General features: G+C 56.7%; 56 protein-coding genes (1 of these 56 cut by a window edge). 34 read left to right on the top strand and 22 right to left on the bottom strand.

Annotation, left to right across the window (positions count from 1 at the left end; all coding sequences use genetic code 11):
- The 3 genes from porA to N3G78_08695 form a co-directional block, all read right to left on the bottom strand.
- A protein-coding gene (porA, locus tag N3G78_08705; protein MCX8117995.1) for a pyruvate ferredoxin oxidoreductase crosses the window boundary here: on the bottom strand, positions 1–551 show its 5' end (the start). Its footprint begins 604 nt before the window's first position; 551 of the gene's 1,155 nt are visible here — the first part of the coding sequence; the start codon lies at positions 549–551; its stop codon lies off the left edge, out of view.
- Positions 548–2,257 (bottom strand): NAD(P)-binding protein, encoded by a 1,710-nt coding sequence (locus N3G78_08700; protein MCX8117994.1) that lies wholly within the window; start codon positions 2,255–2,257, stop codon positions 548–550. The genes porA and N3G78_08700 overlap by 4 nt, the downstream gene beginning before the upstream one ends.
- Positions 2,258–2,327: 70 nt before the next feature.
- Positions 2,328–2,924, bottom strand: a complete 597-nt coding sequence (locus N3G78_08695; protein MCX8117993.1) for a 2-oxoacid:acceptor oxidoreductase family protein — start codon at positions 2,922–2,924, stop codon at positions 2,328–2,330.
- 182 nt (positions 2,925–3,106) lie between these two features.
- Between N3G78_08695 and N3G78_08690 the strand changes: the two genes are divergently transcribed.
- The 10 genes from N3G78_08690 to N3G78_08645 all read left to right on the top strand — a co-directional run bounded on the left by N3G78_08690 (position 3,107) and on the right by N3G78_08645 (position 11,138).
- The gene (locus tag N3G78_08690; protein ID MCX8117992.1) at positions 3,107–4,018 is read left to right on the top strand and encodes a 2-dehydropantoate 2-reductase; all 912 of its coding nucleotides are present in this window, start codon (positions 3,107–3,109) and stop codon (positions 4,016–4,018) included.
- Positions 4,019–4,045: 27 nt separating this feature from the next.
- Positions 4,046–4,885 (top strand): 3-methyl-2-oxobutanoate hydroxymethyltransferase, encoded by an 840-nt coding sequence (panB, locus tag N3G78_08685; protein MCX8117991.1) that lies wholly within the window; start codon positions 4,046–4,048, stop codon positions 4,883–4,885.
- A gap of 56 nt (positions 4,886–4,941) precedes the next feature.
- On the top strand, positions 4,942–5,928 hold the full coding sequence (locus N3G78_08680) for a TRAP transporter substrate-binding protein (GenBank protein MCX8117990.1): 987 nt from the start codon (positions 4,942–4,944) through the stop codon (positions 5,926–5,928).
- Positions 5,929–5,935: 7 nt separating this feature from the next.
- Positions 5,936–6,460, top strand: a complete 525-nt coding sequence (locus N3G78_08675; protein MCX8117989.1) for a TRAP transporter small permease — start codon at positions 5,936–5,938, stop codon at positions 6,458–6,460.
- Between the two features lies 1 nt (position 6,461).
- Positions 6,462–7,739, top strand: coding sequence for a TRAP transporter large permease (locus N3G78_08670; GenBank protein ID MCX8117988.1), 1,278 nt, complete (start codon positions 6,462–6,464; stop codon positions 7,737–7,739).
- Between the two features lie 58 nt (positions 7,740–7,797).
- A complete protein-coding gene (locus N3G78_08665; GenBank protein MCX8117987.1) occupies positions 7,798–8,031 on the top strand; it encodes an Lrp/AsnC ligand binding domain-containing protein in 234 nt (77 codons plus the stop codon).
- A gap of 31 nt (positions 8,032–8,062) precedes the next feature.
- Positions 8,063–8,155 carry an aurora kinase A-interacting protein gene (locus N3G78_08660; protein MCX8117986.1) on the top strand — a complete coding sequence of 31 codons (93 nt, stop codon included), beginning with the start codon at positions 8,063–8,065 and terminating at the stop codon, positions 8,153–8,155.
- Positions 8,156–8,164: 9 nt separating this feature from the next.
- Positions 8,165–8,986: a site-2 protease family protein gene (locus tag N3G78_08655; protein MCX8117985.1), complete on the top strand. Its 822-nt coding sequence runs from the start codon at positions 8,165–8,167 to the stop codon at positions 8,984–8,986.
- 497 nt (positions 8,987–9,483) lie between these two features.
- On the top strand, positions 9,484–10,188 hold the full coding sequence (gene pxpB / locus N3G78_08650) for a 5-oxoprolinase subunit PxpB (GenBank protein ID MCX8117984.1): 705 nt from the start codon (positions 9,484–9,486) through the stop codon (positions 10,186–10,188).
- Positions 10,176–11,138, top strand: a complete 963-nt coding sequence (locus N3G78_08645; GenBank protein MCX8117983.1) for a biotin-dependent carboxyltransferase family protein — start codon at positions 10,176–10,178, stop codon at positions 11,136–11,138. The genes pxpB and N3G78_08645 overlap by 13 nt, the downstream gene beginning before the upstream one ends.
- 81 nt (positions 11,139–11,219) lie before the next feature.
- On the opposite strand, the gene N3G78_08640 is transcribed toward N3G78_08645, so the two are convergent.
- Positions 11,220–12,395 (bottom strand): MFS transporter, encoded by a 1,176-nt coding sequence (locus N3G78_08640; GenBank protein MCX8117982.1) that lies wholly within the window; start codon positions 12,393–12,395, stop codon positions 11,220–11,222.
- A gap of 687 nt (positions 12,396–13,082) precedes the next feature.
- Here N3G78_08640 and N3G78_08635 point away from each other — a divergent pair.
- The 8 genes from N3G78_08635 (at position 13,083) to N3G78_08600 (ending at position 23,856) form a co-directional block, all read left to right on the top strand.
- Positions 13,083–14,300, top strand: coding sequence for an ATP-binding protein (locus tag N3G78_08635; GenBank protein MCX8117981.1), 1,218 nt, complete (start codon positions 13,083–13,085; stop codon positions 14,298–14,300).
- A 98-nt stretch (positions 14,301–14,398) separates the two neighbouring features.
- Positions 14,399–16,921, top strand: coding sequence for an MMPL family transporter (locus tag N3G78_08630; protein ID MCX8117980.1), 2,523 nt, complete (start codon positions 14,399–14,401; stop codon positions 16,919–16,921).
- Entirely contained in the window at positions 16,908–18,413 is a 1,506-nt protein-coding gene (locus N3G78_08625; GenBank protein MCX8117979.1) for an NAD(P)/FAD-dependent oxidoreductase, read from the top strand. The genes N3G78_08630 and N3G78_08625 overlap by 14 nt, the downstream gene beginning before the upstream one ends.
- Before the next feature lie 89 nt (positions 18,414–18,502).
- Positions 18,503–20,104 (top strand): cobalamin-dependent protein, encoded by a 1,602-nt coding sequence (locus N3G78_08620; GenBank protein ID MCX8117978.1) that lies wholly within the window; start codon positions 18,503–18,505, stop codon positions 20,102–20,104.
- Positions 20,105–20,228: 124 nt separating this feature from the next.
- The gene (locus tag N3G78_08615; GenBank protein MCX8117977.1) at positions 20,229–21,014 is read left to right on the top strand and encodes a metal-dependent hydrolase; all 786 of its coding nucleotides are present in this window, start codon (positions 20,229–20,231) and stop codon (positions 21,012–21,014) included.
- A gap of 149 nt (positions 21,015–21,163) precedes the next feature.
- A complete protein-coding gene (locus N3G78_08610) occupies positions 21,164–21,937 on the top strand; it encodes an ABC transporter permease (GenBank protein ID MCX8117976.1) in 774 nt (257 codons plus the stop codon).
- On the top strand, positions 21,934–22,674 hold the full coding sequence (locus N3G78_08605) for an ATP-binding cassette domain-containing protein (protein MCX8117975.1): 741 nt from the start codon (positions 21,934–21,936) through the stop codon (positions 22,672–22,674). The genes N3G78_08610 and N3G78_08605 overlap by 4 nt, the downstream gene beginning before the upstream one ends.
- Before the next feature lie 24 nt (positions 22,675–22,698).
- Positions 22,699–23,856: an MlaD family protein gene (locus N3G78_08600; protein MCX8117974.1), complete on the top strand. Its 1,158-nt coding sequence runs from the start codon at positions 22,699–22,701 to the stop codon at positions 23,854–23,856.
- A gap of 25 nt (positions 23,857–23,881) precedes the next feature.
- On the opposite strand, the gene N3G78_08595 is transcribed toward N3G78_08600, so the two are convergent.
- From N3G78_08595 to N3G78_08585, 3 genes are all read right to left on the bottom strand, one after another.
- Positions 23,882–25,252 (bottom strand): adenylate/guanylate cyclase domain-containing protein, encoded by a 1,371-nt coding sequence (locus N3G78_08595; GenBank protein ID MCX8117973.1) that lies wholly within the window; start codon positions 25,250–25,252, stop codon positions 23,882–23,884.
- Positions 25,253–25,383: 131 nt separating this feature from the next.
- Positions 25,384–26,223 (bottom strand): deoxyribonuclease IV, encoded by an 840-nt coding sequence (locus N3G78_08590; protein MCX8117972.1) that lies wholly within the window; start codon positions 26,221–26,223, stop codon positions 25,384–25,386.
- A gap of 12 nt (positions 26,224–26,235) precedes the next feature.
- A complete protein-coding gene (locus N3G78_08585) occupies positions 26,236–26,682 on the bottom strand; it encodes a hypothetical protein (GenBank protein ID MCX8117971.1) in 447 nt (148 codons plus the stop codon).
- 226 nt (positions 26,683–26,908) lie between these two features.
- Here N3G78_08585 and N3G78_08580 point away from each other — a divergent pair, with 226 nt between their 5' ends.
- Both N3G78_08580 and N3G78_08575 read left to right on the top strand, forming a co-directional pair.
- On the top strand, positions 26,909–27,424 hold the full coding sequence (locus N3G78_08580) for a glycine/betaine/sarcosine/D-proline family reductase selenoprotein B (GenBank protein MCX8117970.1): 516 nt from the start codon (positions 26,909–26,911) through the stop codon (positions 27,422–27,424).
- Positions 27,425–27,487: 63 nt separating this feature from the next.
- Positions 27,488–27,796: a hypothetical protein gene (locus N3G78_08575; protein ID MCX8117969.1), complete on the top strand. Its 309-nt coding sequence runs from the start codon at positions 27,488–27,490 to the stop codon at positions 27,794–27,796.
- 10 nt (positions 27,797–27,806) lie between these two features.
- On the opposite strand, the gene N3G78_08570 is transcribed toward N3G78_08575, so the two are convergent.
- Positions 27,807–28,796 carry an MBL fold metallo-hydrolase gene (locus N3G78_08570; protein ID MCX8117968.1) on the bottom strand — a complete coding sequence of 330 codons (990 nt, stop codon included), beginning with the start codon at positions 28,794–28,796 and terminating at the stop codon, positions 27,807–27,809.
- A 201-nt stretch (positions 28,797–28,997) separates the two neighbouring features.
- Between N3G78_08570 and N3G78_08565 the strand changes: the two genes are divergently transcribed.
- From N3G78_08565 to N3G78_08525, 9 genes are all read left to right on the top strand, one after another.
- On the top strand, positions 28,998–31,295 hold the full coding sequence (locus N3G78_08565) for a vitamin B12-dependent ribonucleotide reductase (GenBank protein ID MCX8117967.1): 2,298 nt from the start codon (positions 28,998–29,000) through the stop codon (positions 31,293–31,295).
- Positions 31,296–31,369: 74 nt separating this feature from the next.
- Positions 31,370–32,179, top strand: coding sequence for a DUF3108 domain-containing protein (locus N3G78_08560; protein MCX8117966.1), 810 nt, complete (start codon positions 31,370–31,372; stop codon positions 32,177–32,179).
- 21 nt (positions 32,180–32,200) lie between these two features.
- Positions 32,201–32,395: a hypothetical protein gene (locus N3G78_08555; GenBank protein ID MCX8117965.1), complete on the top strand. Its 195-nt coding sequence runs from the start codon at positions 32,201–32,203 to the stop codon at positions 32,393–32,395.
- 84 nt (positions 32,396–32,479) lie between these two features.
- Positions 32,480–32,764: a TIGR04076 family protein gene (locus N3G78_08550; GenBank protein MCX8117964.1), complete on the top strand. Its 285-nt coding sequence runs from the start codon at positions 32,480–32,482 to the stop codon at positions 32,762–32,764.
- Positions 32,765–32,768: 4 nt separating this feature from the next.
- Positions 32,769–34,364 (top strand): FAD-binding protein, encoded by a 1,596-nt coding sequence (locus tag N3G78_08545; GenBank protein MCX8117963.1) that lies wholly within the window; start codon positions 32,769–32,771, stop codon positions 34,362–34,364.
- Positions 34,365–34,466: 102 nt separating this feature from the next.
- Entirely contained in the window at positions 34,467–34,904 is a 438-nt protein-coding gene (locus tag N3G78_08540) for a universal stress protein (protein MCX8117962.1), read from the top strand.
- A 33-nt stretch (positions 34,905–34,937) separates the two neighbouring features.
- Complete coding sequence (locus tag N3G78_08535) at positions 34,938–35,471, top strand: YbhB/YbcL family Raf kinase inhibitor-like protein (GenBank protein MCX8117961.1); 534 nt, start codon at positions 34,938–34,940, stop codon at positions 35,469–35,471.
- A 64-nt stretch (positions 35,472–35,535) separates the two neighbouring features.
- Positions 35,536–37,590, top strand: a complete 2,055-nt coding sequence (locus N3G78_08530; GenBank protein MCX8117960.1) for a thioredoxin domain-containing protein — start codon at positions 35,536–35,538, stop codon at positions 37,588–37,590.
- Between the two features lie 248 nt (positions 37,591–37,838).
- Positions 37,839–38,393 carry an XRE family transcriptional regulator gene (locus N3G78_08525; GenBank protein ID MCX8117959.1) on the top strand — a complete coding sequence of 185 codons (555 nt, stop codon included), beginning with the start codon at positions 37,839–37,841 and terminating at the stop codon, positions 38,391–38,393.
- A gap of 15 nt (positions 38,394–38,408) precedes the next feature.
- On the opposite strand, the gene N3G78_08520 is transcribed toward N3G78_08525, so the two are convergent.
- On the bottom strand, positions 38,409–39,305 hold the full coding sequence (locus N3G78_08520; protein ID MCX8117958.1) for a retroviral-like aspartic protease family protein: 897 nt from the start codon (positions 39,303–39,305) through the stop codon (positions 38,409–38,411).
- A 72-nt stretch (positions 39,306–39,377) separates the two neighbouring features.
- On the opposite strand from N3G78_08520, the gene ubiE reads away from it, so the two are divergent.
- The 5 genes from ubiE to N3G78_08495 all read left to right on the top strand — a co-directional run bounded on the left by ubiE (position 39,378) and on the right by N3G78_08495 (position 42,996).
- The gene (ubiE, locus tag N3G78_08515) at positions 39,378–40,094 is read left to right on the top strand and encodes a bifunctional demethylmenaquinone methyltransferase/2-methoxy-6-polyprenyl-1,4-benzoquinol methylase UbiE (protein MCX8117957.1); all 717 of its coding nucleotides are present in this window, start codon (positions 39,378–39,380) and stop codon (positions 40,092–40,094) included.
- Complete coding sequence (locus tag N3G78_08510) at positions 40,091–40,540, top strand: GNAT family N-acetyltransferase (protein MCX8117956.1); 450 nt, start codon at positions 40,091–40,093, stop codon at positions 40,538–40,540. The genes ubiE and N3G78_08510 overlap by 4 nt, the downstream gene beginning before the upstream one ends.
- A gap of 281 nt (positions 40,541–40,821) precedes the next feature.
- Positions 40,822–41,259 carry a universal stress protein gene (locus N3G78_08505; GenBank protein ID MCX8117955.1) on the top strand — a complete coding sequence of 146 codons (438 nt, stop codon included), beginning with the start codon at positions 40,822–40,824 and terminating at the stop codon, positions 41,257–41,259.
- 8 nt (positions 41,260–41,267) lie between these two features.
- A complete protein-coding gene (locus N3G78_08500; GenBank protein MCX8117954.1) occupies positions 41,268–41,888 on the top strand; it encodes a queuosine precursor transporter in 621 nt (206 codons plus the stop codon).
- A gap of 31 nt (positions 41,889–41,919) precedes the next feature.
- Positions 41,920–42,996 (top strand): AI-2E family transporter, encoded by a 1,077-nt coding sequence (locus N3G78_08495; GenBank protein MCX8117953.1) that lies wholly within the window; start codon positions 41,920–41,922, stop codon positions 42,994–42,996.
- A 61-nt stretch (positions 42,997–43,057) separates the two neighbouring features.
- On the opposite strand, the gene N3G78_08490 is transcribed toward N3G78_08495, so the two are convergent.
- The 13 genes from N3G78_08490 to N3G78_08430 form a co-directional block, all read right to left on the bottom strand.
- A complete protein-coding gene (locus N3G78_08490) occupies positions 43,058–44,026 on the bottom strand; it encodes a zinc-ribbon domain-containing protein (GenBank protein MCX8117952.1) in 969 nt (322 codons plus the stop codon).
- A gap of 191 nt (positions 44,027–44,217) precedes the next feature.
- Positions 44,218–45,417, bottom strand: coding sequence for an electron transfer flavoprotein subunit alpha (locus N3G78_08485; GenBank protein MCX8117951.1), 1,200 nt, complete (start codon positions 45,415–45,417; stop codon positions 44,218–44,220).
- A 52-nt stretch (positions 45,418–45,469) separates the two neighbouring features.
- Positions 45,470–46,267, bottom strand: a complete 798-nt coding sequence (locus N3G78_08480) for an electron transfer flavoprotein subunit beta/FixA family protein (protein ID MCX8117950.1) — start codon at positions 46,265–46,267, stop codon at positions 45,470–45,472.
- 11 nt (positions 46,268–46,278) lie between these two features.
- Positions 46,279–47,061, bottom strand: a complete 783-nt coding sequence (locus tag N3G78_08475; protein ID MCX8117949.1) for an enoyl-CoA hydratase-related protein — start codon at positions 47,059–47,061, stop codon at positions 46,279–46,281.
- Positions 47,062–47,075: 14 nt separating this feature from the next.
- Entirely contained in the window at positions 47,076–48,359 is a 1,284-nt protein-coding gene (locus N3G78_08470) for an acetyl-CoA C-acetyltransferase (GenBank protein MCX8117948.1), read from the bottom strand.
- A gap of 332 nt (positions 48,360–48,691) precedes the next feature.
- A complete protein-coding gene (locus N3G78_08465; GenBank protein ID MCX8117947.1) occupies positions 48,692–49,117 on the bottom strand; it encodes a HEPN domain-containing protein in 426 nt (141 codons plus the stop codon).
- Positions 49,114–49,332: a hypothetical protein gene (locus N3G78_08460; protein MCX8117946.1), complete on the bottom strand. Its 219-nt coding sequence runs from the start codon at positions 49,330–49,332 to the stop codon at positions 49,114–49,116. The genes N3G78_08465 and N3G78_08460 overlap by 4 nt, the downstream gene beginning before the upstream one ends.
- Positions 49,333–49,781: 449 nt before the next feature.
- Positions 49,782–51,284, bottom strand: coding sequence for a protoporphyrinogen oxidase (gene hemG, locus N3G78_08455; GenBank protein MCX8117945.1), 1,503 nt, complete (start codon positions 51,282–51,284; stop codon positions 49,782–49,784).
- Positions 51,285–51,294: 10 nt separating this feature from the next.
- Positions 51,295–52,248, bottom strand: a complete 954-nt coding sequence (gene hemH / locus N3G78_08450) for a ferrochelatase (protein MCX8117944.1) — start codon at positions 52,246–52,248, stop codon at positions 51,295–51,297.
- 100 nt (positions 52,249–52,348) lie between these two features.
- Complete coding sequence (gene hemE, locus N3G78_08445; GenBank protein MCX8117943.1) at positions 52,349–53,380, bottom strand: uroporphyrinogen decarboxylase; 1,032 nt, start codon at positions 53,378–53,380, stop codon at positions 52,349–52,351.
- A gap of 21 nt (positions 53,381–53,401) precedes the next feature.
- Positions 53,402–54,904 (bottom strand): leucyl aminopeptidase, encoded by a 1,503-nt coding sequence (locus N3G78_08440; protein ID MCX8117942.1) that lies wholly within the window; start codon positions 54,902–54,904, stop codon positions 53,402–53,404.
- Between the two features lie 51 nt (positions 54,905–54,955).
- Positions 54,956–56,161: a PD-(D/E)XK nuclease family protein gene (locus N3G78_08435; protein ID MCX8117941.1), complete on the bottom strand. Its 1,206-nt coding sequence runs from the start codon at positions 56,159–56,161 to the stop codon at positions 54,956–54,958.
- 54 nt (positions 56,162–56,215) lie between these two features.
- Positions 56,216–56,839 (bottom strand): integrase core domain-containing protein (locus N3G78_08430; GenBank protein MCX8117940.1); only part of this gene is annotated, 624 nt, incomplete at its 5' end.

The raw sequence follows: 56,839 nt of genomic DNA, 5'->3' as shown, positions 1-56,839 counted from the left end.
TCCACCTCCTCGATGCTCGGCACCTCGACCGGCTCGGCCGTGTGGGAGAGGACGAAGGCGTCGAGGACGACCATCACGGGAAGCCTCACGGTCTCGGCGATCCGGTAGGCCTGGATGATCGTATCGAGGACCTCCTGATTGTTTTCGCAGTAGAGCTGGATCCAGCCGGTGTCCCTCTGGGAGATAGAATCGCTCTGATCTCCCCAGATGTTCCAGGGAGGGCCGATGGCGCGGTTCACGTTGACCATCACGATGGGGAGCCTGGCCCCTGAGGCCCAGTGGAGCATCTCGTGCATGTAGGCGAGCCCGTGGGAAGAGGTAGCCGTAAAACACCTCACGCCGCCGGTGGAGGCCCCGATGAGGGCGGCCATGGCGGAGTGTTCGGACTCCACCTTGAGAAACCTCGTCCTGAGGCGGCCGCTTGCGATCAACTCCGAAAGCTCCTCCACGATCGTCGTCTGAGGGGTGATGGGATAGGCCGAGACCACATCGACCCGGCTCAAGATGACTCCATAGGCCACGGCCTGATTTCCCGTGATGACCCTCTTCATTTGGCCTCCTCTTTCAGCGAGATGGCTCCCCTTGGACATTCGGTGAAGCAGATCCCGCATCCCTTGCAGTAGTCGTAATCGATCTGGCGGGAGATCGTCCCTGCCGATTTCAAGATCGAGAGATCGGGGCAGAAGACATAGCAGATCTCGCAGCCGTTGCAGGTGCCGCAGTTGAAGCAGCGCTCCGCCTCCTCCAGTGCCGCTCCTTTCGGAAGGGTGGAGGTGATCTCTTCGAACCCTTTGATCCGGTCGCTGACCGACCGCTTCGCCTCTTTCTGCCTCCTGGCAGGCTCGAAATAGTCCAGGTTCAACTCCTCGAAGGAGACCACGTGAGGATTTCTCGGACGCTCCCCCGGATGGAGATAGCGGGAAATCGACACCGAAGGACCTCCTCCGATGAGGTGCCCTTCGATCACCTTCTCGGGATCCCGACCGGAAAGAAAGGCATCGATCGCCATCGCCGCCCTCTTTCCGGAGCCGATGGCGTGGGCCACGGTGCGCTGGTTGGAGGTGAGGTCTCCTCCGGCAAAGACGCCCCTGATGCCGGTGCTTCCGTCTCGCCGGGTGAGGACGATCCCCTCTCGCCTTTCGAGCCCCTCCGGCAAAAAGGAGGCCTCGATCTCCTCGCCTGTCGCAACGATCACCTGATCGACATCGATGCGGACCGTGGAGTGAGGAACGGGAACGGGCCTCCTCCGACCGCTCTCGTCGGGCTCTCCCAGTTCCATTCGGAGACATTCGATCCGCTTGAGGCCGTCCTTGTCGCCGATCCGGACGGGCTGGACGAGGTAGCGAATCTTCACCCCCTCCTCGAGCGCCTCGAGGACCTCCTCCTCGAAGGCTGGCATCTCCTCTCTCGAGCGGCGATAGAGGATGGTCGCCCTCTTTCCGAGGCGAACCAATGAGCGGGCCACGTCGACGGCCGTATTTCCGCCGCCGATGACGGCGATCCGTTCGCCCAGTGCCACTTTTCTCTTCTGGCTGAGCCTCCTGAGAAAATCGAGGCCCCTCAGGACACCCCTTCCTTTCTCGCCCTGGATCTGAAGCTCCCTGGCCCTGTGAGCGCCGGTGGCGATGAAGGTGGCCTGATATTCTTTCAGATCCTCGAAGCTCAAATCCTGACCCATGTGGACGCCTGTCCGGATTTGGACGCCGAGGGCCTCGATCCGGGAAAGTTCCCTATCCAAGACGTCCCTGGGCAACCGGTAGGAGGGGATGGCCATCCTCAAGAGACCGCCGGCCTTGGAGAAGGATTCGAAGACGGTGACGTCGTAACCGAGCCTCGCAAGATGGTAGGCACAGCTCATCCCTGCCGGCCCTGAGCCGACGATGGCGACCTTCTCCTTTTTCTTCTCACCGACCCTTTCGACCGGCCTGCCGGAGAGGGAGGCGACCTCCGCCACGAACCGCTCCAAGGCATGGATGGCGATCGGTTCGTCGAAGGAACCCCTGTTACACTTCGTCTCACAGGGATGGAAACAGACCCGGCCGCAGACCCCTGGAAAGGGATTCTCCTCGGTGAGGATCCGGAAGGCCCCTTCGAAGTCTTCCTCGGCCACCTTCTGGATGAAGCCGACGATGTCATTTCCTGCAGGACAGGCAGCACTGCAGGGAGGGGTCTTGTCCTCGTAAAAGGGACGCTGGGCCCTCCAGGCGCCGGTCCTGTTCCACGCCATGTCCCCGCAGGAGACCGCGACCATCGGCATCTCGGAAGCCTCTTTGAAAGTTATAGGATTGCTCATCGTTGCCCTTCCACTTGGAATCGAGGGACGACCCTTAAGGCAAATCCAACATCCCGACGGGGGATTTGGAATTTCCAATCTCGAATCTGACTTCGTTATAGGCCTCCCGGGCCGCCCTCGCATTCTCGTCCTTCTTTCCCGGGGTTTCCTCCCGGATGGAGAGGCCGACCGAATCTATCCCCACCAGGCCCGTCACCCTTGCGAAGGCCCCTAAAATGGCCGTATTGACGATCGGATTGGTCCGGGTGCCCAGACCGTTCCGAATGGCGATGGAGGTGGCATCGACCGTGGCGACCCGATAGCCTTTCAAAAAGGGATGAAAGAACTCGGGAGATTGATGGGAATTGATGACGACCCACCCGTCCGGTTTCAGCCCGGTGGTCACATCGACCGCTCCGATGAGGGTGGGATCCAAGACGATGAGGTGGTCGGGCCGATAGATGTTCGTCCTCAGGAGGATGGGCTGGCGGTCCACCCTCAGAAAGGCCATCACAGGGGCCCCTCTCCTCTCAACCCCGAAGGCGGGAAAGGATTGGACGTAAAACCCTTCGTGGAAAAAGGCGACCGCAAGGACTTTGGAGGCCACCACCGCGCCCTGGCCCCCCCTGCCGTGAAAACGGATCTCGATCATGGATAGACCTCCGGGGTCATCTATCTATACTATAACTCACTCGGGAGAACAACAACATTTTTATTTCCTTTATTTCCATTCAAACGTGATCGCGGCCATGGGGAAAAAGGAAAAGAGACGATTGAATATCGTTTGATGCTGTGTTAACTTTTCATTTATCTTTCCGGAGGCAGGTTGTCGGGATGAAGACCGTCGTCATCGGCGCGGTCGCGATGGGAAGCCTCTTCGGTGGCCTTCTGGCCTTAAAAGGCGAAGAGGTATGGCTGTTCGATATCTGGAAAGAACACATCGAAGCCATCCGCACCCAGGGCCTCGTGATCGAAGAGAGGGACAAGATACAGAATATCCCTGTTCGGGCCACCGCCGATCTGACTGCCATAGGCAAGGCCGATCTCGTCCTCTACTTCGTTAAAACCTACCATACCGAACAGGCGGTCAAGGACTCCCTGGTCCTCGAGAAGGAGGATACGCTCTTTCTCACCCTCCAGAACGGCCTCGGAAACGAAGAGGTCCTCTGCCGATTCGTCGACCGAAAGAAGGTGATCCTGGGTGTGACGGGTCAGGGAGCGACGCTTATCGGACCCGGCAGGATCCGCCATGCGGGATGGGGCAAGACCTATGTGGGAGAGCTCGACGGGACGATCACGGAACGGGTCATCCGGATCGCCCGGACCTTCCAGAAGGCAGGGATCGAGACCGAGGTCTCTCCCCGCATCCACGACCTCGTCTGGGAGAAGCTCTTCGTCAATGCGGGGCTCAATGCCCTGGCCGCCATCACCGGGTTGAAGAACGGTCAGATCCTCGATCACCCCGAATCCCTGAGGATCCTGGAAGCCCTCGTCTCCGAAGCGGTAGAGGTCGCCCGAAGGAAGGGGATTCGGATCGAGGGAAACCCCCTGGAGCGGGTGAAGGCCGTTCTCGAGGCCACCCGGGAGAATCGCTGCTCCATGGGCCAGGACCTCGACCGGAAGCGCAGGACCGAGATCGACGCCATCAACGGTGCCCTGGTGAGGGAGGCCGAACGTCTCGGCCTATCGGTCCCCTACAACCGGATGATCACGGACCTGATCAAAGTGATCGAAAAACAATTTTAGTTCAGATTCTTCTTTCCGGAGGGAAGGATGGAACGAAAAAAGTTGACTCCTGTGGACATCCAGGCGATGAAGAGGGAGGGTCGGAAGATCACCATGCTCACGGCCTATGACTACCCCACAGCCCTCCTGGTCGATCGGGCCGGGATCGACATCATCCTGGTGGGCGACTCCCTCGGCATGACGGTTTTGGGCTATGAAAATACCATCCCCGTCACGATGGAGGAGATGATCCACCATACCAAAGCGGTCACCCGGGGCGCGAAATACGCCCTCATCATCGGCGATATGCCCTTCATGTCCTACAACACCTCCGAAAGAGAGGCCATCTTCAATGCGGGCCGTTTTATGAAGGAAGGCAAGGCCGACGCCGTCAAGCTGGAAGGGGGGGCGAGCGTCCAGGAGATCGTGAGGGCCATCGTGAAGGCCGGCATTCCTGTCATGGGCCACATCGGGTTGACGCCCCAGACCATCTCCATGCTCGGAGGGTTCAAGGTTCAGGGAAAGGATGCCCAGGCTGCCCAGAAGATCATCGACGACGCCCTCTCCCTCGAGGACGCCGGCGCCTTTTCGGTCCTGGTGGAGGCGATCCCCGCGGCCATCACTCAGAAGATCACCGAGCGGCTGAAGGTCCCTGTCATCGGAATCGGGGCAGGGGTTCACTGCGACGGTCAGGTCCTGGTCGTCCATGACATGCTCGGCCTCTTCGACCGCTTCACCCCCAAATTTGCCAAGCGATATGTCAACCTGAGCGAACAGATGCTCAAGGCCTTCGAGGCCTACCGGGAGGAAGTGCTGACAGGAAAGTTTCCGACCGACCAGCACAGCTTCCACATCGACGAAAAGGAGCTCGAGAAGCTGAAAGCCTGATCTATTTAGGGATTGGAGAAGAATTCAAAAATCGACCTTTAAGGAGGGAAAGAAAGATGAGAAAGAAGATCGTCTCCATCATGGTGTTGGCCATTGGCCTCCTGGCGCTCGGCGCCATCGGACATGTCGAGGCCCAGACGATGACCCTGAAGCTGGCCCACATGGTCTCCACCTCCGCCCATTACCATGTGGGCTCCGTCGAGCTTGCCCGGCTCGTCCAGGAGCGGACCAAGGGGGCGGTGAAAATTGACATCTTTCCCGCAGGACAGCTCGGGAAAGGGGAGAGGGAGCTGGTCGAAGGCCTCCAGATCGGGACGATCGATCTGGTCGTGACCTCCACCGGCCCGATGGGTGGTTTCGTCCCCCAGATGCTTGTTGTCGATCTTCCCTTCCTCTTCCGGGACAACAGCCACGTGGACAAGGTCCTCGATGGCCCCATCGGCGAAGGTCTCTTGAAGGAGCTCGAAAAGGCGGGGATCAAGGGGATCGCCTTTTGGGAAAACGGCTTCCGGAACCTTACCAATAACAAGAGGCCGGTCAACCGACCGGAGGATGTCAGGGGATTGAAGTTGAGGACGATGGAGAACGAGGTCCACATGGAGGCCTTCCGGAATTTAGGTGCCGATCCGACGCCCATGGCCTGGGGAGAGGTCTATACCGCCCTTCAGCAAGGCGTGATCGATGGCCAGGAGAATCCCATCGGCATCATCCGGACCCACAAGATCTACGAGGTGAACAAACACCTCGCCCTCACCGGCCATGTCTACTCTCCTGCCCTCCTTCTCATGAACGATAAAAAGTTCAAAGGCCTGTCGCCCGATTTTCAGAAGATCTTTGTCGAGGCCGGAAGGGAGGCGGCCAAGTTCGAAAGAAGGTTCAACCGGGAGAGCGAGGCCAAATGGCTCGAGGAGTTGAAGGGATTTGGAATGCTGATCACCACTCCCGAAAAGTCGGCCTTCCAGAAGGCCACCGAGCCTACCTACAAGAAGTATGAAGGCCGGTTCGGAAAAGAGTTGATCGACCGGATCGTCCAAACGAGATAGGGAGGAGATGCTTTTTAAGCTCAGTCACTGGTTCAATCGGGGGGCGGAGATCTGCTGCCTCCTCCTGCTTCTGGCCATGACCGGGGTCACCTTCGCCCAGGTCTTCTTCCGCTTCGTCATCGTCCACTCCCTTCCCTGGTCTGAGGAGTTCTCCCGATATGCCTTCGTGTGGGCCTCCTTCTTAGGGGCCTCCGTTGCCGTCAAAAGGGGACTCCATATCGGCGTCGAGGCCTTGGTGGTCAGGTTGCCAAGAGAGAGGAGACGGCTTCTCTCCTTGGCCACCCTGGCCATCCTCCTCCTCTTTCTGATCCTGGTGATCCTCAAAGGCTTTCAAATGGCCTCCTTCAACATGAGACAGGTCTCGCCTGCGATGAGAATTCCCATGGGGCTTCCCTACCTTGCCATCCCGGTCGGCTCGCTCCTCATGGCCATCCATCTCCTCAACGAGTTCCTCATGAAATGGCGACAAGGAGAAGACCGGGCCTCGATGGAAAAGACCGAAGCGGAGAAAAGGGTGGCCGCAGGGTTCTGAGATGATCTTGATCCTCTCCGTGAGTTTCCTCGTCTTTCTCGCCTCGGGGATCCCTGTGGCCTTTGTCCTCGGGCTGACCTCGCTCGTCGGGCTCCTCTATTCTGGGGAGGTCCCCCTCCTGCTCATCCCTAAACAGATGTTCTCGGGGACCGACTCCTTCCCCCTTCTGGCCGTCCCCTTCTTCATTCTCGCCGGGAACCTGATGAACATCGGAGGCATCACCAAGAGGCTCATCCACTTTTGCAACATCCTCATCGGATATGTCAGGGGCGGCCTCGCCCTGGTCAACGTCGTGGCCAGCATGTTCTTTGCGGGCATCACGGGCGCGGCAGTGGCCGACACCTCGGCCCTGGGCTCCATCCTCATTCCCGCGATGGAAAAGGAGAAATATGACCGGGACTTCAGTGCCGCAGTGACCGCAGCCTCCTCAACGGTCGGCCCGATCATCCCGCCCAGCATCCCCATGGTCATCCTTGGGACGGTAGGAGAACTTTCCATCGGGGCCCTCTTCCTAGCCGGCGTCATCCCGGGGATCCTGGTAGGGTTCTCCCTTTTAGGTGTGGCTTACTATATCTCCTGCAAAAGGGATTACCCGAAAGAGCCGGCCAAGTCCCTCAGGGAATTTTTTGTCGGCCTCAAAGACGCCCTCTTCGCCCTTCTCATGCCCGCCATCATCCTTGGCGGAATCCTCGGAGGCGTCTTCACGCCGACCGAGGCCGCCGTGGTCGCCGTGGTCTATGCCTTTCTGGTCAGCGTCCTGATCTATCGGGAACTTCGTTGGAAAGACCTTCCCAGGGTTCTGGTCGATAGCATGGTGACCACCTCCCTCATCATGTTCGTCATCGCAAACTCGGCCATCTTTGGCTGGATCCTCGCCAACCATCAGATCCCCCAGGCGATCGCCCAGCTCTTTCTCTCCATCACTACCGACAAATGGGTCCTCCTCCTTCTGATCAACCTTTTCCTCCTCTTCGTGGGAACCTTCATGGAGACGACCGCCTCCCTCATCATCCTGACGCCCATCCTCTTGCCCCTCGCGGTGAAGGTGGGAATCGATCCGATCCACTTTGGGCTGGTGATGGTCCTCAACCTCGTCATCGGCCTGATCACGCCTCCCTTGGGCGTCTGCCTCTTCATCGCCTGCAGCATCGCCAGGATCACCCTTGAACAGATCGTCCGGGCCATCCTTCCCTTCCTCCTCGCCGCCATAGGCGTCCTCTTTCTCGTCACCTACGTCCCGGACCTTGTCCTCTGGCTTCCCCGAATGGTGATGCGATAGAAATGACTTGAAATTGGAAGAGGATTAGGATAACTTAACCCGTAAAGGAGGTGATCCTATGCCGATCTCCGCTTATGTCTTCATCGAATGCACGGCGGGGGCCGCCAGGGATGTGGCGAAGGAGGCCTCGAAGATTCAAGGCGTGAAGCGGGCCAACGCGACGACCGGTCCCTACGATGTGATCGCCCTGGTCGAGGCGCCGGACATCAACATCCTCGGCGACTTCATCGTCACCAAGATCCAGGGCCTGTCCGGCGTTTTGAGAACGCAGACGAACGTGATCGTCGATTGACACCGCGGAAATTCTCTGAGGAGCGAACACGATGGGAAGCGTCGTAAAGAAACGGCGAAAGAAGATGGCCAAGCACAAACATCGGAAGAGGCTCGATCGGGACCGGCACAAGAAGAAGAAATAAACCCTTTTCATGCGTCGCCACACGATCCACCTCGTCCTCTTCCTCCTCACGGTGGCCTCCACCTGGAGGACCGGAGGATGGGGTTACTCCCTTTCGATCATCCTCATCCTCCTGGGACATGAATTGGGCCATTACTTCATGTCCCGGAGGCACGGGATGAGAGCCACCCTTCCATTTTTTCTCCCCTTTCCCCTTTCCCCGTTCGGAACCTTGGGTGCGATCATCCGGATGGAGGGGCCCATCTACTCCCGGAAGGCCCTTTTCGATACCGGAGTAGCAGGCCCCCTGACCAGTTTCCTCCTGAGCCTCCCAGCCATCGCCATCGGGTTGAAGCTCTCCACTTTAATTCCGAGGGCGCATATTCAGGAGGGGACGACCCTCCACCTAGCAGACCCTCTCCTCTTCGCCCTGGTTCAGCGACTGGTCCTCGGGGATATCCCGGAGGGGTTCGAAGTGATCCTCCATCCCATCGGCTACGCGGGATGGGTGGGCCTCTTCGTCACCGCCCTCAACCTCTTTCCCGTGGGCCAGCTCGACGGGGGCCACATCGCCTACGCCATCTTCGGCCAAAAGAGCCGGGCCGTCTTTCTAATCGCCATCGCCGCGATGGGCTTCATCACGGTCTTCTTGAATCCGGGGTGGTTCCTGCTGCTCATCCTGATGGTCCTCTTCGGCTTTCGCCATCCAAGGCCCCTGGACGATGAAACCCCGCTCGACGGAAGGAGAAAGGCCATGGGAGGTTTCATGTTCCTCGTCTTTCTTCTCTCGTTCACGCCATCGCCGTTTCCCCAGCTCACCGAGGAGATCAAACGTTTCCTCGGCTGGCCCTAACTGTCGCACTTGGCAACCTTTTGAATCTTTTGGAATCTTTTTTCTGTACTCCCCCTGGGAACGTCCGTTTTTGGCTTTTATGAAAATCTATGCTATGAATAGGCCATGCCCTATCAGGCAAGGTTAGATCCCCCCGGAGCTTTGCGTCAGGTGATCCTCTGGAGGATGGAGAGAAAGCCATCTTCCGTGATCACCTTGGCAAGGGAAACATTTTATCAGGACCTTCAAACCTTGCTACGAATGGGCTCTCCTAAGGAATCATGTTCCCTCGTTGATAAGACCGGGCGAGGTCTTCTCCCAAAAACAATCTTTTGCAGTCATGCAACCTTTTTGGGGACGAGGCAGCCTTTTTGCCAAAAGGGATTTATACCCTGCGGCTTTTCGGGAAAACAGAAAAGGATGGGTGAAAGCAAGGATGGGACTCACAGGGCGGTGAGGAAGCGGGCTTTGGGGGGACAAAAATTTTGAAGGCAAACGGGAAGGGAGGGAAATATTAAATGTTAAAATGGCAAGGGGGTCCCCCTTTCAACATCGGGTTTCGGCTCGTGGGGGATCGGGGACTCCTCCTCGATTTCGGAAAGGAGATCTCGGCCGAGGTGAATGAGAGGGTGAGGAGGATGGCCCTCGCCCTCCAAGCGAAATCGCTCGGCGGGATCATCGAGGTCATCCCCGCTTACACCACCCTTCTCATCCGCTATGACCCCTTGATCCTCTCCCTCAATGCCTTGAAAGAGCAACTCCGGGAGATCGAAGCGGGACTCCAGGGGCTTGTCCTTCCGGAGCCAAAGCTTACCCAAATCCCTGTCGTCTACGGAGGGCCCTATGGCCCGGACCTCGAGTTCGTGGCCCAATACCATCGCCTCACGCCTGAAGAGGTGATCCGGCTTCATTGCAGCAAACCCTACCTGATCTACATGATCGGCTTCATGCCGGGCTACCCTTATATGGGAGAACTTCCCGAGGCCCTGATTACCCCGAGGTTAAAGACTCCGAGGCTCTCCGTGCCCAAAGGCTCTGTGGCGATCGCCCAGAGGCAGACCGGGATCTACTCGATGGAAAGCCCCGGAGGATGGCAGATCATCGGTCGAACGCCGGTCGAGCTCTTCGATCCTCATCGAGACCCGCCTGCCCTCCTCCGGATGGGAGATCGGGTTCAGTTCTATCCCATCAGCGAGAAGGAGTTCCTCGAATGGAACGGATAGCCGCCTTTGAAGTCCTGGACCCAGGGATTCTGACCACGATCCAAGATGGAGGCAGGTTCGGCTTTGGCCAGTTTGGCGTGCCTCCCTCGGGCGCCCTCGATCCCTTCTCCTACCGAGCGGCCAACCTCCTTGTGGGCAACCTTGGGAACGAGGCCTGTCTCGAAACGATGCTTGCGGGCCTGAAGTTGAAAACGCTCCAGGAGGTCACCATCGCCATTACAGGAGGAGATCTCGGCCCGACGCTCAACGGCGAGCCCCTGGAGATGTGGAGGACCCATCTCCTCATCGAAGGGGATGTCTTGGCCTTCAAGAAGGTCCGGTCTGGATGTCGAGCTTATCTTTCGATTCGCGGGGGGGTTCTGGTGCCCGAGGTGATGGGGAGCCGTTCGACCTTCCTCACGGGAAGATTCGGGGGCCTTGAAGGAAGACCCTTAAAGAAGGGAGATATCCTCTTTCGACCTTCCATCCCCTCTCCCATGGATCGGGTGGGATTGCGATTTCCATCGGAGTGGATCCCCACCTTCGAAAAAGAGACCCACCTCAGGGTCCTCTGGGGTCCGCAAGAAGACCACTTCACGGAAAAGGGATTGGAGACCTTTTCGACAGCGACCTATGAGGTCTCGCCCCAATCCGATCGGATCGGGCTTCGACTTCTGGGGCCCTCCATCGAGCGGAGGCCCGACGTGGAAGAATCGATCATTTCCGAAGGTCTCCTCCCCGGTGCCATCCAGGTTCCGGGAGACGGGAGACCGATCATCATCCTGAACGAACTCGTCACCGGTGGCTATACGAAGATCGCCACCCTCCTCTCCGTTGACCTGACCCGGGTGGCCCAGTTGAAACCCGGGGACCGAGTTCGCTTCCAGCCGGTTTCGTTGGACGAGGCCCATCGCCTCCTCCGCGAGTTCGAATCCCCCTTTGAGAAACTGCGAATCTCCCTCCCCGGGTAAATTATAGGCCCTCTGCGGAAGCTCTGCGATGCGTTTAGGTCCCCTTTTGAGGCCGAGGACAAAGGGGGCTGGCCGTCGGCCTCACCTCTCCCAGTCCCCATCCCTTGACGGAGAGCGTCGAGGCCTTCGCTTAACAAAGACCCCGTAGAAGAAAAGAAAATTGATGAGGCCGGTCAAGGCAAGGGAGAGGAACATGATTTGGAAATTGGTCAACCTTAAGACCCCGCCCATGATCACCGCTCCCAGCCCGATCCCGAGATCGGAAAGGGCGGTAAAGGTCCCTAAGGCCGGACCGCGGGAGGAACCGGCAAGGTCGATGGCCAGGGCGACAAAGGCAGGAAAGGCCAAGGCGTTTCCCGCACCCCAGATGAGGGAGGCCAAGATAAACATCGGCGTCGTTTTCGAGAAGGCGAGAATGAGGGTGGCCACGATATAGGTGATCAAACAGGGGAAGATGACCTGTTCCCTCGGATAGAGATCGAGGATCTTCCCTCCGAACATCCGACCCAAGATGAGCATGGCCGCAAAGGCCGTAAAGAAGAGACCCGGATTCCTCATCCCGTTTTCGAGGGCATAGAGGGGAAAGAAGGTGGTCAACGCCCCCCAGATGATATGGGTGAAGAAGGCGAGGACCGCAGGAGGGAGGGCCTTGGTGGAGATCAGGGATCGGTCTCCGGTCGCATCGAAGATGGCCTTCTCTCCCCTTTCCAGCCGGGTGGTCAGAAAAAGGGCGGCAAGACAGAGGGCTCCACAGACCAGGAAGAGGACGGTGAAATTGAAACGGTTGAGCAGGAACATCCCGAAGGAAGGGGCCAGGGCAAAGGCAAGGTTGAAGGCGAGGAAGAAATAACTGATGCTCTGGCCCCGGTGCTCTTCCGGGCTGATCCGGGTGACGTAGGTCGTCGAGGCCGTATAAAAGAGGGCAAAGGCGAACCCATGAACGACCCTGATGGCCAAAAAGGGCCAGAAAGGGGGGAGGACGATATAGGCGATGGCACAGAGGCCGAGGAGAGAAGCGCCCCCGAACATAAAATTCCTCTCAGGGATCCTTAAAAGGGCCCATCCCACCAGAGGCCGCATGAGGACCGAGGAGACGCTCGAGGTCCCGATGAGAATGCCGATTTCGGCCTCCGCTCGGCCCAACTGGGAGAGGTAGACCGGGAGGGTCGGGATGAGGATGAAGAGGGAGGAAGAGAAGGCAAGCTGGGCCACGAATGTGAGCCGAAACTCACGGCTGAAGATCTTCCTGAAACTCATGGCTCTGGATTGTAATCGGGGAGGGTCTTATTGTAAAGAGAGGGATGAGGAAGGAGATTGTAGGAAACAAGAAAAAATTGAAGGGCGATCGAGGATCGCCCCCTGTGAATCGATAAAGGTTGAACCTTTTTTCGTGACCTATTTTGAGGGCATAACCGGACCTGTCACTTCAAACGACCTAATAGCCATTATTATCGACCTCCGCATCTTCCTATATCGCGCAAGAAGACGCCTGCCAATGCCGTTTCACATCCATCACACCCACAGACAGGTAGATATACCTGGAGGCAGGCCTCGGGTTTCGTTTTACATAGGCCATTCCCTTCACAATCGCCCGTCCTCTTTTTACAACGCTCATCTTTTTCGCAATCCTCATTCTCTCGGCAGAAACCTTCGGGTTGATACCGTTGGAAGATCACGGAGGAATAACTTTTCACCTTGATAATATGAAAGGGATTTGTAACCCTGGGTATGGGGCCGGGCTCTCTGTTCTCCTCTATGTAGACCTTGATTCCAAGAGGAATCCTTGTCCATGATCTTAATGGATAGGTGTGGAGTGGATTTTTAGCCCTATCATAATCTTTTCCTATCGGCAAACTTAATTCGGGGGATTGCTTTGTTGACAATTAGATCATTAAATGATATATTTTCCATCAGCAAATAATAGATATTGTATAGATGTCTGCAATGAAATGGCGTTACAAATCGCGGTGGCTGGCTGAGCAGATTAAAAAAGCGACTTCCTTTTCTCCAATCGTTGTGGTGAGCGGTGCGAGGCAAACAGGGAAAAGCACCCTCCTTCAGCATGAATTCGCTCCTCCCCAATGGCAGTATATCACCCTTGACGATCTCGATATGCTTGCCATGGCCCAAAGACGGCCAGAGGAGCTCCTGGCCATCTCAGACCATTTGATCATCGATGAAGTTCAAAGGAACCCGGATTTCCTGCTCTCTGTCAAACGGGCTGTGGATAGGGATCGGAATAGACGATTTATTCTCTCCGGGTCAACCAATCTTCTCCTGATGAAGTCGGTTTCGGAAAGCCTGGCTGGTCGGGCAACCTATTTTGAACTCCTCCCCATGGCTTACAGAGAAGAAAAGGAGGCTCCCATCGCAACCTGGATGATGAACCTCCCAGAGAAGAAGCCTCCTCAGCTGAAGGAGCCGCACCGCGGGAAGATTGAGGAATTGTTGTTCAGGGGCGCCCTTCCGCCAGTTCTGTTTCTCTCGGATGACCAGGAAATCTCCTCCTGGTGGAGAGGGTATGTCCGGACCTATTTGGAACGGGATCTGCGCGACCTGACCCGGATCACTAACCTTCCCGATTTTCGAAAAATGATGGGACTTCTGGCCATGAGGAACGGTCAGATTCTAAGGCAAAGCGAAATCGCCAGGGATGCGGGACTCTCTCAGGCTACAGCTGGTAGGTATATTAATCTTCTTGAAATAACAGGGCTCCTGGTGAAACTTAATCCTTATAGCGCTAATATTTCAAAGAGGATCATCAAATCGCCCAAAGCCTATTTTATTGATCCCGGCCTTGTTTGTGCTTTAACCGGTGTGACTCACCCGGAAGAGATTACGGAGTCGATGAGGGGAATGCTTTTCGAATCTTATATCTGTCTAAACCTCCTCGTTTTTTCTTCGATGCACGGGGGAAATCTCTATTATTTTCGGACACAGGGAGGGAAAGAGAAAGAGGTCGATTTCATCCTCGAAATGGGCAAAAAGATTGTAACGATTGAGGTAAAATATGCAAAAAAAGTGGGAATCCGGGACGCGGGATCGCTTTTTTTCTTAAGAGAGATGCTCCCAGGTTGGAAGGCAGGTCTGGTCGTCTATAATGGCTCGGAAACCTTGACCCTGGGCAAAGATATATTTGCCATCCCCTGGTCATTGCTCTGAAAAAAACAATCATTCCCTCGAATTCCTCACCAATTTTCATATCCGGCGTGCTTCTGTTATAATCCTTCTCATCTTTCTTCAACAGTTCTCTTTTCGTCATGCGAAAGAAGATACTCAAGGGCATCGCCCGTCTCTGTTTTTTTCATCATCGGAAGATCCTCCTCGTCTTCCTCGGCCTGTTTGCCATGGCCTTTCTCCTCACCGGAAGGCTCCAATTCGATCCTGATTTTCTGAAACTCTTTCCCGCGGAAAAGGGGGCGATCAAACTCTATTTAGAGAATCTGAAACAGGCAGGCACGTTCGATCTCCTCTTCATCCTCTTGGAGAAAGAAAAAGGAGCTGAACATCAGCCCTTCACCGATTTCGGCAGAGAGATGGCAGAGGGTTTAAAGAAGATGGAGATCGACGGGAAACCCGCTTTTAAAAATGTCCGTTACCAGAAAATGGAGCTGGAGGATCTTGAAAAAGCCATGCCCGTTTTCTCGCTCTTTCTCACCCATCCCTATCTTTTTCTCGACGAAGAGGATATCCCGAAGCTGAAAGAGAAGTGGACAGAAGCTGAGATTTCCAAACAGATTCGTAAGAACAGGAGGGTTCTGGTCAGCCAAGCTTCTTTTGCGATGAAAGATTTGATCCGGATCGATCCCCTGGAACTTCGATGGCTCTTTATGGAGAAGTGGAGCGCAGGGATGAAGGGCATGGAGTTCGATGCGTCAAGCCCTTTCTTTCTTTCGAAAGATGGAAACAGCCTTCTGATCATCACAGAACCTCTGCAGCCTGCAAGCGCTCTCTCTTTCTCGAACAACCTGATGAAGAAGCTTAAAGAATTCGTATCTGAGGGAACTGCCCTGGAAGCCAGAGGCATCAAGGTCTTCTTTACCGGAGCCCACCCCATTGCCACAGCCGAGGCGAAAACCCTCCGGTTCGATATGCAAAGTTCTTTTATCACTTCTCTGATCCTCGTCCTCCTCCTCTTCCTTTTGGTCTATCGGAGGTGGGTGACGCTCCTCTTCGTCGGCCTCCCCCTCCTCGGCGGGATCCAACTCACCATGGGGATCGCCTCGCTCACCTTAGGGAGCTTGAACATTCTGACGAGCGCCTTCGCCGCCATTCTGGTCGGGCTGGGGATCGACTTCGGCCTCCACCTCTACGACCGCTATCAACAGGAGAGGGCTCTGGGAAAGGAGGTCTCCTCGGCCATGGAGACCACGCTCTCGGAGACGGGCGCAGCGATCTGGACCGGCGCCCTCACAACGATCTCGGCCTTTGCCATCCTCTTTTTCTCACGCATAAGGGGGATCATGGAGCTGGCCTTCATCGTCTCGGTCGGGCTCCTCTGCGCCCTTCTCTGCATCACCTTCGTCCTCCCCTCTTTCCTCATCTGGATCGATGGCCGTAAGAAGGCCCATGCCTATCCGGCTCTCCAGAGCCTCGGATACCAAACCCTCTCCTCCTTCCTAAGGAACCATGCCAGGGCGGTCGTGCTCTGCTTCGCCGCAGTAACCCTCTTTCTGGCCTTCTACGGCTTACGGATCGAGGTGGAAAAGGACTTGAGAAATTTAAGACCCAAGGGAGTCCAATCCCTCGGAGCGCTCGAACAGATGGCAAAGGCCTTCGGCGGAAGGCGATGGGAGGCCGTGCTCGTTCGGGAAGGGAGGGACCTCTCCGGTCTGCTCTCCAAAGAGGAAGAGACGATTCCCGTCCTAAATCGATATCAGAATGAAGGTAAGATCGAATCCTTCGTCTCCCTCGCCTCGCTCGTCCCTTCCCCCGAGAGGCAGAGAAAGATCTTAAAGGCCCTTCGGGAGTCTTTCGACTGGGAGAGGGTGAGGGAAGACCTCCGGAACGCCCTGAAGGCGAACGGGTTCGAGGTAAAGGAGTTCGAGGGGCTCTTAAGAAGCCTCGAAGCGATCCATCTGGGCGATGCACCCATCTTTCAGCCCGAAGCCCTCCTCGAGCGGCTCGAAAGAAGCCCTTTCAAGAGGGGGCTCGAACCCCTCCTCAAGCACACCGGTGAGACCTACAGGCTCGCCACGCCGATCTACTACCAGAGGGGGAGGCTCTCCCTCGAGGCCTTAGAGAGAGAGCTTCGGGGCGTTTCGGTGACCGGGGCCGAGAGGGTGGAGGCAGAGATCCTAAGGCTCATCAGGGAAGATCTCTTCCTCCTTTCGCCCCTTTCCTTTTTGATGATCCTCTTGCTGGTCTTCTCCCATTTCCGAAAATGGAGGGTGGCCCTGTTGACCTTGGTCCCTCTTGCCACCGGACTCACCTGGATGCTCGGGGCGATGGGCCTGCTGGGCATCCGGATCAACTTTGTCAACGCGGTCGTCCTCCCTATGATCATCGGCATGGGGATCGACAACAGCATCCATCTGATGCACCGTTACCTGGAGCAGGGGGCGAAAGACCCGGCCCAGGCTTTAAGGACAACGGGCAGGGCCATGACGATGTGTACGGTGACGACGATGCTCGGATTCGGTTCCTTGGTCACGGCCCGCTACCAGGCCCTCACCTCGATGGGCTGGGTGACGCTCCTCGGGATGGGATCCTGCTTGATCGGCTCCCTCGTTCTCCTTCCCTCGATGCTCATGCTCCTTGGGGGTCGTCGTGGCCTCTCCTAAAAGCTACGATGCCATCGTCGTCGGCGCGGGCATGGGGGGTCTGACGGCCGGTGCCCTTTTGGCCAAAAAAGGATGGAGGGTCCTCATCCTCGAGAAGGAGGATCAGCCCGGAGGCTATGTGGTCTCCTTCCGGAGAAGGGGATTCACCTTCGATGCGACAGGGGCCTTCGTCGGAGGATGCCATGAGGGAGGCGAGTTTTACCAAATCCTGAAAGAGGTCGATGCCCACGAGGCGGTCGAGTTCATCCCGATCGAAGAGATTCATAATGTCTATCCCGGGTTCGAGATCCGCCTCGAAAGGGGAGGATTCTCCTCTTATATCGATCAGCTGAGGAGGCTCTTTCCTGGGGAAGAGAGGGGGTTGACGAAGTACCTTCGGTTGGTCAAACGGATCGGAGAGGAGATGGAGGCCTATGCCAAGTCGACCCTCGCCAAGAGGCTTCTTCTCCCCTTCTCCTTCAGATATCTCCTCCGGTTTCACCGGGCCACCCATCAGAAGGTCCTCGATCCTCTCTTCGAATCGAGGGAGATCAAGATGGCCCTCCATACCCTCCCCGCAACGGAACCCCCTTCTCGCCTCTCCTTTCTCTTTGTGGCCGCCCTCCTCAACAAGGCCTTGATGGAAGGGGTCTTTTACCCGAAGGGCGGGATGGGAAGGCTTCCGGAGGCCATGGTCAAGGCATTGGTCCGCTACGGAGGAGAGATCCTTTTTAGAAACGAGGTGGATCAGATCCTCATCAAGGACGGAAAGGTCCAAGGCCTTCTGACGAAAGGGGGAGAAGTCTTTCTCGCACCCCTGATCCTTTCGAACATCAACCCAAACCACCTCATTCGAAGGCTTCCTCGAGAATTCCGTGGGCCCTTCGAAAGAAGGGCGAGGCGGTTCGAATACTCCCTCTCCTGCTTCATCCTCTATCTGGCCACGGATTTAAATCTTAAAGAATTGAAAGTTCCCTATTTCACCTACCTTCGATCCATCTCGGACCTCGAGGAGGAGTACCGGATGATGCGAAGGGGCGAGGTGCCGAAGAATCCAACCTTGATCGTGACCGTACCGACCATCCTCGATCCCTCCTTGGCTCCGGAGGGGAAACACGTGCTCAAGGTCCTTGCCCTCGCCCCCTATGCCTACCGTGAAACATGGGGCAGGAAGGACCCTGCCCAATACCGAGAAGTGAAAGAGACCTTCTGCAGACAGCTGATCCAACAGCTCGAATCGAAATTGATCCCCGGCCTGTCCGACCATCTCCTCTTTTACGAAGCCGCCACCCCCCTTACCCTCGAGCGCTATACTGGAAACGAACAGGGCGCCATGTACGGCCTGGCCTCCACCCCCGAACAGATCGGACCCTTTCGCCCCTCCCATCGAACAGCCATTCCTGGCCTCTATCAGGTGGGCCACTACACCCGGCCTTCCCATGGCATCGTGGGCGCAAGCCTCTCTGGCCTCTTCGCGGCCAGGGCCCTATCCCAAAGGAGGAAAAGGCCCTAAGCGATTCGTGAGGGAGGAGGGCCCCTCTATAGAAGCCGAAGGCCGAGGCAAGTTGCAATCTTTTGGTGATCCATCTTACAATTCGAGCGATGGAAAGGGTGGATTGCCTCTTCGTTCACGTCCCCAAATTGAGAAATTATTATCGACCGATCGGCTCCTTCCTCTGGATCAATTTCCTTCCCATGGGCCTCTTGGCCCTTGCCGATTTTCTTGATCGAAACGGCTTCCCCTCCCAGGTCCTCCACCTCGGCGTGGAATGGATCGAAGACCCCCGTTTCTCATTGATTCGTTATATCCGTCAGAAGAACCCTCGGATCGTGGCCCTCGACCTCCACTGGCACCACCAGAGTTACGATGTCCTCGAAGTGGCCAAAAGGGTGAAGCAGTCCATCCCTCAGGCCTACCTCCTTCTGGGAGGTTTCACCGCCAGCCTCTTCCACGAAGAGATCTTAAGGAATTTCGATGAGGTCGATGGTATCCTCCGGGGTGAGGCCGAGATCCCCCTTCTCGAACTGGCCCGCGCCCTTCTGAAAGGAGAAAGGGAGTTCTTTTCGATCCCCAATCTCACCTGGAGAAGGAACCGGAGGATTCTGGTCAACCCTCTCTCCTATGTGGCTTCGGAAGCGGATCTGAATCGCCTCTCTTTCACGAACTTCCGACTCCTCAAGAACCACTCCACCTATATCCGGTTCATCGGTCAACCTTTTTATGTGAAGGGTGTGTCGAAGGAGAAGAACTTCTGGATGTACTCTCTCAAATCGCCCGTCTACCACCTCCCCCTGGGCCGAGGCTGTCCGGTCCAGTGCACCTGGTGCAGCGGAAACATCCCCTGTCAGAGCACGATCACGGGACGGAAGAGGGTTACATTCAGAGGCGTGGAGGAGGTCCTTCAGTCGATCGAGGAGGCCCTCTCCTTTGGATACGAGACCTTCCACATTTGCTTCGATCCCTACCCGGGCAAACCGGACTATTTTCTCGAGCTCTTCTCCCGCATCCGGAAGGAGAAGATCCAGATGGAATGCTTCTTCGAAGCCTTCGGGTTGCCCACGGCCGCCTTCATCCGATCTTTCAAGGAAACCTTCCCAGGGCCGAAGTCCCTCCTCGCCCTCTCTCCCGATGTCGGATCGGACCGTCTGAGGGCGATTCACAAGGGTTATCCTTACACGAACCGGGAGCTGATGGGGTGTCTCGACCAGCTGAAAGACCACGGGGTTTTCTGTGACCTCTTTTTCACCCTCGGGGTCCCCTTTGAAAGAGAGGAGGACCTCGGTCAGACGATCCGGCTCCAGAGGGAGATCCGAAGCCGCTATCCCAACGTGAGAGGCATCCGGACCTTCACGATCGAACTGGAGCCCGGTTCCCCCTGGCATCTCGACCCGGAAAGGTTCGGGGTGAAGACCAGGCTTTGGAACTTCATGGATTTTTATCATTACCACTCCGGCAGGGAGAACGCCTTCTCCTCCCTTGGATACTGGATCCCTGACTATTTCGAAGGGGTGAGGAACGGCAGGGAGTTCGAAAGGCGCCTGCTTCAGCTCAAATGCAAAAAGTTCTGTTTCATCCACCCCGACGCCCGAAGGTCCTCGCCCCCCTTCTGGGGGAGGAGGCTCTGCGGCCTCTCCAACCTCTTCTGGCGGGCAAAAGGGATCTTCCAAAAGGAGTCTTCCCCCATGGATGGGATCGGAGATTAAACCGGCCTCTCCCCTTTGGAGACGGTGTCGTCACCCCCAAAAAACCATCTCGGTTTTCCTTCCCACACGGCTAAAAGGGGAGAGATAGGGCGATGGAAATCCAAACGAAAAGGAGGAGGTCGCGATGAAATTCTGGAGTCTCATGTTAGGTGTGTTGACGAGCGTTTTCCTTTCCCTTCTACTTCCTCTTCACGCCGAGGAGATCGGCCGAGAGGTGAAGATCACCTATCTCGGCCATGCCGCCTTCAAATTCGTCTCGCCCAAAGGCGTGGTGATCTATATCGACCCCTTTTTGAGCCAGAATCCGAAGACCCCGCCGGAACACAAGACCGTGGAGAAGGCCGATCTCATCCTGGTGACCCACGGCCATGGAGACCATGTGGGAGATACCCTGGCGATCGCCGAGAAGACGAATGCGAGGATCGTCGTCCAGCCCGAGCTGGGAAGATACCTGACCCGGAAGGGCGCCAAGAATGTCACGGGGATGAACAAGGGCGGGACCTTCACCTCCCACGGGATCGCCATTACCATGGTCCATGCGATTCACAGCTCGAGCGTGACCGAGGGCGATCAGGTCATCTACACGGGGGAGCCGGTGGGGTTCGTGATTCGCTTCGAGAATGGCTTCACCCTCTATCACGCCGGCGACACCGGGGTCTTCGGAGACATGAAGATCATCGGGGAGCTCTACCGACCGGAGCTTTCCATCCTGCCCATCGGAAGCCACTTCACGATGGATCCGAGGGAGGCCACCTATGCGGCCAAACTCCTCGGTTCGAGGTATGTGATCCCGATCCATTACGGGACCTTTCCCGTCCTGACCGGAACCGTTGAGGAATATCAAAGATTGATGAGGGAGGTCCCCCAGACGAAGGTCTTGGTGGTGAAGCCTGGAGAGACGATCCAGTAACGGGTTTGCCCCGACCCTGATCGCCAAGGACCTCCCGTTCCTTTGTCTCACCCCCTCTTCTCACATCAAAAGACCTGCCTCGGCAGGAGCTTGAAGGGTGAGCCTTTTCCATTGAACCATGAAAGAAAAATTTGATAAACTATAGCCCTATGCGGAAGAGGCCTCTCCGAGAACTCATCCAAGGCCTGCAGGACTTCTACCTCCTCTCCTACCATGGTTTGATGGGGGTGGCCAGACGACCCTTCTACGCGAGGGACCTGGTCGAACAAATGGACTATGCAGGATCGGGGTCCCTCTTCATCGTCCTCCTGATCTCTCTCTTCATCGGAATGGCCCTCTCCCTCCAGCTCTCTGCGGAACTCTCCAGGCTCGGGTTGAAGATGTACACGGGCAAGGTGGTGGGAATCTCCATCATCCGGGAGATCGGGCCGGTGCTCACGGCCCTCATCTTCGCCGGAAGGGTCGGTTCGGGGATGGCTTCCGAACTGGGTTCGATGGTCCTGGGCCATCAGGTCGATACGTTGCGCGTCTTCGGGGTCGATCCCGTCAAGAAACTGGTCACGCCGAGGCTCTGGGCCTCGATCGCCATGCTTCCCGTCCTGACGATCATCGGAGACGCCGTCTCCCTGTTCGGTGCCTACTATATCGCCGTCTTTGTGAGCCATCAGAGCGGGACCTTCTTCTGGAGCTCCATACGGGATATCTTGATCTATGAAAATGTCTTGGCGGGCTCCATCAAACCCTTCATCTTCGGGTATCTCATCGCCTGCATCAGTTGTTACATGGGCCTCTCGACCCGAGGAGGGGCCACCGGTCTGAGGAGGACCACGACCCGGGCCGTGGTCCTCTCCTTCATCGCGATCATCGTGGCCGACTTCGTCCTGACCCGGATCCTCCTCTACCTGTTGGGGTTCAGCGTATGATCCGATTCGAGAACGTCTCCTTTGCCTACGGGAATCGCACCGTCCTGGAAGACCTTAACTTCTCCATCCATGACGAGGAACGGGTGGCCATCCTCGGAGGGAGCGGAGAGGGAAAGACGACCATTCTGAAGCTCATCATCGGCCTCCTCGCGCCCGACTCGGGGAAGATCTACATCGACGGCGAGGACATTGCCGGCAAGTCCGAGGAAGAACTCCGGGGGGTGCGGACCAAATTCAGCATGGTCTTTCAGGATGGGGCGCTCTTCGACTCCTTGAGCGTGAAGGAGAACGTGGCCTTTCCGCTCCGGGAATATACGAAGATGACCGAGGAGGAGATCGACCGGAAGGTGAGGGACCTCCTAAAAAGGGTCGGCCTGGAAGAGGCGATCGGACAGATGCCCGAGGAACTAAGCGGGGGGATGCAACGGAGGGTGGCCATCATGAGGGCGATGGCCGCCTTCGAACCGAAGATGTTCCTCTACGACGAGGCCACGACCGGCCTGGACCCCATCAGTGCTGACGTCATCTGCCGGTTGATCCTGGAGATCGCTGACCAGGGAGGGGGGTTCATCCTCGTCACCCACAAGATGTTCGATGCCTTCAGGCTGGCCCGGCGTTTCATGTTTTTGAAGGGAGGGAGGATCGTCTTCGACGGAGACCGGGAGGCCTTGTTGCGATCCACCCTCCCTGAAATCCGAATCTTTCTAAGGGAACTGAACCTCGAAGGAAACCGTTGACGGATCGACCGATGGAGGGACACGATGTTTGAGATGCGAAAACAGCTGCGATGGTCCAAATTGAAGGTGGGCGTGGTGGTCACGCTCGGCCTTCTCATCCTCCTGATCGCGGTCTTCTTCGCCGGAGGGATCGAAAAGATCCTCTCTCCCAAGATCGAAATCAAGGCCCAATTTCAAGATGTGAGGGGTCTCAGGAAGGGGGCCCCCGTCTGGATCTTCGGGACCGAGGTCGGGTCGGTCAAGGACATTCGTCTCGATCGATACCTCGGCGCGGTGGTGACGATCTCCCTCCGAAAGGACTTCAAGAATTTCCTCAAGAAGGATGCCCGGGCCACCATCATGACGATGGGCCTCCTGGGCGACAAATATATCGAACTCACCACGGGCTCTCCGAAGGCCGATCCTTTTGAGGATGGGGACATGATCAAGGGTATGGTCCCGGTCGAGATCTCGGAGATCATGGAGACCGCTGGGGCCTCGATCGGGAAGGTGGGCGATGTGATCCAGCGATTGGACAACCTCATCCTGAAGATCGACGAGGGCGGGGGGACGCTCTCCAAGTTCCTGAAGGATCCCTCCATCTACGACCATCTCAATCGAAGCCTCCAGACCCTCTCGACCCTCCTCGAAGAGGTGAGGACCTCCGAGGGGACGTTCCGGAGGCTCATCGAAGATCCAACCCTCTACCAGAGGGTCCTATCCGCGGTCTCCTCCATCGAGGAGGTGACCCAGAAGACGAAGGAATCCGTGGAAGAGATCGGCCAAAAGGTCGCCGAGAGCCAGGGGACCTTTAAAAGGCTTTTGGAGGACCCCTCGCTCTACGAGAAGGCCCTGGCCACGGCCTCTGCCGCAGAGCAGGTATTCAAAAACGCAGGGCCTCTGGTTCGCGACCTCGAGGTCTTCAGCCGGGGATTGAACGAGAAGACGGGGACGCTGAGACGGATGATCGAGGACCCCTCCCTCTACGATCAACTGAGCCGATCCACAGCCCATCTCTCCTCCATTTTGAAGAGGATCGATGAAGGGGAGGGGTTGGCCGGGGCTTTGCTGAAAGACCAGACCTTGAGCAAAGAGATGGAGAGGACGCTCGAGGAGTTTCGGGGGGCAGCCTTAGAGTTGAGAGAGCTCCTCAGAGAGATCAAAACGAACCCGAGGAGATACCTCAAGTTCAGCCTTTTCTAAAAGGCAGCTCGGCCCCTCTGAAATGTCAATCCTCCGCATCGACCCCATAGACCCGGATGGGAAAAGAACTCCCTTTCACCCTCACCTCTCCGAAATCCCGCAATCGAGCGGAGTATCCCCCGGGCAGCTGAGAGGCCACCTCCTCGGAAAGGAGCATGGCCACTCCCATAGACTTCGTCAACTCTTCGAGACGTTTGGCCAGATTGACCGTAAGCCCTAAGACCGTGGAATCCATCCGATCCTTAGAACCGATCGTTCCCAGGATGACCGGTCCGAAGTGGAGGCCGATCCCTATCTGGATTTCATCCTCCTTTGAGATCGCATGGGCTCGATTGAAGCCCTTGACCGAGGAGAGGATCTCCATGCCACAGTCCACGGCCCGCCGTGCGGCTTCCAATCCTTCGAAGAGACAGAGCACGGCGTCTCCGAGAAACTTGTCGATCACGCCCGCTCGGCCCTTCACAATAAGGGCGATCTCTTCATAGAGCTGGTTGACCAGGTGAATCAATCGGACCGGGGAGAGGCGTTCCGATAAGGCGGTGAATCCCCGAATATCGCAGCAGAGGATGGCCGCGGTCTGCTGGTCCGCCTCGCCCAGCCGAACCGAGCCGAGGCCGGCCGTGGCGATCCGCCGGAGGTAAGCGGGCGGGACGAACTTTTCGAAAACATCCTTCGTCTCCCGCACCGCCCTCTCGAGGGATCGGAAATGAAGGGCCACTGAAAGGGAAAGAAAGATGGAGAGCCAGAGGGAGGTGAACCAGAGGATCTGCCCATCGAAGAGGGTCGCCAGGCCAGAAGAGCGCAAGGCATCGTGGCCCCCGCCGATGAGCCAGAGGATCATGCCCGTCGCAAAGGGATAGAGATAACCCGGCCCCTCTCGCCTCAGAAACTTTTTGACAAAGGCGAGGCAGTAGAAAACCCCAGCGCTCAGGGCAAAGAGGTGGATCAAAGGCCTGAGCAGTTTGGATTGGGGTCTTAGAATGTCTGTGGCCATGTCATGGGGCTCGAGGGGGAGTCCCAAAAACCAGGGACCCTTTCCGAAAAGGGCGAGGAGGGCCAAAAGCGATCCCGCGACGACCAGACCCTTTGGCAGCCTGCCCAGCCTCTGGCCGTAGAGGGAGGCCGTGAACCAGGACCAGCTGGCCGGCAGAAGGGCGAGGGCCGCGAGGTCGATCCGATATCCTAACAGGATGGTCCGGGGAGACCCCTGAAATCCATAGATGACCCAGCCGAGGAACAGACACGTGGAGAGGAGGTAGAAGAGCAAGAGGCTCCTCAGGGGGCGGTAATGGGAATAAAGGGCCATGATGGCGAGGCAGAGGATGGACATCACGGCGTTGGCGACGAGGCCGATGAAAGGACCGACGCTGTAATGAGGGATCTGGGGAGGAAGCATCGCGATCTTCCGGCCCCCCGGGGGTCTTCCGTCTCTATTCGCAGGGGTTTTTCATGGGCGATCCAAGGCCCAAGGGAGGTGGCTCTTCGGCCTTTTCGGGGTTTCGTTGGAGACCCAGCTCCCGAGAAGGGTTACTCCACGAGGCTCCGGATCACCCTCATGTTCTTCAAATCTTCCACCGTATCCTTTCTCGGCGTCTCCATGATGCCGGGAAGATGTCTCAAACGGGGGTGATTGATGAGATGTCGAANCCCCTCAAGCCCGATATAGCCCTCCCCGATGTGCCAGTGTCGGTCTTTTCGCGATCCCAGAGGGGTCTTGGAATCGTTCAGGTGAAGGAGATGGAGACGCTCCAAGCCGATGGTGCGGTCGAAGGCATCGAGGGTTCGATCGATCCCCTCTCGGTTGGAAAGATCGTAACCCGCTTCGAAGGCATGGGCGACATCGAGGCAGATGCCGACCCTCTCCCTCTCCTCGATCCCCTCGAGGATCTTTCCGATCTGGCCGAAGTCGTAGCCGATCTCCGTCCCCTGTCCGGCGGTGTTCTCCAACAACAGGGTGGTGGAATTCTTTGCCTGGGCAAAGGCCAGGTTCACGGCCTCGATCACGGCCTCCATGGCCTCCTCCTCGGAGGATTCCAAACGGTGGCCAATGTGGATGATCAGGTACGGGGTGCCTAACCTCTCTGCCCTCTTGAGGTCGGTGACGATCGACTCGATCGAACGTCTGTAAAATTTCGAGGTCTTCGAGGCCACATTGGGAAGGTAAGGAAGGTGGAGGAAGAGAGGAAAAAGGCCCGATGCCTGAACCGATCGGGAGAAGATCTCCACGTCCTCCGGATCGAGAGGCTCGTAATCCCATCCCCTTGGATTTCGAGAGAAGAATTGGATGGTCTCGCAACCCCGGATCTCAGCCCTCTCCACGACCTTCGAAAAGCCGCCCGAAATGGAGATGTGGAAACCGAATCGCATGGTCCAAACCCACTAAGATTTGCCCTTGGCCCTTCCCTTCTCTTTCGTCTTCTCCCTTCTTTTTTCCTTCTCTTCGTAGAGGTCACTCCCCCTTTTTAAAGCGTGGAACTCTGGGGAGCCCGGTTTGATGCCCAGGCCCTTGGCCAGTTCCCCCCAACCTTTTCCCTTTTCCAATTTATATCTCTCGAGGACGATTTCGGGCGGTTTGCCCGACATCTCCCCGAGACGAAAGACCAGATAGGCCTCGGCCGGTTTGGCCACCTGGCTTAGGACCTTCTCGATCAGGGGCTCTCCCACTTTAAAACGGGCCGCAAGCCTTGCCCTGAAATGGGACATGTCTGCTTCGGCTCGCAGGTTAAACTCGGCCATCCATTCGAAATCTCCCGCTGCCCAGCCGCACAGGGGAGTCGTCAGGCACAGGGCCAAGGTCAAGGCCGTTAAGGATCTTTGCCACATCATCGGAGGCTCCTTTCCTACGAATGGGATTTGGAAGGGACCGGCCTTCCAGGAGGTTTTCGAAATTCTATCCTCAGGACGAAGAGGTGTCAATGGATTTGATAGACCAGGCGCCATTTTTCGGGCGATTTGACAAAACCTCGGCCTTTTGATACCTCTTGGGAGGAGCGATGATCTTGGGGGCCCCATGAGAGGGGATGGCTCGAAATCTACGAGAAAGGAGGAGATCATGGATCAGAGGAAGATCGTGGATGGGTTCCGGTTTCTTCCCCCCGGGCTTAAGGCGTGGGTGAAGACGTTCATCCCCGATGGCGATTATCAGGGGACGATCCCCTGGACACCCCTTTCGAAACCTTTGAACCAGACGACCTTCGCCCTGGTGACGAGTGCAGGGATCAGCCTGAAGGCCGACCCGCCCTTCGACATGGAGAGGGAGAAGCGGGAGCCTCTCTGGGGCGATCGCTCCTATCGGAAGATCCCCAAAGGGACAACGGAAAAGGAGATCGAGTGCAATCACCTCCATATCAACACAACCCTCGTCAAGGAGGACATCAACGTCGTCCTCCCTCTCCAGAGGATGGCGGAATTGGAGGAGGAGGGCGTGATCGGAAGGCTGGCTCCCACGGCCTACTCCTTTTATGGATTTCAATGGCAGAGCACCGAATTTCTCAGCGAGGCCATCGAGCCCATCTCGAGGCATATGAGGGAGGAAGGCGTGGAGGCGGTTCTGCTCACACCCGCTTGACCCTTCTGTTGTCAGTCCGTCGGACTGGCGGCGAGGTTCCTCGAGGAGAAGGGTTTTTCAACGGTGGTCCTCAGTCCAACCTGGGAGTTTACGCGGGCCGTGGGCATTCCCCGCGTGGCGGCCATCGAGTATCCTTACGGCAGGCCTGTGGGACAGATTGGAGACCGGGAGGGACAGAGAAAGGTCCTTCTCGAAGCCCTCTCCGTCTTTGAAAAGGCGACCAGACCGGGAGAGGTGATCCACCTCCCCTTCACCTGGCCCGAAGATCCGAAGAAGACCGACTGGCAGCCGCCCGAGATGTCGCCCCTGATCCGATACTACCTCGACGAGATCAAGAGGGCCAGGAAGATCCAGGAGGAGAAGGGAGGATGATCATGGGGGCTCAACCCGGAACGGAGGCGATCTCCTGCTCCAAGGCGTAATAGTCCTTCCCCTCCCTCTCTTTCAGGAAGACCTTGCCCTCTTGCCTCAAGATTTCAAGATGGCCCACGGCCTCGGAGATGCCCAAGAAGACCTCGAAGGGAGGGACGCCCGGGAAGAGGTCCAAGGCGATCTCGTAGGGCGTCTTCTCACCCCTGGAGAGAGAGGCGAGGACGTGATTCATCCTCTCCCGATGGTGTTCGGTGATCTTCCGGATGAGGGCCTTAGCATCGTCCACCTCTTCTCCGTGGCCGGGAAGGAGGAGATCGATTTCGAAACCCTCCAGCTTTTTCAGGGACGAGAGATAGTCCTGGAGACTCGAGTAGCGGAGGGGCGACCGGCTGTCAGGAACGTTCAAGACCGGATTGGGGGTGATCTCTTTGAGAAGATGATCGCCAGTGAAGAGGACCTTTCTTTCTGGCCAGTAAAAGCAGAGCAGGCCGGGGCTGTGGCCGGGGCAGTGGATGGCCTTCCAGGTCATGGAGGCGAAGGGAATGGTCTCCCCCTCTTCGAGGAAGAAGGCCTCGCTGAGGGGATCGGCCAGCTTCTGGGCCGACCCGATGAAGCCCACGGCCTGATGGACCAGCTCTTCTGGAACGCCGTTTCGGAGCAGGATCGATTTCAGGGGACCGAAGGTGTGGATGAGAGAACGAATCCGACCGTACTCCTTCGGGTGGATGTAAATGGGAGCGCCGGAGAGGGAAGAGATCCTCTGGGCCTGTCCGTAATGGTCGATATGGCCGTGGGTGACCAGGATCCGCTCAATTGATTCGATGGAAAATCCTAACTCCTGGAGACTCCTCCTCAAGGTCTCGAAAGAGGCATCGGTCCTGATCCCGGTATCGACGAGGGTTTTAGGGGCATCGTCGATGAAGTAGACATTGGTCGTCCCCAAGGGAAAGGGGATGGGAAGCTCGATCTTATAAACCTTGCCGAAAAATTGGCGGATCATCCCTTCTCTCTCTTTGTCTCAAATAGGGGGCGATCCTCACCACCAAAACCATCCTAGGGCCTTTTCATGGGATTGTCAACCCTTCCAGTTTAAATCGTCGAGAAATTTTCCTTGACACTCCTAAATATTGTGTTAACTTTCTTTAAGGCAAATAGATCTTGTGCACCTCAAAAATTAACCGCTGAATTACGGGAGGAAATGGTGGCGATCCCGTTGAGACCTAATGCCATGGCCGTTCTTGAAAAACGGTACTTGATAAAAGATTCCACCGGCGAGGTCATCGAGACTCCCGAGGACCTCTTCCGCCGCGTGGCGAAGAACATCGCCCAGGCCGACCGCCTTTATGATCCTTCGGCCGACCTCGAAGCGATCGAGGAGAAGTTCTTCAACCTGATGGCCTCCCTCGACTTTCTCCCGAACTCGCCCACCCTGATGAATGCGGGCAGAGAACTTCAACAGCTCTCCGCCTGTTTCGTCCTCCCGGTGGGAGATTCGATGGAGGAGATCTTCGACGCGGTCAAGCAGATGGCCCTGATCCAGAAGAGCGGAGGAGGAACGGGCTTCTCCTTTTCGAGGCTCCGGCCCAAGAACGATGTGGTGGGATCGACCAAGGGGGTCTCGAGCGGCCCGGTCTCTTTCATGAGCGTCTTCGACCATGCCACCGAAGCGATCAAGCAGGGCGGCACCCGCCGGGGGGCCAACATGGGGATCCTCCGGGTGGATCATCCCGACATCCTCGACTTCATCAAGTGCAAGGACGAGGACCACCGGTTCAACAATTTCAACATCTCGGTGGCGGCCACGGACGAATTCATGGAGGCGGTCGAAAAGGGAGGGTCGTATCCCCTTCGGAATCCACGAACCCACCAGATCGTCAATCACCTCGACGCCCGGGAGGTCTTCGAGAGGATGGCCTACTATGCCTGGAAAAACGGGGACCCCGGGATTATCTTCATCGACCGGATCAACGAGGACAACCCAACTCCCCAGGTCGGAATGATCGAGAGCACCAATCCTTGCGGCGAGCAGCCGCTTCTTCCCTACGAATCCTGCAACTTAGGTTCGATCAACCTCGCTCACATGGTCACGGGCGGAGAGATCGACTGGGAGCGGCTGGGCTCGGTCACGGAAGAGGCGGTTCATTTCCTCGACAATGTGATCGACATGAATCGCTACACCCTTCCCCAAATCGAGGCCATGACCAAGGCCAACCGAAAGATCGGCCTGGGCGTCATGGGATTCGCCGACCTTCTCATCCAGTTGGGCATCCCTTACGATCATCCCAAGGCGTTCGAGGTGGGAGAACGCATCATGGCCTTCATCCAGGAGAGAGGGAAGCGGGCCTCCCGCGATCTGGCCCTTCGGAGAGGTTCTTTTCCAAATTTTGAAGGGAGCGTCCTTCGAAAGCGCTGGGATGCTATGAGAAACGCCACCGTGACGACCATCGCGCCCACCGGGACGATCTCGATCATCGCCGGGGCCTCCTCGGGAATCGAGCCTCTCTTCGCCCTGGCCTTTGTCCGCCATGTCCTCGATGGAAAAGAACTTCTCGAGGTCAACCCCTATTTTGAGGAGACGGCGAAGAAGGAGGGATTTTATTCCGAGGCCCTGATGAACCGGATCGCCCGAAGCGGCCATATCCAAGACGTCGAAGAGATCCCGGAACACCTCCGACGCCTCTTCGTCACCGCCCATGAGATCTCTCCCGAAGATCATATCCGGATGCAAGCCGCTTTCCAGAAATACACCGACAATGCCGTCTCCAAGACCGTCAACTTCCCCCACGAGGCCACGGTCGAAGACGTGGTCAAGGTCTATCAGCTGGCCTATCGGTTGGGATGCAAAGGCGTGACGATCTACCGGGATCGGAGCAGGCAGAAGCAGGTCCTCTACAAGGGATTGGGGAGCCCCGATGGAAAATCCTCGGGAGAGGGCAGGGAACCTTCGAAAATAGAGAGGAAGCCGAGGGCTCGGACGGACGTGATTCATGGGTCGACCTGGAAGATCCGAACGGGTTGCGGCAACCTCTACGTCACGGTCAACGTGGACGAGGAGGGCCGTCTCTTCGAAATCTTCAACCAGATCGGAAAGGCGGGCGGATGCGCCGCCTCGCAGTCCGAGGCGATCGGCCGATTGGTCTCGCTGGCCTTCCGATCGGATATCGAACCCGAGGACGTGATCCGACAGTTGAAAGGGATCAGCTGTCATATGCCCGTCTGGCACCAGAACGGGAAGATCCTCTCCTGTGCGGATGCCGTGGCCAAGGCCATCGAGTGGCATCTTCAAAAGATGAAGGCCGGCCAGAGCCGTTCAGCGATGGCGGGGCTGGAAGGACATTCCCAAGACCAGAAGGCCCCTGGCCAGGGCGTTGGGTCTTCGCAAGGGGGCCGTGAGATGGGCCCCTGGTTTAAGAGGGGCGCCTGCCCGGAATGTGGGGGCCCCCTCCTCTTTGAGGAGGGTTGCATGAAATGCCTCTGTGGCTATTCGGACTGTGGTTAAGGGCATGTTCACGGCCACCCTTGAATTCGGGTTCTCTGGACGATTCATCGATGGGATGGAAAAATGATTTGAGGATGGGAAAAGGTTTCGAGAAAACGATCTTCGGCCTTTGGCTTCCCTTAACGATCTTCTTGATCCTTTTTCCTTCGATCACCTTCGCCGACGGCAGGGAAGAGACCGCCTTCCCCCACCGGGACAACGGAAAGGAGAGGGTCTTCCATTATACGGCGAGGAAATGGGGCATGCCGGCCCTGAAAGCCACCCTGAGCATCGGGCACGGCCCCGGGAAGGAAGAAAGGTCTCATTGGAAGATCGAGGCGAGGGTCACCTCCCTCTCCCTTCCCAAAATATTCTTCCGGATGAACAACCGCTTCGCCTCTCTGATGGAAACCGAACCCTTCACCTCCATTCGCTACGTCAAGGAGATCGATCAGGAGGGCCTCTTCATCCAAAAGAAACAGTATTCGGAGACCATTACCTTCGATCCTCTCCGTCACAAGGCCATGGTTGAGAAAAAGGGATCGGGCGAAAGAAGAGAGGTCTTCTTCCCGTCCGAAGCCTACGATCCGCTGGCGATATTCGCCCGGTACCATCTGAAGGAAGGCCTTCCGACCGACCGGGACATCCGATTCTCGATCTTCGATGGGGTGAGGTTTCGTCAATTGCTTTTTCAATCGAAGAGCCTGAGGTTCTCCTCCAAGATCCTCGGAGAGGTCGAAGCCATCCTTTTAGAATCGTCCCTCGCTTTCCACAGCTTCGGGGACAAAGAAGGGGTCCTTCGGATCTGGTACACCGCGGACCGTCACCGGATCCCGATCTGCCTGGAGCTCGATCTTCCGATCGGCCCTTTGAGGTTCGAGCTGGAAGAGATCCGAGAGGGCTAATCCAAAACAAGGAGGACGTCGATGGCACAGAAGAAGGCGACCAAAAGCACTCCCCAAAAGGCCACCAAAGCGGTGACGAAAAAAGGGGTCAAGAAGGGCGATGCTTACAAATGCAGCGTCTGTGGCCTGGTGGTCTCGGTCGATGAGGTCTGCGGGTGTGTGGAGACCTGCGACATCATCTGCTGTGAACAGCCGATGAAGCCGAAGAGAAAATAGGCCCTTTTCCTTTAACCCCCCTTCCCGCGATACCCTTGCGACGCCCCTTGGCCTTGCTCAGGGGAAGAGAGGGGGTGTGTCCCCATGGAGAGGAAGATGAAGGCCCCCTATCGGGTAGAAGTGAAGGTGATCGAGCAGAAGGGGAATTGTCCCTTCGGACATCAGGTGGGCGATTGGGCCACCTTCGACGGCCAAGGGATCGAGGGAAAGATCTGCTGGCATTCGCTCTGCAGCATGTTCTACAAGATCCACGGGATGCTCTACGGAGCAACCTATCCCTGGCTGACCGACCCAGAGGTGGCCCGCCATCCCTGCCCGGATGTTCAGAATCCTGTGATCTACGAAATTCGCAGGTTGAAGGTGGAATAGAATCATGGAGGAACTCTCCACGGAGATCCTCGTCATCGGAAGTGGGTTGGCCGGGATCATGGCGGCTTTGGCGGCCGAAGAGGTGGGCGTCAGGACGACCCTTGTAGGAAAGTTTGCCATCGGGATGGGGAACAACAGTGCGATCTCCAACGGGGTCTTCACCGCGTCCCATGAACGGTTCTCAACAGAGAACCACCAGGAGGAGACGTTGAAGGCGGGCCGGGGGTTGAATCATGCGCAGATCGTCCGCCGGTTGGTCGATCAGGCGCCCGAAGCCATGGAGAAGTTGAAGGCATGGGGGGTATCTCTGGTCGAAGTCCCGATGGGGTTCATGGTCGATCGATCCGGTGGATGCGATCAAATCCCGGGCGTCCTTCTCATGAGGAGCTTGAAAAAGAGGCTGGGCCTCGGTTCCATCCACTGCCTGCCAGGTCTGGTCGTTTTCGATTTGGTGGTCGGGGAGGGTAGGGTTCAGGGCGCCTTCGGATTTTTAAGAGACGGCCGGCCCTGTCTCGTCCAGTCGAAAGCGGTGATCCTTGCCGCGGGGGGCGGGGGAGCCATCTACCGGAGAAATGACAATCAGAGAAGCACCCTTGGGGACGGTTATGGGCTGGCCCTGCGAGCGGGCCTTCCGCTTCTGGACCTCGAATTTGTCCAGTTCTATCCCTTTGTGTTGGCCGAACCGGGCCTTCACACCTTCATCCTCTATCCGCCCTATCCCGACGGGGTCAAGGTCATGGATGAACACGGCGCAGACCTCCTCGAACGATTGGGCATCGAAGCCGATTTGAATCGGGCCATCATCACCCGCCGGGACTCCCTAACCCTTTCCCTTATGGAATCTACTCGAACCGGGGAGGTCTATTTCGACCTGAGGCAGGTTCCAGAAACGAGCTGGAAGGCCTATCCCTTGACCCTCCTCGAACGGTCGAAGTTCCCCTTCCGGGAGCGGCCCTTTCTGGTCGCTCCCGCTGTCCATTTCTGCATGGGAGGCGTGGAGATCGACGAGAACGGGAGGACCTCTCTCCCAGGGCTTTATGCCGCCGGGGAGGTCGCTTGGGGCCTCCATGGAGCCAACCGCCTCGGCGGAAATGCCCTGACCGAATGTGCGGTCTTCGGAAGGATCGCCGGGCGCTCCGCCGCAGAGGAGGCAAAACAGACGGGCTGGACCCTCATGGCCGAACCCTTGAAGAAGAGGTGGGAGAAGAGGGCCAACCAATATTTCAAGCGGAAAAGAGGGGGGGCTTTCCGATCCTCTGACCTCCTCAAAGAGTTGAAACACCTGGCCTGGAAGTTTGCCGGGCCTATCCGGGAAGAGTCGTTGCTCAAAGAAGGGCTCGAACGCCTCCATACCTTGGAGACGAAGATCGACCAAGTCTCTCCGGAGACGGTCAAGGAGTTGTTCCGGAAGAGGGAAATGGAAAACGGAGCCCTTCTCCTCAAGGCGATCCTGAAGGGTAGCCTTGAAAGAGAGGAGAGCCGGGGGGCCTTCTACCGAAGGGACTTCCCGGAAAGGGATGACCGGCAGTGGCTTAAAAACAGCGTCTACTCTCTTGTCGGAGAGGAGATCGTGGTTGCCCATCACCCCGTACGGAACTAAAAGGCCCGGGTCGCCCCTTAACCTTCATCCTTCCCAGGGGATCTCCTCCGATTGACAATCCTTACGGCCGTTATTAAGTTTTCCTTAGAAAGGAGGTAGAAGGTGGATAAGATAAAGAAAATTCTTGTCCCATTGGATGGGTCTTCGTGCGCGGAGAATGTCCTGCCGGCGGTCGAAAGGCTTGCCTCCGAGCTCAAGGCCTCCCTCTCCCTTTTGCGGGTGGCTTTGGCCAGCACCTTTCCAGGGATCGATCCGACAGAGGCCCAACTCAAAGCCGTTCGGGAAGCCGAGACGTATCTGCTGGAAGTGGAGGAGCGGTTGAGGGCCAAAGGGTTTGAGGTGGACAGCCACGTCCGGTACGGAAACGATGCGGAGGAGATCGTCGAGCACGCGGCCCAGAACGATATCGATCTGATCGCCATGACCACCCATGGCCGAAGTGGCGTGAAGCGGTTTCTCCTCGGGAGCGTCGCGGAAAAAGTGCTTCGCCATGCAACAAAACCGATCTTCCTAATCCGATGTCAGGCCCAAGACGTTTGAGCCTGTAATCGAAGATGAAAAAAGGAAAGTTAGATGAGATGGGGTGTTTTTTTCTTTCTACTCCTATTCCTCACCTCCCCTGTTTATGGCCAGGAGGGCTCAAAGGGGAAACTCAAGGTCTGGAGCCCGGCCTTCGACCATACGGGAAGGATTCCTTCGGCTTACACCTGTGACGGGGCCAATATCAATCCCCCGCTCAGGATCGAATCCGTCCCCAAGGAGGCAAAGTCCCTGGCACTGGTCTTTGATGATCTCGATGCTCCCCGAGGCTCCTATGTCCACTGGATTCTCTGGAATATCGATCCCAGGTTGAAAGAGATCAAGGAGGGCTCGATGCCCGAGGGCGCCATTCAGGGCACGAACGATTTTAAGAAACAGACCTATGGAGGTCCCTGCCCGCCCGGCCGGGCCCACCGCTATGCGATCGACCTTTATGCCCTCGACCGGCTTCTCCCGTTGGGACCTGAGGCGACGAAATCGGATCTCGAAAGGGCGATGAAAGGGCACATTCTCGATCAGGCCAGATGGGTTGGCACTTACAAGAGGCAGGGGCCTTCAAAAAGATGAAGGCCCTCTCGGAGGGTCTCTCCCGCGACCTTCCGAGCGTTGCGAAATGCTCAAGGAGATCAAAATGGAACCGAAATATACGAATCGGTTGATTCATGAAACAAGTCCTTATCTTCTCCAGCATGCCCACAATCCGGTGGATTGGTATCCCTGGGGGGAGGAGGCCCTGAGTCGGGCCCGCAAAGAGGACAAACCCATCCTCCTCAGCATCGGCTATTCCGCCTGCCACTGGTGTCACGTGATGGAGAAGGAGTCCTTCGAAAACGAGGCGATCGCCCGGATCATGAACGAACATTTTATCAACATTAAAGTGGACCGCGAAGAGAGGCCGGACCTCGACGAACTCTATATGAATGCGCTGCAGGCGTTGACCGGAAGCGGGGGATGGCCCATGACGGTCTTCTTGACCCCTCAGCTGGTTCCTTTCCATGCGGGGACCTACTTCCCTCCGGAAGACCGGATGGGGATGCCCGGCTTTCCCAGGGTCCTCCTCACGGTCGCCAACTATTACCGGACCCACCGGGGGGAGGTATCGGGCATGGAAAGACAGATGGAGCAGGTGCTCCAACAGATCGTCAAGATCGAGCCCTCCAAAAGCGATCCGGACCCCCACCTGCTTGCCAAAGCCTTTGAGGCGATCGAGGGGCAGTTCGACCCCGTCAACGGAGGCTTCGGCCGGGCCCCCAAATTTCCCAACAGCATGGCCCTCTCGTTTCTTCTAAAATACTGGAAAAGGAACGGCGAGAGGAAGGCCCTCCGGATCGTGGAGACCACCCTTGAGAAGATGGCCAACGGCGGGATCTACGACCATCTCGGGGGAGGATTTCATCGATACTCGGTGGATGAACGTTGGCTGATCCCTCACTTCGAGAAGATGCTCTACGACAATGCCCTCCTCTCTCGGACCTATTTTGAGGCCTTTCAGGCGACCCGAAGAGAAGGGTTTCTCCGGATAGGCGAGGAGATCCTCGATTATGTGCTTCGGGAGATGAAGGCCCCTGAGGGCGGTTTCTTCTCCACTCAGGACGCAGACAGCGAAGGGGAGGAAGGAAAATTCTACGTCTGGACAAGGGACGAGATTAAAGCGATCCTGGGCCGAGAAGAGGGGACGGCCTTCTGCGCCTATTACGGGGTCACCCCCCAAGGCAATTTCGAAGGGGGAAGGAGCGTCCTCCATGTCTCCCATCCCCTTGAAAAGGTCTCCGAGCTTTACAGCATCCCTGTCGAGGAACTGGAGATATTGTTGAGGGAGGGCCGAAAAAAACTCTTCCTTGAAAGGGAGAAGAGGGTGAGGCCGGGGAGGGACGAGAAGGTCCTCACCTCCTGGAACGGGTTGATGATCTCCAGCCTCACCGATGGGTTTAAATTGACCGGCAAGGCCTCCTATCTGAAGGCTGCCGAGGAGGCGGCCCGGTTTATCCTGGAGGGGGGGATAAGCCAAGAGACCCTGATGCGAGTCTATAATCGGGGAAGATGGCAGGTCAAGGGTTATTCGGAAGATTATGCCTTCTTCATCCAGGCCCTCATCGATCTCTACGAAGCCACCTTTGATTTGAAATATCTTCGGCAGGCCTATGTCCTCAACGAGAGGTTCCTCGGTCAGTTCTGGGATGAGAAGGAGGGCGGTTTCTTCTTCACCGGAAGCTCAAACGAGAGGCTGATCGCCCGTTCGAAGCATCCCTATGACCAAGCCATTCCCTCGCCGAACGCCATCGGCCTGACCAATCTTCTCCGCCTCGGCCATCTCACGGGAGAGGGATCCCTTAAGAAGAAAGGGGAAGAGATTTTGCGCCTCTTTTACGATCTCCTTTCGGAACATCCGATAGCCTTTCCACAGATGCTCTCCGGATTCTTCCTCTACCTCTATCCGGAAGAGATCGGCCTCCTTGGCCCAAAAGACGATCCGAAAACGAAAAAGATGGCTCAGGTCCTCTATCAGGCCTTCATCCCGAATAAGATCTTGGCCCACCGGGATCCAAAAGAATCGATCGAAGGGGATTGGTTCCCCTTTTTAAAGGGGAGGGAGATCCCCCCGGCTCCCACGGTCTATGTCTGCCGGGGATTCACCTGCCTGCCCCCGGTCCAGGATGAGGAAGAGTTGAAAAAGATCTTCGGGTAAGCTCAGGCGCAGGCCGAGGATAGGCCTGCTCGCCGGGAGGACGAAACCCTCTGTGGCGTTGTAATTTTTAGTGGCGTATTCGTTTTAGATTATGTTGATCCTCTTTTTTCATGGTGAAAAGAGTGAATCAAGTCAGCCATAGGAAAACCTCCCGCCCCTTCGAATGGCATCGGGTTGTAAAATTCGGTTGAAAATTATATCATTCGCATTATAATGGGTTCATTCTGGGAGGGAGAGAGGGGGAGCGTATGACAACGAAAAAGGTGGACGAGAAATCCTTCGGGGCGAAGATGAAGCAGCTCCGGCAATTGAGAAAACTCACCTTCGAAGCCCTGGCCAACAAAACGGGCCTCTCCAATCGCTATCTCAGGGAGATCGAAGAGGGTAAGGTCATCCCCCCTGTCTCTGCGGTCATCCAGATTTCAAAAGCCCTCTCCGTGGACTCCGGCTCTTTTCTCTCGGCAGAGGAACAGGAGGCCCTGCTCAAGAAGAGAAAGGAGAGTTTCTACAAACGGACCCAAGCTTACTCTTACAAAACCCTCACCCCGGACGCGGAGACCAAACATATGAAGGCCTTCTTGGTCACGATCGATCCCAAACAGGATCATCGGATGGTGGAATACCGGCACGAGGGAGAGGAATTCATCTATGTCTTGAAAGGCGAGGTGGAGGTCCGGGTGGGAGAAAATGAGAATCGTCTCAAAAAAGGGGAGACGCTCCACTTCGATTCCGGCATCCCCCATAAACTCAGAAACCTCTCCGACGAGGTTTCCAAACTCCTGGTCGTTCTGTACACCCCCTGACTTTTTATTCTATTTTCATTCTCTCCAGTTTCTGGGCACGCCCGCAAAGGACGCCCTCCGTTCCAACTCGCTCAGCTGATTCTCGAAATAGAGGATCGCATTGTTGACCCGGGTCAATTCGGAGCGCGAACCCCTCTGTTCGTAGTAGGCCTTGAGCCTCTTGAGGTCCTCCAAATTCTGGAGATAGAACCTGAACTGCCCTACCCAGTACTCCTTCGAGAAACCGCCGGGTCGCTCAGGAGAGGGGGTCCCCTGCATCGAATAGAGCATCATCTTGCTGTTGAGAGCATCGATGACCACTTTGAATTTGTTGAGAAAGGAGTTTCCTAAAAGGCCTTGGTAGGTGGGCATCGTATAGACGAGGGCATCCACATTCTCGACTTCGGCCTTGCCCACCCGGACCGACCTCAAATTGACCAAGGGGGTCAGGATCACATCGCTCACGCTGGTGACCCTGAGGAAGGGCGTGGTCTCGTTGATGGTGATCCCCAGCTCATTGGCCGTCTGCCTGCTGATGAGGGTGAAACTGGCCCCTGTGTCGACGACAAAATATTGCCTCCACCTCCCGTTCAGGATAACCTCCGTAAGCCAGAGTTCATGTTTTCTATGAAGCGGGACTTCAAATCCCTGAGGTTCTTGGACGGGAGGAGGCAGAGAGGCGGGGGGAGACGTCTTGGGTGGATCTGACCCCTTGACCGGGGAGGCCTCCCCCATCCCTTTAGGAGTTTTTCTCATTTCTGCTTCGGACCGATACCTTTCAGGAACTTTCGATAGGTCATCGGCAAAATGGAGCGTCCCCTTTTCATCCACCCACCGATACATCTCGCCATTGGCCGAGGAGGCTGAGAGGATGAAGATCAGAAAGGGAAGAAAGTAAATGATAGACCCCCGATAGGATGGAGCGGTTCTCATGGGGACATTTTATCCATTCAAGGAATGGCTGTCAATTGCTCTCTGAGGATCTCTTTGGCTATAATGGAACTCATGGCGCCTTATCGGCTTCAACCCGAGTCGGTCCGTTCCCTCTTCGACCGCATCGCGCCCACGTATGATCTTCTCAATCGCCTCCTCAGCCTCCGGAGAGACGTTTACTGGCGGAGGATGGCCGTCCGGGAGTTCTCCGGACAACAGGGCCATTTTCTCGACATTGCCACGGGTACGGGGGATGTGGCCATCGAGTTGATCCGCCAGGGAATTCAGGGGAGGAAGGTGGTCGGTCTCGACTTTTCCGAGCCGATGATCCGGAGGGCGAGGGAAAAACTATTGAAAAAGGGGCTCCTTCAGTCCGTCCATCTTGGACTCGGAGACGCCCTCTTCCTCCCTTTTCCAAACCAACTCTTTTCCGGTCTGGTCATCGCCTTCGGCTTGAGAAACATTCCGAAGAAAAGAGAGGCCCTCGTTGAGATGGTCAGGGTGCTCAAACCCGGTGGGAAGATCGTCATCCTCGAATTCACCCTCCCGGAGCGAGGGTGGATGAAAAGGCTTTACTTGGTCTATTTTACGAAGATCCTTCCCCGGATCGGGGGATGGGTCTCCGGCGATCCGGAGGCCTATGCCTATCTTCCGGAGTCCGTCCTCCGCTTTCAATCGGCCGAGGAGTATCGAGCCTTGCTGAAGGAGTCCGGACTCGCAGAGGTCTCCATTCGATCGCTCACGGGGGGGATCGTCTCCATCATTTCCGGAATCAAGAACGCCCGATGATCCGGCCTTTCACCCTGTCAGACCTCAACGCCATCCTCGCCATCGAACGCCAATCCTTTCCGAAATCTCCCTACGATAGGAGGACCTTCATCCGCCTTCACGCCCTCTTTCCCCAACAATTCCTCGTCTATTCCGAACCCGACGAGGGCCATCAAGAAAAGGTTCTGGGATATATCGTCTTCACGCCGGAGGGCCACCTCATCTCCCTTGCCGTGCTCCCTCAACATAGAAGAGAAGGGATCGGAAGAAAACTCCTTCGAAAAGCCATGGAGGCTTCCTCCCCAAAAGGACTTTTGGCCGAGGTGAGGAAAAGCAATCTCCGGGCCCAGGCCTTTTATCGCCGGATGGGATTTCGAATCGTGGGCATCGCCCCAGGATATTATGGGGATGAAGATGCCTTGATCCTCCGATGGACCCCACCGCCTTCCGAATCCCCTCCTAAGTGACCTGCTGCTCACCCGCAGCCGATTCAACGGACCCCTCTTTGCCGAAGCCTTGGAAGCCTCAAAGGGGGCCCCTGTGATCTGGAACCGGTTCGCGAAAGGCAAAGCCATTTCTGACCGGGTCATCCTAACCTGCCCCGATAAAAATTTTGGGGACGGGCGGTTGGATGGGGTCCGGATGGAAAACCGACTTCGCATTTGCTTAATGACGGTAAAGCTGATATAAAGAAATCGTCCCAATCAGGAAGGGTCCTTCCCATTTTACCTTTTGAAGGAGGTGGCAGATGTACCGAAAGATCCTCGTCCCCCTCGATGGGTCGGAGCTGGCCAAAAAGGCCCTGGACCATGCAGAGAAATTGGCCGTCTTTTTCGGCTCGGAAATCGTTCTCTTCGAGGTCGTCCCCTATCTCCCCATCTACGGGTCCCCCGAGCTGGTCACGCCGCTGGTCATCGACGAGAAGCAGAAGGAAGTGGCCGAACGGTATCTTCAGGAGTTGACCGAGGAGTTGAAAAAGAAAGGGGTCAAGGCCTCCGCAATGGTGAAGACGGGGCAGCAGGTGGCCGTGGAGATCATCGACTACGCCAAAGAGATCGGGGCCGACCTGATCGTCATGAGCACCCATGGCCGCTCCGGCATCACCCGATGGGTTCTGGGAAGCATCGCCCTTAAGGTCTTGACCCGGGCCGAAACCCCCATCCTTCTGTTACGATCCAAGGAGTGAAAAGTACCATGCCGATCCTCCTCATCGGACTCTACATCGCCTGTGAATTGGTCGCCAATGTCACCGCCTCCAAGCCCATCCAGATCGGAGGACTGGTTGTGCCCGCCGCCATCTTCATCTATACCCTCACCTTCACCCTCATCGACCTGATCAACGAATCGATGGGCAAACAGGGGGCGCGGAGGGTCATCCTGGCCGCTTTCGCCGCCAACCTCCTCCTTGCGGCCTATGCTCAACTGACCGTCCTTCTCCCCCCTGCGACCTTCTACACCGGGCAAGAGGCCTATGCCAGCGTGCTCGGAACCACCCCGAGGATCGTCTTCGCAAGCCTGACGGCATACCTCGTCAGTTCGTTGATCGACGCCGAGCTCTTCGCCTTCTGGAAAACCCGCCTTCGGGGTCCGAGATGGCTCAGGGTCCTGGTCAGCAATGCCATTTCGACAGGGGTCGATAGCGTCCTCTTCATCTGCCTCGCCTTCTACGGTCTCATGCCGATCTGGCCCTTGATCCAAGGCCAGTATGTCGTGAAGATGGCCATCACCCTCGTCAGTCTTCCTCTGATCTATCTCGTGAAGGGCCCTGGACGATTCCGGTTGAAGACGGTGGAGGTTTATCGACAATCCCTCTAATCCCCATCCCTTCGAGAAAGAGGAATTCCCTATGAGAAGAGAGCACATCTTTCTCATCTTCATTCTACTTTTGGCCTCCCTCACTTTTTACTATCTCTACCGGATCCTCTCTCCCTTTCTGACCCCCCTCCTCTGGGCAATCCTTCTGGCCATCGTCTTCTACCCCCTCTTCCTGAAACTTCAACGTTTCTTTAAGGAAAAAAAAGTCCTTCCGGCCCTGATCATGACGTTCTTCGTCCTTCTTTTGATCCTCCTTCCGGCCGGGCTCCTCATCGTCGCCCTCGCCAACGAGGTCATCGATTTTTACCACCGCCTCGAGGAGATGATCAAAACCGGCCAACTCCAATCCTATCTGGACCGCCTCCTGGAATTTTCCATGGTCAAAAAGGGAATGGAACGGCTGAAACCCTACGTGGATGTCTCCCAGGCCGACCCGATCAACTTTCTGCTCAAGAATGTCCAACAGATCAGCACCTTTCTCTTCACCCAGACCTCCAACCTCCTTCGATCGATCTCCACCTTTCTCGTCAGTTTCTTTTTTACCCTTCTCTCCCTGTACTACTTCTTCAAGGATGGAGACCGCCTCTTAAAAAACCTGAGGGAGATCCTGCCCCTTCGTCCCAAAGAGCGCGAAATCATCCTTCAGCGATTTAAAGAGATGGTCTCGGCTACGATCTATGGAGGGATTTTGATTGCGATCCTTCAGGGGGCTTTGGGAGGCTTCTCTTTCTGGATTTTGGGACTCTCTTCCCCGATCTTCTGGGGGACGGCCATGGCCTTCCTCTCTTTCATCCCGATGGGAGGGACGGCCCTCATCTGGGGGCCCGCGGCCATCCTCCTCCTCTTTCAAGGGGCTTTTTTAAGGGGCCTCCTCCTTTTGGCGTTGGGGGTCCTGCTGATCGGGATGGTGGATAACTTTCTTCGGCCCCTGTTCGTCAGCTCCCGAACGAATATCCATCCCCTCCTGCTCTTCTTTTCCGTACTCGGAGGGATCCAGGCCTTCGGCATGATCGGCCTGGTGGCGGGACCGTTGATCATGACCCTTTCGCTCACCCTGATCGAAATCTACACGAAGGGGATCAAGACACAGGGCTCCTCGGGGCCTTGACTTTGGCGAGGAGGGAACCTCCAACCTCCCAAGGAGCACGATCGTGCGCCCCGACTTCGACTTAGACCGACGGGGCCTCGACAATCTCCACTTTAAACTCCTTGGCCTGGGGGGGCAGTTCTTTAAAGAGGACCATGAAGGGGAGGCCGCTGCCGGGAGGGAGCATCGTCTCCTTCTCCGTTTTCGGCTGGAGGACCATATCGCCCGCGAAGAACGAGGCCGGGAGATTCTTCAGCTCACTTCGATTGAGGGTAGGACCGCAAAGGGCTTCCTTTTCAGCCACCCTGATCTTGTTCTGATCAAAGATCGTCACCTTCACCTTGATGAATCGCTTCAACTTGGTCGATTGGTTTGTAACTTTTCCTTCGATAATATACAGGGAAAGCTCTCCGACCTTTTCCTCATGGGCGACGAGGTCTTTGAGGACCAATCCCTCCGACTCAATTCCCCAAAGCTTCTCCCATAACCGGGTGACCTTCCCGATCGGGTCGCTCAAAGAGGTAGCCAGACGGCCTCCAGACTTTAGCTCTGTCCAAAGGTAAAAAAGGGTCAGGAGCAAAATCGTCACGATTGCAAGAAGGGCGAGGAAGCGTGGAAATCTCGGCCTTCTTCTCCTGACCTTCCATAAATCTTGCGCTGCCTTCCGAGGTGGCTCTTGTACCGGGCTTTTGGCCTCCTCCGGTGTCGGGGGTTCGAAAGGTTGGGCCGGTCTCGAAGGCGGGGGGGTCGTGAAAAGGCCCTCGCCTTCTCGTTCTTCACCCAGGCCTTCCATTCCTGAGGGCGCCACCCTTTCTTCCTCTTCCTCCTCCTCCATGCCTCGTTGGCCCTCCGGCTGCTCGGTCCCGATCAGCTCCTGATGAAACCGGGCAAAGGATTCAAAACTCTCCGCCACCTGCTCCTGGGACTCTGGAGGCCGAACGACATAGAAGACGTGTTTGCACCTGGAGCATCGAACCTTGGCTCCCTTCTCAGATACGCGCGAATCGTCCAGATGATACTTGGTCAGGCAGGAGGCGCAGGTCACGATCATGGGAGGCACCCTCCATCTAATTTTCCAAAATTATGATGAAAGGGGAAGAAAAAAGCAAGGAAAAAAGAGGGAGAAGGGGAAGGCCCCCCGTCCGACTCCAATGCGTCGTCGCCCCACCCCATTGCCGAGGGCTTGAAGCCCGGCCGGGGGGTATGGGACATGGAAGGGAGGGTTCAAAAGGGACGATCGACCTACCGCCCCAACCTCTTCTTAAATTCGTCCCTGAGCATGGGGACGACGGTGAAGAGGTCTCCGACGATCCCGTAGGTGGCGATTTTAAAGATGGGGGCCTCTGGATCTTTGTTGATCGCGACGATGATATCTGAGGTTTTCATGCCCGCCTGGTGTTGGATGGACCCTGAAATCCCGCAGGCGATGTAGATCTTCGGCCTGACCGTGCGACCGGTTTGGCCCACCTGGTGTTCGTAGGGGATCCATCCGGCATCGACCGCGGCGCGCGAGGCACCGACCGCGGCCCCCAAGACCTCGGCCAGTTCCCGGATCACCTTGAAGTTCTCCGCGCTTCCGATGCCTCTTCCACCTGAAACGATGATCTCCGCATCGGCCAGGTTGACCGTTTCGGTTCCCTTGATGAATTCTAAGACCTTTGTCCGGATCTGATCCTCCGTCATGGGAAGGGGTTCCCGGATGACCTCTCCTGTCCTCGAATCATCCCTCGGAGGCATGGGAAAGACCTTGGGCCTGACCGTGGCCATCTGGGGCCGATAGTTGGGGTAGTCGAGGATGGTGGCCATGATATTGCCCCCAAAGGCAGGCCGGGTCTGTCTCAGATACTTCGTCTCCGGATCGATCTCCAGTCCCGTGCAGTCGGCCGTCAACCCGGTCTCAAGGGTGGTCGCCACCGTGCCTGCAAAGTCCCTCCCCTGGATCGTGGCGCCCATGAGGACAATTTCGGGTTTGTATTTCCGGATGAGGTTGACCGCGGCACAGGCATAGGGATCGGTCCGGTAGGGTTCCAGAAGCGGGCTTTCCGTCACATAGACTTTATCGGCGCCGTAAGCGAAGGCCTCCTTGATGAACCCCTCGACCTCATGGCCTAAAATGAACCCGCACAATTTGCATCCGAGGGCGTCGGCCAGTTTCCTCCCCTCACCGAGGAGCTCGAAAGAGACGCTGGAGACCTTCCGATTCTCATGCTCGATGAAGACCCAGACGTCTTTGTAGCTGGCGGCATCGATGGCGACGGCTTTCTCATCCTTTTCAAGCGTGATGGCATTCACCGGACAGACATCCACGCAGGCCCCGCAGAAGGTGCACTTCTCGTCAACGACCGCCACCCCTTCCTTCATGCTGAGGGCCCCGAAGGGGCAGGCAGGGATACAGGCTTCGCATCCCGTGCAGGTCTCTTTATCGATGATCAGGTTGGCCATTCTTGCTCCTCCTATAACCTTGGGGTCGAAAGGGTCGATGGGATTTTTTATCTCACTTGATGAATTTCGACTCCATCAATTTGTCCACGAGCAGGGGCACCACCTCGGTCAATTCACCCTTTAGGATCTCCCCACCACCTCTCGGCTCGGGGGTGAAGATCTTGGTCACCCAGGTGGGCGATCCCTTCAACCCGATGCGGTTCTCGTCGGCCTGGATATCCTTGGCGGTCAGGGTGGGGATCTGGGCCTTGGCCGCTTTCTTGATGCCGAGGAGAGACGGGAGCCTCGGTTCATTGATGTCCTTGACCACGGTGATCAGGGCAGGCAGGGAGGATTCGACCACCTCTTTTCCGTGCTCAAGAAGCCTCTCCACGACGATCCTTTTCTGTTCGACACGGATCTCCCTCACCTTGCAGACGTAGGTGAGCTGCGGGATCCCAAGCCGGGTGGCGATCCCGGGCCCCACCTGAGCTGTATCTCCATCGATGGCCTGCTTTCCGCAAATGACCAGGTCCGCTCCCCCGATATATTCGATCGTCTTGGAGAGGGCATAGGCGGTGGCCAATGTATCGGACCCGGCAAAGGCCTTATCCGAAACGAGGTAGACCTTGTCGCAACCTCGGGCCAGGGCATCTTTGAGGACCGTTTCTGCTTGAGGGGGGCCCATGGTGATGACGTGGACCTCGCCCCCGTACTTCTCCTTGGTCCGGAGGCCCTCTTCGATGGCAAACTCGTCAAAGGGGTTGGTGATGCTGGCCACCCCTTCCCGGATCAGCGTATTGGTTTCGGGGTTGATCTTCACCTCGGCGGTGGTATCGGGAACCTGTTTGATGCAGACGACGATCTTCACCTCACTCCTCCTCATCTTCCTTTAAAAACGGGTTTTCGTTTCTCCACAAAGGCCCGCATCCCTTCCTTCTGGTCCTCGGAGGCGAACCCGATGCCAAAGGCATAGGCCTCGAGGTTGCAGGCCTCGGTGAGATCCATATTGAAACCGCTGTCGATCACCATCTTCGCAAGCCTCACCCCGACCGCACCGTTCGAGGCGATCTGGAGGGCGACCTTCTTCGTCTCCTCCAACAGGTTCGGCTGGGGGACAACCTTGTTGACGATCCCCATCTCGAAGGCCTCCTGGGCGGTGATCATCTTACCCGTGAAGATCAATTCCTTCGCCCTCGCCTTCCCGATCAGGCGGGGAAGCCGCTGGGTCCCTCCGAACCCCGGGAAGATCCCGAGGGTCACTTCAGGAAGGCCGAATTTCGCATTCTCCGAGGCGTAGATAAAGTCACAGGCCAGGGCGATCTCCGTCCCGCCACCCAAGGCGAACCCGTTGACCGCCGCAATCACCGGGCAGTGGAAGTCCTGCAACATCTTCAAGGTATGGTGGCCAGCCCTTGAAAAGTTGAGGGCCTCGATCGAATTCATCTCCTTCATCTCGACAATGTCTGCCCCGGCCACGAAGGCCTTCTCTCCGGCGCCCGTGAGGATCAGGGCCTTCAACCCCGGCCGTTGTCCCGCCTCGGCAAGGGCGAGCTGAATCTCCTGAAGGGTCTCCCGGTTGAGGGCATTGAGCGCCTTGGGTCGGTTGATCGTCAAGATCCCGATCTCGCCTTCGAACGTGAGCAATAGATTTTTATATTCCATGGTGCCTCCTTTGGTTAACCCCTCTCCACCACCATGGCCATCCCCTGGCCACCGCCGATGCAGAGGGTGGCCAGTCCAAGATTCACATTCCTCCGCCTCATTTCGTACAGGAGCGAGACGATCAATCTCGCGCCCGTACATCCGATCGGATGCCCCAAGGAGATTCCGCTTCCATTCACGTTGGTCTTTTCGATGTCGAACTTCAGCTCCCGGATACAGGCGATGGCCTGGGAGGCGAAGGCCTCGTTAAGCTCGATCAGGCCGATGTCTCCGAGGGAAAGACCGGTTTTTTTCAGGACCTTTCTCACCGCGGGGATGGGTCCTAAACCCATATAAGCGGGATCGATCCCTGCAGAGGCATAAGCCTTGATCTTCCCCAGAGGCTCCAGGCCGAACTCCTTGGCCTTCTCTTTGGACATCAAAAGGACCGCGGCCGCCGCATCATTGATCCCGGAGGCGTTGCCCGCGGTGACGGTCCCTCCCGATTTGAAGGCCGTGGGAAGTTTGGCCATCTTTTCGAGGGAGGTATCCATCGGCCTCTCGTCCGTATCGAAAAGGAGAGGGTCCCCCTTTTTTTGAGGGATGGAGACCGGCACGATCTCCTCTTTGAAAATCCCCTTCTGGATCGCCGCTCTTGCCCTCTGATGGCTGAGCAGGCCCATCTCGTCCTGTTCTTTTCTGGAAATACCATATTTCTCTGCGATATTTTCAGCGGTCATTCCCATATGGTATCCATAGAAGATCTCAAAGAGCCCGTCGAAGACCATGAGGTCGACCATCTCCTGGTTGAACATCCTCGCCCCCCATCGACCCTGGGGAAAGGCATAGGGGACCTGGCTCATGTTCTCCATCCCGCCCGCGATGACCACCTCGGCTTCACCTGCGGCAATGGCCTGGGCACCGAGGGCGATCGCCTTGAGGCCCGAAGCGCAAACTTTATTGACGGTAAAAGCGGTCGTCTCCTTCGGAACCCCTCCGAGGATGAGGGCCTGCCTGGCCGGGTTCTGACCCTGTCCAGCCTGAAGGACATTGCCCATGATCACCTCGTCCACCTCGATCTCTTTGAGAGAGGCATCCCACTGGTAATGGGTCTTCTCAAGGTCGGTCATGCCTGCCCCTTTCAGCATATCCGGTCCGATCTCCCCATACTCCTTTTTGGGGATGGGCTTCAGGCACGCTTTTTTCAAAACCTCCCGGATTACCGTGGCTCCCAACTTTACCACCGGAACCTCCTTCAAGGAGCCTCCGAAACTGCCGATGGCCGTCCTTGCGCCGCTCACAACAACGACCTCTCTCATCTGGGCCTCCCCTCGCAAATGATATTTTTCACAAGTGTTTTTTCTTTAGCCGAAATAATCCCATTTGTCAATAACTTTTTCTGAATGCCCTGACAAAGTAACGGTTTAGCTCTGCGGATGGGAGGGGAGGAATCGAAGGGGATCCACTTCCGATATCCGGAGGGTTGAGGAGAAAACCCCCGGTTTTTTCACGGACCCCTTCTTGAAGGAGATGGTTTCAAATTAGGGGGCCGACTCTTCTTCTGGCCACCTCAGCTAATGGGCAAACCATTTCACATCCTATAGGGAGGTAGGCTTTTTGACTTCAGGAAACGCTCATAAAAAATGGGGGGCTAAGAGGGGTCTTTATTAAGAAACTGGGAGCAGATAGAATAGACCTTCTCAGCCCAGGTCTTGGCTGTTTCGGCATCATACCTTGAATAGAGACGATCCGGAGGGAGGTGAAGAACATCATCGCCATACATGCTCCGTTCCCGATCTCCCCGAAGGCTTCTTGAAATGAAGGCCATTTCCTCGATGACTTTCTTATCCAGGGAAGGGAAACGAGACGAGTAATCTTTTAGGATGCCTCCGACATCGTGCCATTTTGGAGGATCGATGCCCACCGAGATCAACAAAGCTTTCAGACAAAGCTCGACACATTCCTGTCCCAATCGAATCACATAAGGGAAATCCTCGTTACGGAAGGCCTCTCCCATCGTCCTGTAACGGCTGGTTGCCTGTTTGAAAAGCCCCTTGGCCAGCTCTTCGTTCGTCATATTTCAAAAATCTCTCCGGGCCGGTAGTCCGGTTTGAGATCCCAGTACCACATTTTCCCGACCTGAATCTTCTTGGCTCCCAGCCGCTCAAGTTTTTCCCTCACTCTACTCAGCAATCCTTTGAAAAAATCCTCTCTGTCATAGAGGATTTTTGCCTCCTCGATCATGTCGAAATAGATCCGAGACCCCAGGTTGGCCTCTTGAGGGGTCTTCAAGAGGGCAGAGATATAAGGAAACGAACCTCCTTCCTGGGTAGATTCCATTACCTCTTGGAGGAGCCGGGCAAAGAAGGCCTGTCGGTCCAGAGAGGATTCTGGTAACCCTTCGGCGATAATCAGGAGGTCTACATCCGATTCAGGGCCCATTTGGCCACGGGCCCAGGAGCCATAAAGGACGACGGATATCAATTTCTCCCCGAGGCTCTCCTCGAGCCTTTCCAATAGGGGACCCAGGACCCCTATCACCCTCTCCAAGGAATCTGGGAAGTTAAACGAGGCCATCGTGAATTTAAATTACCATGAAATTTAAAATCTTTGCAATCCAAAACTCAGAGGCCTAAAATTGTTCAAGACCCGTGGCTTGGGTGAAGCCTATGACCCAGCTGAATCGTGGCCCTCTCGATTCCGGCTTCCCCGGGATGAAATTCTTAAAGGTGGGGTTGGCCTCAATAGTAACGCTTCTCTTCGATATGGTCTTCAGCGAGATCGATCCCCCATTCGTTCAGGATTTTCGAAACGGCCTTCTCCCCGCTTTCCACACAGTTGGGAAGGCCAACGCCTCGATAACTCCCTCCCGCGAGGGCAAGCCCTTTGATCTCCGCGCTCCGCTTCTCGATCAATTCGACCCGCTGAAGGTGGCCAAGAATATACTGGGGCATCCCAAGGGGCCACCGATAGACCCGCGTGAAAAGAGGTCTGGCCTTCGGGTCAAGGCCGATGATCTCGCAAAACTCTCGATGGACTAATCGGACGAGCTCCTCGTCGGAAAGCGTTACCACCTCCTGATTGTGGGGCCCGCCCACGAAACCCCGGATGAGGACCTTGCCCTTGGGCGCCCGGCCCGGCCATTTCGTCGAGGAGTAGGTGGCCGCCAATAAGGACCGCCTTTCCACGAGGGGACAGAGTACCCCGAAGGCATTGAGATCAAAACCGACCTCCGACTCCCTAAAGGCAAACGAGACCGTCGCCGACGAAGACCACGGGATGGCCTTAAGGGCATCGGCGATGGCCTCGTCATGGGGTCGGATGAGTGGTTCCGCGGCCCAAGATTCCGTGGCGAGGATGACCCCGTCGGCCTCGATCGTCGAACCATCGGAGAGTTGAACCGCCCATCGGTCCCGTGCAAGTCGATGAAGGGCGAGGGCGGCGAGGCCTGTCCGCATCTTCTGCCGGCCTGCGACCTCTGCCATCCGGTCGGTCAGCTGCTGCATCCCGTTGACAAAGGAGGTGAAGAAGGTGCGGGGTTTCTGGCCCGGTTTGGGCGGGTATTTTCTTCGCATCTCCTCCACCATCCTGCGGACCGCAAGAAAACCCTTCAGGAGCGACCCATACTTCTGCTCCATTTCGAGGAGCCGGGGAAAGGTGGCGGCAAGAGACATCTTGGCAGGATCGGAGGCATGGATCCCTCCGACGAGGGGCTCGGCCAGCCGGTCCAGACACTCCCTCCCCATCCGCCGGACGACGAAACTCTCCAGCGTCTCGTCGTTTAGCTCGCCTGGCTTAATTTTCTTGGGAGGGATGAAAAACTCCATCCCCATTCGGATCTTGCCTGGCCACGAGAAGAGCCCCGTGGTCACGAAGGGAATAAACTTCGTGGGTGCAAACATCATCACGCCGTCCGGAAGGGCGTGAAGCCTCCCCCGGGAAAGGATCCAGGTCTTTCTCCGCGAATCGTCGGTGGGCAGTTCGTCGTCGAAAATCCCTGTTAATTTGGCCATCCGATGGCACGCTGGCTTCTCCGTGAGAAAGCAGTCCGGGCCTCCATCGACGATGAATCGTCCGTCTCCAGCCGGGTCGGGTACGATCTCGGTGAGGATCTTTCCCCCGAGGCGAGGATCTTTCTCGACCAGCAGGAAATCGACCTCATGGCCGAGGTCCGCCGCTCGCTTCACCTTAAAGGCGGAGGCCAGGCCAGCGATCCCCCCGCCGATAATGAGGATTCTTCTCATAGGATCTCCCTTACGAGGCGTCTTTCTCCGTCTGGATCCTTGGGTTCTTCCCGTCTGATGACCCAAGGGTCTTCTCGATGGCCAAGGCCAGAGCCTCCAGAAATGTTTCGGAGCAGTTCAGCGACTGGGTTCGCCTCAGCCTCATCCCGAATGAGCCGGCCTTTTCCCTGTAAACCCGATCGATGTCATATAGAACCTCGATGTGATCTGAGACAAAACCGATCGGCACGAGGAGGACGTCTCGAACCCCGATCCTCTTCAACTCCACCAAGACGGTCTCGACATCGGGGCCGAGCCATCTTCCAGGACCGCCTCCTCTGCTCTGAAACGCCAGGTGCCAAGAAACAGGTCCCAACCGATTCAACACCCCCTTGACACTCTGGACCATATCGGAAACATAGGGGTCCTCTCCAGCCACCGACTCCGGCAGGCTATGGGCGGTGAAGAGGAGATGGACCTTTCTTCTCTCCTCTAAACCATAAGGGGTTAATCCCTCCTCGATGCGCTCGGAGATCGATTGGAGAAAGAGGGGATGGAGATGCCACCCCTCCACGACGGTGAGGTTCAACCGATTCCCCAGGAGGCGGTTGGCCTGCCCAAGCGCCTCCCGATAGGCACCGGTAGTATATCGGGATCGAAAGGGAGTCATCGGAAGGGCGACGACCTCTTCAAAGCCGTCTCGGAGGATCCCTCTCAAGGTCTCCTCGATCAGGGGCTCGCTATAAAGCATGCCCACGTAGGAGCGAAGGGGATGGCCCCTTGCGTTCAACTTCTCCTCTAAGGCCTTCGCCTGCTGCTCGGTGATGGCCAAAAGCGGAGACTCTCCTCCGATGAGACGATACTTCTCCTTGACCCTCTCGACCAATGCGGAAGGGGGGGTTCGGCCCAAAAGCCGGGCGAGAAAGGAATCCGCATCTTCAGGGGATCGGGGGCTGCCAAAGGCCATGAGCAGGAGAGCCTTCATCGTCACACTTTTGCCTGGGGAAACGGAAAAGGAGGAATGAGGGTGAGAGGGCAATGTTTCATGCGCTGGACCTCCGATGGAGTCGTCCTCTTAGGTTGCGCTATACACTATATTCGTGAACCATATCCACCAGGGCGGACACATTTTCGACCGGAGTTTCAGGCAGGATGCCGTGACCGAGGTTGAAGATGTGGCCAGGACGGCCATCGGCCTGCCTGAGAATCCGTTTGACCTCCTTGCGGATCAAACTGAGCGGTCCGAACAGGGCCACTGGATCGAGGTTTCCTTGGATGCCGACATCGTATCCGACTTGGGCCCAGGCCTCGCCGAGGCCGACCCTCCAATCCACGCCGATCACATCTCCTCCTGCCTTCTTCATCAACGGAAGGAGGCCCGAAGTGGAGGTGCCGAAGTGGATGACCGGAACCTCCTTGCCCACGCTCTCCAGGACCTTCTTCGAATAGGGGAAGACAAATTCTCCGTAATCCTCCGGGCTCAGACATCCTACCCAAGAGTCGAACACCTGAAGGGCTTGGGCGCCGGCCCGGATCTGGGCCTTGAGGTATCGGATGAGCACGGTGGAGAGTTTCTTCATCAGAAGGTCCCAGACCTGGGGCGATCGATACATCATCGTCTTGGTCCGGATATACTCTCTGGAGTGTCCCCCTTCGATGAGGTAACTGGCAAGCGTGAAAGGGGCTCCAGAAAATCCGATCAGGGGGATCTTCCCGTCCAGTTCTTTCCGGACAAGCCGGATGGCCTCGAATAGAAAAGGGACCGCCTCTTCGGGATCGATGATCTTCAACCGCTCCACATCCTTCATCTCCCGGATGGGATGGCGAAAGACAGGGCCCTCTCCCTTGGCAAACTCAAATCCGGCGCCCATCGGCGCCAGAGGGATGAGGATGTCCGAAAAGATGATGGCCGCATCGAGCCTAAATCTCTTAACCGGTTGGAGCGTCACCTCCGCGGCGATCTCTGGCGTTTGACACATCTCCAAAAAAGAGAATTTTTTGCGGAGGTTGCGATACTCCTTCAGGTAGCGGCCGGCCTGCCGCATCAGCCAGACGGGCGTATAGGGGGTCGGCTTTCGATGACAGGCTAACAGAAAGGGATGGTCCCGTTCGCTCATGCCCCGTGGTTGGCCCCCTTTTCAAGGGGAGGGTTGGCCCCAATTTCGCAGCAGCTGGATGAGCAGCCTCACCCCCACTCCGGTTCCCCCTTTCGGGATATAGGGCCTCTCCTTCTCGAGAAAGGCGGGCCCGGCGATATCGAGGTGGACCCAAGGCGTCTTTTCGACGAACTTGCTTAAAAACATCCCGCCGATGATCGTGCCGGCGGCTCGGGTCCCCACGTTCCGGAAATCGGCCGTATCGCTTTTGAGGTAGTCAAAATACTCTTCCCATAAGGGGAGGCGCCAGACCTTCTCGCCCACCTTCTTCGAGGCCTCCTCCACCTTCTTCGCCAGGTCGTCGTCATTGCCCATCATCCCGATGACATGGTCTCCGAGGGCGATGATGCAGGCCCCCGTGAGGGTGGCCAGATCGATGATCGCCTTGGGTTGATACCGGAGGCTATAGGTGAGGGCATCGGCCAGGATGAGGCGGCCCTCGGCATCGGTGCTGATCACCTCCACCGTCTGTCCGGAGAGGGTCTTCAAGACATCCCCGGGTTTATAGGCCTTTCCGCTCGGTAGATTCTCCGTGGCCGGGAGGAGGCCCACCAGATGGAGGGGGATTTGAAGCTGGGCGGCTGCCTGGATCGCCCCGAGGACGGCAGCGGCCCCGGACATATCGCCCTTCATCCGGTCCATCCCCTCCGACGGTTTGATCGAGATCCCTCCGCTGTCGAAGGTGATCCCCTTGCCCACGAGGGCAATCGTATCCAACCCTTTCCCTTTGTTATATTCCAAGACGATAAATTTGGCGGGCTCCTGGGTGCCCTTGGCTACGGCGACGAAGGCTCCCATGCCCATGGCTTCGGCCTCATCGAGGCCGAAGACCTGAATATCGAGGGAATGGTTTTGAGCGATCTCCCTGGCCTTCTCGGCCAGGACCGTTGGCGTGACCCGATTGCTGGGGCCATTGACGAGGTCCCGGGCCATGCAGACCGCCTCGGCGATGATCTCGCCCCTCCTCGCCCCCTCCTGGAGGAGACGGATCTCCTGGTCCGTCTCGCCGAGAAGGATCGCCTCGTCGATCGTCTTGATCTTCTCCCGGTCCTTGGTCTTCAATTCATGGTATTGGTAGAGGCCGAGGACGAGTCCAATCACAAAGTTCTCCGAAAGATCTTCTTCCGAAAGGTCTTTCAACCTCGTCAACTCGTGGGCAAACTGTTTGATGCCCAACTCCCGGATAAACTGTCCGGCTTTGGAGACCGCCCCTCTCCACCGCTCCAGGTCGAATTCTTCCTTCTTCCCGAGGCCGGTGAGAAGGATCCTCTTGGCCGGAAGGGCCTTCTGCGTATGGATCAGCCGGCATTGATACAATTCCCCTTTGAATTCCCCCTGGCCGATCAGGTCCGAAATGAACCCGTTCCATTCCCGATCGATCTCATGGACCGGCCCCTCCAAGGCCTCGGGCGCCTCGAACGAAAAGAGGAGAAGAAGCTCACAGGGATACCTTTCGGCCACACCCTTCTCGACACGAATCTTCATCTCTCTATCCTCTCCTTAAGCGAACGGATGCCAAATCCCTCTTCAGGGTCTTCAATCCCTCTCTTTCAACTTAGATACGACGAGGGTACGGTTCTTCTCCACCGTGCAAAATTCTTTGACCTTCTGGACGAGCGAAGAAGGCCAATTCCCTCTTTCGAGCACCCTGGCGAGCATCCAGGGATTCAGGTCCGACACCTCCATCCACTTGCCGGCGCTCTTGATGATCTCGTCCAGGGCCTTCCGGGCGGGGTCTCCTTTCAGGGGATATTTTTCCTTGACCTCCACCTTGATTTTGGCCACATGGTCGCTTCCATAGATGGCCTCGATCGATTCCCTGTCCGCATAGGCCAAAAGCGCTTCCTCGATCTTCGCCAGTTCGGCATCGATCTCCCCTAAAAGGGCCCCCCGTTTCTCCTTCAACGCCACATACCGGTTCACCAGGTTGACCCCTTCCTCTTCGAGATACTCGTTGGGAGGGAGGTTCTCTGTGATCACCAGATGTCTTCGCTTGGGGCAGAGCCCTTGGTAATCGCACCAGTCACAGAGGGGCCCCTCTCTGGGGGCGAACTCCCGATCCGATTCGATCCTCCGGATCAGTTCGATCGTCTCCTGACGGAGCTGCTGGAGCTCTTCTTCGCTTCTTTTGGACTGGATCTCCACGTCAAAGACGAGGTAGTGCCAGATCAGCCGGATCTCCTTGATGTCTTTCCATCTGCCGTTCACCCCCATCTGATAAAAGGCCAGCTGCCGATCCGTCTCGATCTCCGTCTGGGTGGGGAGTCTTCCCGACGTCTTGTAGTCGTGAATCTCGATGATGGATTGGTCTACCAGGGTGAGACGGTCGATCACCCCGCGGATCCAGTACCCCCTCTCCTCTTCGAGAGGGAAATAGATCGTCTCTTCCAGCCCGATCGTCCTCCCCTGGTCGAAGGGGTAATAACGATGGTAATAATCTCTGAGGCATTTCTCTCCCAGACGCCGGTAATCCTCTGGGCCGTACTCCTTTCGGACGATCTGGACGGTCTGGCTCCAGTTCTTCTCCCAGCTCTGGTGGTAAAAGGAGAGGATCTCCTCGAGGCTGTTGAGTTTGGTCATCTTCAGGTCCCGATAGAGCTTCTCAAGGGCATCGTGGACCCTCGATCCCATGAAGGCCTCGATTCCTTCGGTATCCACCCTGATCTTGTCGATATAATGGAGACGATATTGATGGGGGCAAGTTTCGTAAGTGGAGAGCTGGGAGTGAGAATAGGCGGGCATGCCAGACCTCGAAGGTATCCTCAATGTTATTTTTAACAAGAAATCTCCCCCCTGTCAAAAGAGTCGAGGGTGGCCTTTGACCCTTCTTGCCTCACCGGAGCGAGAAAACCTCGAGAAAAGGTCATAGGTTAAGACATCGGCGCCAGCGGGTTGAATATTTTTAAGGAAGAAGATATCCAAATTTCCTCCGAGGATATCCAGATTTGTGATCGGGAAGATGGCTCCATATTTGGGGACCTTTCTATAGGAGAGAAGTTTTTCCATGGGGGTCATTTGGATCGTGGAATGGATTCTCTTTGTATTATACACCCATTGCCACCTCAGGGCTCTCCAGAAGAATTCATTTACGTCCTGACAGAGGTCTAATTGAGGGATGTAGAATTCGTTATCGTCGGTCTGATGAGATCTTTCTACAAAGGCATTCCATTCCTTCTTTCCCTTTGGGATATGGATCAGTTTGGCCCTGAGGGGAGAAAAGATCTGCCGATTTAGGTAGTGTAGTTTATCCACCGATTTGCCTCCAAACTCCTCCCCATTGTCTGTCTGGAAAGTAAGGCAATGGTCGATGCCCATCATTCTGAGGAAATAAAGGATCGTTAGCATAAAGGCTAACCCATTGGAAAAGCTCTTCTCATAGGAATAACTTAAGAACCTCAGCCTGGTTTTAATATCGATGGC

The sequence above is a fragment of the Thermodesulfobacteriota bacterium genome (assembly GCA_026415035.1).
In the GTDB taxonomy this organism is placed as follows: Bacteria; Desulfobacterota; BSN033; order BSN033; family UBA1163; genus RBG-16-49-23.
This window is presented reverse-complemented; position numbering and strand designations above follow the sequence as displayed.

What these genes read in the sequence shown, in the direction of transcription:
- N3G78_08545 (MCX8117963.1), top strand. Translation starts at nt 32,769, where the DNA reads ATGGAGGAACTCTCCACGGAGATCCTCGTCATCGGAAGTGGGTTGGCC.
- N3G78_08440 (MCX8117942.1), bottom strand. Translation starts at nt 54,904, where the DNA reads ATGAAGATTCGTGTCGAGAAGGGTGTGGCCGAAAGGTATCCCTGTGAG.
- N3G78_08550 (MCX8117964.1), top strand. Translation starts at nt 32,480, where the DNA reads ATGGAGAGGAAGATGAAGGCCCCCTATCGGGTAGAAGTGAAGGTGATC.
- panB (MCX8117991.1), top strand. Translation starts at nt 4,046, where the DNA reads ATGGAACGAAAAAAGTTGACTCCTGTGGACATCCAGGCGATGAAGAGG.
- N3G78_08555 (MCX8117965.1), top strand. Translation starts at nt 32,201, where the DNA reads ATGGCACAGAAGAAGGCGACCAAAAGCACTCCCCAAAAGGCCACCAAA.
- N3G78_08495 (MCX8117953.1), top strand. Translation starts at nt 41,920, where the DNA reads ATGAGAAGAGAGCACATCTTTCTCATCTTCATTCTACTTTTGGCCTCC.
- N3G78_08470 (MCX8117948.1), bottom strand. Translation starts at nt 48,359, where the DNA reads ATGAGAGAGGTCGTTGTTGTGAGCGGCGCAAGGACGGCCATCGGCAGT.
- N3G78_08645 (MCX8117983.1), top strand. Translation starts at nt 10,176, where the DNA reads ATGGAACGGATAGCCGCCTTTGAAGTCCTGGACCCAGGGATTCTGACC.
- N3G78_08605 (MCX8117975.1), top strand. Translation starts at nt 21,934, where the DNA reads ATGATCCGATTCGAGAACGTCTCCTTTGCCTACGGGAATCGCACCGTC.
- N3G78_08675 (MCX8117989.1), top strand. Translation starts at nt 5,936, where the DNA reads ATGCTTTTTAAGCTCAGTCACTGGTTCAATCGGGGGGCGGAGATCTGC.
- N3G78_08570 (MCX8117968.1), bottom strand. Translation starts at nt 28,796, where the DNA reads ATGATCCGCCAATTTTTCGGCAAGGTTTATAAGATCGAGCTTCCCATC.
- N3G78_08465 (MCX8117947.1), bottom strand. Translation starts at nt 49,117, where the DNA reads ATGACGAACGAAGAGCTGGCCAAGGGGCTTTTCAAACAGGCAACCAGC.
- N3G78_08510 (MCX8117956.1), top strand. Translation starts at nt 40,091, where the DNA reads ATGATCCGGCCTTTCACCCTGTCAGACCTCAACGCCATCCTCGCCATC.
- N3G78_08525 (MCX8117959.1), top strand. Translation starts at nt 37,839, where the DNA reads ATGACAACGAAAAAGGTGGACGAGAAATCCTTCGGGGCGAAGATGAAG.
- N3G78_08530 (MCX8117960.1), top strand. Translation starts at nt 35,536, where the DNA reads ATGGAACCGAAATATACGAATCGGTTGATTCATGAAACAAGTCCTTAT.
- N3G78_08665 (MCX8117987.1), top strand. Translation starts at nt 7,798, where the DNA reads ATGCCGATCTCCGCTTATGTCTTCATCGAATGCACGGCGGGGGCCGCC.
- N3G78_08580 (MCX8117970.1), top strand. Translation starts at nt 26,909, where the DNA reads ATGGATCAGAGGAAGATCGTGGATGGGTTCCGGTTTCTTCCCCCCGGG.
- N3G78_08600 (MCX8117974.1), top strand. Translation starts at nt 22,699, where the DNA reads ATGTTTGAGATGCGAAAACAGCTGCGATGGTCCAAATTGAAGGTGGGC.
- pxpB (MCX8117984.1), top strand. Translation starts at nt 9,484, where the DNA reads ATGTTAAAATGGCAAGGGGGTCCCCCTTTCAACATCGGGTTTCGGCTC.
- hemE (MCX8117943.1), bottom strand. Translation starts at nt 53,380, where the DNA reads ATGAGCGAACGGGACCATCCCTTTCTGTTAGCCTGTCATCGAAAGCCG.
- N3G78_08640 (MCX8117982.1), bottom strand. Translation starts at nt 12,395, where the DNA reads ATGAGTTTCAGGAAGATCTTCAGCCGTGAGTTTCGGCTCACATTCGTG.
- N3G78_08485 (MCX8117951.1), bottom strand. Translation starts at nt 45,417, where the DNA reads ATGGCCAACCTGATCATCGATAAAGAGACCTGCACGGGATGCGAAGCC.
- N3G78_08610 (MCX8117976.1), top strand. Translation starts at nt 21,164, where the DNA reads ATGCGGAAGAGGCCTCTCCGAGAACTCATCCAAGGCCTGCAGGACTTC.
- N3G78_08535 (MCX8117961.1), top strand. Translation starts at nt 34,938, where the DNA reads ATGAGATGGGGTGTTTTTTTCTTTCTACTCCTATTCCTCACCTCCCCT.
- N3G78_08670 (MCX8117988.1), top strand. Translation starts at nt 6,462, where the DNA reads ATGATCTTGATCCTCTCCGTGAGTTTCCTCGTCTTTCTCGCCTCGGGG.
- hemG (MCX8117945.1), bottom strand. Translation starts at nt 51,284, where the DNA reads ATGAGAAGAATCCTCATTATCGGCGGGGGGATCGCTGGCCTGGCCTCC.
- N3G78_08560 (MCX8117966.1), top strand. Translation starts at nt 31,370, where the DNA reads ATGGGAAAAGGTTTCGAGAAAACGATCTTCGGCCTTTGGCTTCCCTTA.
- N3G78_08520 (MCX8117958.1), bottom strand. Translation starts at nt 39,305, where the DNA reads ATGAGAACCGCTCCATCCTATCGGGGGTCTATCATTTACTTTCTTCCC.
- N3G78_08690 (MCX8117992.1), top strand. Translation starts at nt 3,107, where the DNA reads ATGAAGACCGTCGTCATCGGCGCGGTCGCGATGGGAAGCCTCTTCGGT.
- N3G78_08595 (MCX8117973.1), bottom strand. Translation starts at nt 25,252, where the DNA reads ATGCTTCCTCCCCAGATCCCTCATTACAGCGTCGGTCCTTTCATCGGC.
- N3G78_08660 (MCX8117986.1), top strand. Translation starts at nt 8,063, where the DNA reads ATGGGAAGCGTCGTAAAGAAACGGCGAAAGAAGATGGCCAAGCACAAA.
- N3G78_08475 (MCX8117949.1), bottom strand. Translation starts at nt 47,061, where the DNA reads ATGGAATATAAAAATCTATTGCTCACGTTCGAAGGCGAGATCGGGATC.
- N3G78_08700 (MCX8117994.1), bottom strand. Translation starts at nt 2,257, where the DNA reads ATGCCGATGGTCGCGGTCTCCTGCGGGGACATGGCGTGGAACAGGACC.
- N3G78_08630 (MCX8117980.1), top strand. Translation starts at nt 14,399, where the DNA reads ATGCGAAAGAAGATACTCAAGGGCATCGCCCGTCTCTGTTTTTTTCAT.
- N3G78_08635 (MCX8117981.1), top strand. Translation starts at nt 13,083, where the DNA reads ATGAAATGGCGTTACAAATCGCGGTGGCTGGCTGAGCAGATTAAAAAA.
- N3G78_08680 (MCX8117990.1), top strand. Translation starts at nt 4,942, where the DNA reads ATGAGAAAGAAGATCGTCTCCATCATGGTGTTGGCCATTGGCCTCCTG.
- N3G78_08620 (MCX8117978.1), top strand. Translation starts at nt 18,503, where the DNA reads ATGGAAAGGGTGGATTGCCTCTTCGTTCACGTCCCCAAATTGAGAAAT.
- N3G78_08500 (MCX8117954.1), top strand. Translation starts at nt 41,268, where the DNA reads ATGCCGATCCTCCTCATCGGACTCTACATCGCCTGTGAATTGGTCGCC.
- N3G78_08655 (MCX8117985.1), top strand. Translation starts at nt 8,165, where the DNA reads ATGCGTCGCCACACGATCCACCTCGTCCTCTTCCTCCTCACGGTGGCC.
- N3G78_08695 (MCX8117993.1), bottom strand. Translation starts at nt 2,924, where the DNA reads ATGATCGAGATCCGTTTTCACGGCAGGGGGGGCCAGGGCGCGGTGGTG.
- N3G78_08615 (MCX8117977.1), top strand. Translation starts at nt 20,229, where the DNA reads ATGAAATTCTGGAGTCTCATGTTAGGTGTGTTGACGAGCGTTTTCCTT.
- N3G78_08435 (MCX8117941.1), bottom strand. Translation starts at nt 56,161, where the DNA reads ATGCCCGCCTATTCTCACTCCCAGCTCTCCACTTACGAAACTTGCCCC.
- hemH (MCX8117944.1), bottom strand. Translation starts at nt 52,248, where the DNA reads ATGAAGGCTCTCCTGCTCATGGCCTTTGGCAGCCCCCGATCCCCTGAA.
- N3G78_08505 (MCX8117955.1), top strand. Translation starts at nt 40,822, where the DNA reads ATGTACCGAAAGATCCTCGTCCCCCTCGATGGGTCGGAGCTGGCCAAA.
- N3G78_08585 (MCX8117971.1), bottom strand. Translation starts at nt 26,682, where the DNA reads ATGATGTGGCAAAGATCCTTAACGGCCTTGACCTTGGCCCTGTGCCTG.
- ubiE (MCX8117957.1), top strand. Translation starts at nt 39,378, where the DNA reads ATGGCGCCTTATCGGCTTCAACCCGAGTCGGTCCGTTCCCTCTTCGAC.
- N3G78_08490 (MCX8117952.1), bottom strand. Translation starts at nt 44,026, where the DNA reads ATGATCGTGACCTGCGCCTCCTGCCTGACCAAGTATCATCTGGACGAT.